The organism is Pseudomonas sp. B21-051, from assembly GCF_024748795.1.
GTDB lineage: Bacteria > Pseudomonadota > Gammaproteobacteria > Pseudomonadales > Pseudomonadaceae > Aquipseudomonas > Aquipseudomonas putida_A.
In genome coordinates, this window is the sequence record NZ_CP087166.1 from 1324454 (window position 1) to 1378783 (window position 54330).

The following is a 54330-nucleotide window of genomic DNA, read 5'->3' on the forward strand; positions in this document are numbered from 1 at the left end:
TGGTGGACTGTGCCGCGATCAACCGCCCGAACCAGTGGAAAGATCAGCCCATGCTGAGCATCGTCGAAGCATTGGCGTCGTCGTACAAGGTCAAGGTGGTCAGCGAGATTGCCGAAACCACGCGATTGGGCAGCTACACCCTCGTACCGGGGGAAACGGTGTTTCAATCGATCGATCGTCTGCTTTCGCTGTTTCGGGTGTTCTCCACCGACGATGCGTCTGGGCGGCTGGTGCTGGCCAGACCTGGCAGCGCTGGCCGCGCCAGCGATGCGCTGGAGCTGGGCAAGAACATCCTCTCGGCCAACGCGCCGATGGATTACAGCCAGGTGTTCTCCGAATACCGGGTCATTGGCCAGCAGAAGGGTAACGATCAGAAAAGCGGCGCGGCGGTCAGCGAGATTGAATCGATTGCCACGGATCTGGGCTACAAGCGCCGCCGCGTGACCGTGATCAACGAGGGCCTGCAGATCAATCCTGATCTGTCGCTCAAACGGGCGCTCTGGGAAAGCGCCACGCGCGTTGGCCGGGCGCAGACCACCACCTATCAGGTGCAGGGCTGGCGTCAAACCAATGGCGATCTGTGGCGCCACAACACACTGGTGAAGGTCAAGGATCCGGTACTTGGCTTTGACGGCGACATGCTGATCTCCAAAGTGACGTATTCGCTGTCGGCGCAAGGTTCGGTGACCACCCTGCAAGTGGCACCGCCGCAGACCTTTGATCCCGATCCTACGCCCCCGAAAAAAACCTGAGCCGGACACCGAACCCTGTGGGAGCGAGCCTGCTCGCGAAAGCGCTGGCAGCTTCAACATCAAATCGCCTGACCCACCGCATTCGCGAGCAGGCTCGCTCCCACAGTGGATCGCGTGATGCCTACCTTTGAGGACAATTCATGAGCCTACTGACACGCCTGCTGGCGCGCGGCACTGTCGTGCTCGCCCATTCGGCATCCAAGCTGCAATCGCTGCAAATGCGCCTCACCGCCGGAGAAGTGAACGACGACCTGGAGCATTTCGAACCCTACGGTTTCACCAGCAACCCGCTGGCCGGCGCCGAAGGCATCGTCACGTTTCTCGGCGGTGACCGTTCTCACGCCATCGCCCTGGTGGTCGCCGACCGCCGCTATCGCTTGCAGTCGCTGGCCTCTGGCGAAGTGGCGATCTACACCGACGAGGGCGACAAGATTCACTTCAAGCGCGGGCGAATCATCGACATCGAAACCGCCACCCTGAACATCCGCGCCAGCAGCGCGGTGAACTTCGACACGCCGGTGATCAACCAGACCGGCAAGATCGTTTCCACCGGTGATCAACTCGCCGGTGGCATCAGCCAGATCAAACACGTGCACGTTGGCGTGCAGGCCGGCAGCGGCCAGACCGGTGCGCCGGCAGGAGGCAAATGATGTTTATCAGCCAGAACCTCCACGCCGCATTGACCCGCGCCGTGCTCATCAGCCTGTTCACCTGGCGCCGCGCCGCCGATGACGACGCCCTCGACGACGAGGAGCGCTTCGGCTGGTGGGGCGACAGCTTTCCCACCGTCGCCGACGATCGCATCGGCTCGCGGCTGTGGCTTTTGCGTCGGGTCAAGCTGACCCGACAGACCCAGATGGACGCCGAGTTCTATGCCCGCGAAGCCCTGCAATGGCTGGTCGACGACGGCCACTGCAGCGCCATCGACATCATCAGCGAACGCCTCGACGCCCAGCGCCTGAACCTGCGCACGGTCCTGACTCTGGCCGACGGCGAACGTCTGGACATCAACCCCGATAACAGTTGGCAGGTGATCTATGCCGTTTGAAACCCCATCGCTGCCGGTGCTGATCAAGCGCACCCAAAGCGACCTGGCCGGCGATTCGCTGCGCCAGTCCGATGCGCAAGTGCTGGCCCGCATCCTCGGCGGCGCCGCTTATGGTCTGTACGGTTATCTCGACTGGATTGCCGAGCAGATCCTGCCGGACAAGGCCGACGAGTCGACCCTGGAACGCATCGCCGCTCTGCGCCTGAACCAGCCACGCAAACCGGCGCAGGTCGCCACCGGCAGCGTCAGTTTTACCGCGACCGCCGGTGCGGTGCTGGATGTCGACACACTGCTGCAAGCGAGCGATGGCCGTACTTACAAAGTCACCGCCGCGCGCACCAGCGTCAATGGCAGCAACACCACCACCATCGCCGCGCTCGACGCCGGTAGCCTCGGTAATGCCGACACCGGTCTGGCGCTGAACCCGGTGCAGCCGATCGCCGGCGTCGTCGGCAACAGTTTTGTGGTACTCGCGCCCGGCCTCAGTGGCGGTGTAGCGCGGGAAAGCCTGGAGTCGTTGCGCTCGCGGGTGATCCGCTCTTATCGCGTGATCCCCCACGGCGGTTCGGCCAGCGATTACGAGACCTGGGCGCTGGAAGTGCCGGGCGTGACGCGGGCCTGGTGCCGCGGTGGTTTCCTTGGTCCGGGCACAGTGACGGTATTCATCATGCGTGACGAAGACCCGCAACCGGTGCCCAACGATGAGCAACTGGCGGAGGTTCAGGAGTACATCGAACCGCTGCGTCCGGTGACGGCGGAAGTGCACGTGCAGCGGCCGATTCAGGTGCCGGTGGTGTACCGCTTCAAGAGTGTCAACCCGGACACCACTGCGGTGCGCGCCGCCGTTGAAGCGCAACTGCGCGACCTGCACAACCGCGAGGCCGATCTCGGTGTGCCGTTGCTGATCAGCCATATCCGCGAAGCCATCAGCAGCGCCGGCGGTGAGTACGATCACACGCTGACCGCGCCGGCCGCTGACGTGCCTGCCGGGCAAAGCGAACTGCTGACCTTCGGAGGCTGCGTATGGGGGGCATAAGAACCGCCGCGCAATACCAGGCGCAATTGCGCGCCTTGCTGCCGAGCGGCCCGGCGTGGGACCCGGAACGCGTCCCGGAACTCGAGGAAGTGCTGCAAGGCGTGGCCGTCGAACTGGCGCGCCTCGACGCCCGCGCCGCCGACCTGCTCAACGAGATGGACCCGGCGGGCGTCAGCGAATTGGTGCCGGACTGGGAGCGGGTGATGGAGCTGCCTGACCCATGCCTGGGCGCCACACCGCTGTTCGACGACCGCCGCCTCGCCGTGCGCCGCCGATTGCTCGCGGTCGGCAGTCAGGCTGTCGGTTACTACCTCGACATCGCCAAAAGCCAGGGCTACCCCAACGCCAGCATCACCGAACACGAAGCACCACGCATGGGCCGCTCGCGTTTCGGCGCCGCGCACTGGGGCACCTGGGAAGCGCAATTCATGTGGACCCTCAACACCGGCGGCCGCCTGCTGCTCGGCCGGCGCTACGGCGCGAGTTACTGGGGCGAGCGCTTCGGCGTCAACCCGGGCTCGGCGCTGGAGTGCCTGATCCACCGCAGTGCGCCGGCGCATACCAAGGTGCACATCAATTATGACTAGGGAGGAATGACGGGATGGACTATCCAAAAAGTGTGCCTAGCGCCGGTCTGGTGAATGGCAAGTTTATTGATGAAAACCCGCTGACCGGGACGCCGGGGTCACTGATCCCGGCAGACTGGGGCAACGGGGTAACGCAGGAAATTCTCAACGTGATCAAGGCCGGGGATCTGACTCCGGACGAGAAGAAATACGATCAGTTGTTGCAGGCGATTCAGAGCGTTTCGGCCAAGGGCTGGAATCTGGATTCGGCGTTGCCCATCGGGTCGTTGCCAACCGCTACCGTTGCTACGGCAGACGGGCGACTGCCGATCACGCCAGCGGCTGTTGCCACCAGTGGCGGGCGAGTCTCGATTCCGGCCGCCGTGCTGATCAGCCTCGGTCAGGAAGTGGTGGCCGGGCAGTTGGGGCGTTCGCGCACGTTCACCACTCAGGCATGGAGCAGCCCCGATTTGCTGCCAAGCACCGGTTATTTCTTGCGGGCCCAGGTGATCGGCGGTGTGCTGACCTTTTACATGCAACGCGGCACGATTTATGACGCTGCACCGGAAGGGTTGAAGGGTACGGTCAATGGTGCGGCGGGCGGTGGTTTCCAGTCTACGCCGCTGGATCTCTGTCTGGCCTGGGTCGTCACGGCAGGACCGGGTTCGATGCCCACTGTCAGAGCGATCTACAACCGTAGTCGGTTGTCGTGGACGCAAACGGTTAACGGCAACGGTGTGGTTTATCTGCCACTTGATCCGCATGCCCGTGCGGCACGGTTGGTGGTGGGGAATCCAACCCCGCATCCGACCGGTATAACCACGGTGGCCTTCGCTCCGGGAGGATGGCTGGGGGGCAACTATTCTTACCTGAATCCGACAGTTACTACTTCCAGTAATTGGGATGGCTGGAGCACCGTCGGTGCTTCGGTAGGAATCTTCACGAGTAACGTTGTCAACGACACGACGGTTTCCACGCTATCAGCCAGTTTCGACCATGCAGAGTTGCGTTCGCTTTGGCAGGTTTATCAAAGCGAACACACCCTCGGCTCGGGAAATGCCTCAAGTGATGAGTTGTTATTTGGCATGGGAATCAAGAGTTTTTCTCAAGCCGATTACGCCAACGGTATTGCGATCAACTTTACCTCAGCCATCAATGTGCATTTTTCCTGGGAGCTGATCCGATGATCATCATTCAAGAACTTCACCACTTCGAAGAAGGCTTGCGCCCGGCCCAGCCGTCCAGTGCCCATGATTGGGATGGAGAAAAATGGCAGCTGAATGCGTCCCGAGTCGCCGAACTGGAATTTCAGGAAGCCGAACAGTTGTGCTCCAAGGTCGATGCGGCGGCCGACAGTGTTCGCACCGTTTTGGCCGGCGACCCGCTCAAAGCCATGGAGTACGCCCAGGCTGCTGCAGACGCCCAGGCCTATCAGGACGCCGGTTATCCGAAAAAAGAGGTGCCACTGTCGGTTGCTGCGTGGGTAGTCAAAGGTCGTACCGCCAAACAGGCTGCGGAGCAGATCCTGAGCAAGGCCGACCAACTTACCGATCATCTGCTGACCCTGCGCACCTTGCGCCTGAAGGCCAAAAACCAGATCCGCACGCATGCGGCCAAAGGCAATCTCGATCTGGCGCGAAGTGCGAGCGATGACGCGTTGGCGGCGATTCGCGAACTGGTCAGCAGCTAGAAGCTCTAGTCGCAACGCCTTCGTTCTGCATCACCCAAGCCCACTTCGATGTGGGCTTTTTATTTTCAGAAAACAGACCGCCACTGGCTCGCAGCAGCGATCGCCGCGACGCGGTTCATTTGTATTTCAGAGGAACGAAAGACCTATGGATTATCCAAAAAGCGTCCCCAGCGTCGGCCTGGTCGATGGCCGCTTCGTCGATGAAAACCCGGTGGCGGGAACCCCGGGTTCGTTGATTCCGGCGGTGTGGGGTAACAGCGTCACTCAGGAAATCCTGAGTGTGATTGCAGGTGGCGGGCTGGTGGCTTCTGAAGCCGATACCGGTCAGTTGTACAGGGCGATTCAGTCGATCATCGGCAGAGCGAGCCCGATGCGTTCGGTGGTCACTCGTCTGGCGACATCCAGATCGCTGACTGAAGCTGAGTTGGGACTCGTTTTGATCGACGGCAGCTCCGCGCCGATGACGGTGACATTGCCATTAGCCGACGCGGCCTTGGGTATTCGCGACGTCATTGTCCGGCGGATGGACAACAGCGGCAATCGACTCGTTGTGCAGACCTCCGACGCTGACAAGGTTCGTTTTCACACACACCTCTCGCCTGGCGGTTACCCCTTTCTGGTGCTGATGGGCAACGGGGACTGGTGGCATCTGCGCAGTGACGGGGCGGGGAGTTGGTGGCCGATCGGTCGCTTTGATAACAGCGCTTTGGGGCGGCCTTTTTTTGAAACCACTCTGTCGCTCAATCCAGGTGGCTATGGCTTTCCCAACGGTGATCTGTTCAGGCGCGCCGAATGGCCTTGGTTGTGGGATTTTGCTCAGGCGTCCGGCGCATTGACGACCGAAGCGGCCAGAACTGGCCGGGAAGGCGGATGGACCAGTGGCGATGGTGCCTCGAATTTCCGGATTCCCGAGATTCGCGGCGAGTTTCTGCGAGTGCTCAGTGAAACCAGAAACGTTGATCCCGGTCGCGTGTCCGGCAGCCTGCAAATGCATGCGTTGCAGAGTCACAACCATTATCTGCCGACGGGAACAGGGGCTTCTTTCAAACCGGCCCCGGCGATTCCAGACGGTGTCTGGGATGTCGGCACCAATGTCAACTTTTCACCGACGACAACGACCGTGGCAACAACGTACCCCAACCCTGCATTCGACTCGGACACTTACATCGGCAACATCGGCAATTTTTCGGCTGAAACCCGTCCGCGAAATATTGCCTATCCCGCGCGTATAAAACTGATCTGAGGTGCACATGTTCAATTATCTGATAGACGATAGCGGTGCATTAACCGGCCCTGTCGAGTTTCCACTAGTGCCGGGGATCGGTCTGCAACTGCCGAGTAACGCCGTGACGCTGAGCATCGAACTTTCCCCGGCCCCAAGCGGTTTTGCCTGGGCTTATGTCAATGGTTCTCTGCAACAGCAAGCGGACTATCGCGGCGATGTTTACCGCACTGACACCGGCATGAGGCATACCTGGACGGCATTGGGCGAGTTGCCGGAAGGCTTCACCACGTTGCCATGGCCGGGCGGCTTCCATGCCTGGGTGGACAATGCGTGGCAAGTCGATGACGTCGCGCAGTTGGCGGATTGCAAACGCGTCGTTCTTGCTCAAAGAGATGTGTTACTGCGCGATGCCGTCCTGCGCATCGCGCCGCTGCAATACGCCGAAGATATTGGCGATGCCAACCATGACGAACAACTGCTGCTGATCGAATGGAAGCTCTATAGCGTCGAGCTGAACCGCATCGAAAAGCAGGCCGGTTTCCCCGACGAAATTACCTGGCCGGTCGCTCCCGGCGCAGTCGTAGCCAACTGATTTCAGCAAAGGGAGCAGTGCAATGGATTATCCAAAAAGTATTCCCGGCGTTGGCCTGGTCAACGGCGGCTTCGTCGATGAAAACCCGATCGCCGGCTCGCCGGGATCATTGATCCCGGCCGCGTGGGGCAACAGCGTCACGCAGGAAATTCTCAATACGATCAAGGCTGCCGGGCTGACGCCCGATGAAGCCAGAACCGACCAATTGGCCACGGCCATTGGTGCGCTGGTCGACTTCAGCAAACTGAAAAACACCCCGACCACGCTGGCCGGTTACGGCATCACCGATGCGGTGGGGCGGTTGTTGGCGGTGCGGCAGATCGAGACGGTCGGGATCACGGTTTACAAGCCCAACCCCAGGGCCAAACGGATTCGCGTGCGGTTGGTGGGGGCGGGTGGTTCGGGTGGTGGTTGTGAGCCTGTGCCGGCAGGTAGCCAGATGCTTGGTGGCGGTGGTGGTTCCGGTGCTTACGCGGAAAGCCTGTATGACGTTACCGCCCAAATGCTGGCTGGCGTACCGGTCTCGCTGGGCGCGGGCGGTGCAGTCAGCAACACCACAGGTCTGGCGGGTGGTGGTGCTTCTTTTGGCGCCTACATGAGCGTTTCGGGAGGCGGCGGTGGGCAAAAACTGGCGATCGTGACTTCGGCTACATCGTCCGGATTCATTCAGGGCGGGGTCGGCGGGACGGTAACAGGCGGCAACTTGTGCAGCGCCCGCGGCATCACGGGGGGATTCGGGATGAGTAACGCCAATTGGGGGCTGCTCTCAGGTTGCGGGGCTCCGAGTCCGTTCGACGGCGGGGCATCTTTTACCGGATCCAACACAGCTGGTAACGCAGGTATCCGTGGTTCGGGCGGCAGCGGTTCGTGCTCGGTCAGCGCGTCGGCTTCAATCATCAGCGGCGCTGGCGGCAACGCCTTCTGTGAAATCTGGGAGTACGAATAATGGCCCGTTATGCACGAGTGGAAAATGGTGTCGCGGTCGAACTGATCGACACCGGCGACTACGCGATCACCCAACTGTTTGCTCCCGCTTTCGTCGAGTCGATGATCCCGGTGTCTGAGGGCGTGCAGATCAAAATCGGTGTGCCCATCGGCGAGCTGCGCCTTGAGTTCGCGCAGTCACCATTAATCGAAAGTCCGGTCGTTATTCCTGAAATCGTCCCCGAGGAGCAAGAGCCTCTGGCGGCAGCGCGTACCTGGCGAAAAAACAGTTTGTCGGCCACCGAATGGTGGGTGACGCGGCATCGTGACGAGCAGGAACTGGGGCGCGGGACGACGCTCAAGGCGGCGCAGTATCTGGAATTGCTGGAGTACCGCCAGGCGCTGCGCGACTGGCCGGATTCAAGTCATTTCCCGGCATTTGCTTTCCGTCCGTCAGTGCCGGAATGGCTGGGGGGCGTACATGTCTGAGGCCATGTTTTATGTTTTCAAACAGGGAGAAGAGTGATGGATTACCCAAAAAACATTCCCAGCGCAGGTTTAGTGAACGGCAGGTTTGTAGATGAAAACCCTCTCACCGGAACCCCGGGTTCATTGATTCCGGCGAGCTGGGGAAACGGCGTAACTCAAGAGATTCTTGAAGTCATCAAAAGTGCGGGCGCAGCCGCCGATGAAAGTGATAACACTCAGCTCAAAGCGGCAATCGATACGCTGATCTCGAAGAAACAAAGCGACAGTCTGGCCAGTCAGGAAGAAGCAGAGGCGGGCGCCAGCAATACACGGTTGATGACGCCGCTACGAGTGTTTCAATCCATAGCGAAAAAGATGCAACAGGCGACAGAGTCGCTGATGGGGATTGCAAAGCTTGCTTCTCAGGCAGAGGTCAACGCCGGTGTCAGTGATACCTCTGTCGTGACCCCTAAAAAACTCAGGCTCGGGTTCATGGTAAGACTGGGAGCATCCGGTTATATCGTATTCCCCTCGTGGATGGGCGGGGTGATTATCCAGTGGATCACCGGAGGCGCGAGCCAGGCGGGCAACAATGATTACGGCGATCTGAATCTATGGCCGCTGGTCTTTCCAAATGCACTATTTCTTGCCGTCGCGACCCATGAGGGCACGGCACCCGGAACACAGCTGATCTGGAACAACAACGCGACCGTGAGTCGCCAGGCAGGCATCAATGTTCGTTGTCCTGAATGGCCGTCAGGCTCCATTTCCGCTCGGGTCATCGGAATAGGGTATTGAGCATGTATTACTTTTCTCCGAAAACTTCCGGCTTTTATCACGCCGATCTGCATGGCGCCAATATCCCCGCGGACGCGTTCGAATTGAGCGAGGGCGAGTATTGCGCGCTGGTCTCGAACGCTCCAAAGGGAACCGTTCTTTCCCTGACCGTCAGCGGGCGCCCTGAACGGGTGCTACTGGCAGAGCAAACCCCCGATGTCATGGAACGGACCTGGCGAGACAAGGTATTGGATCGTACCCAGTGGCTGGTTCTTCGCGATGCCGAAGAACTGGAAATGGGCGAGGGCACAACCCTGCGTACCGAGGAGTTCAAACAACTGCTGGCCTATCGGCAGGCGCTGCGCGACTGGCCCGACAATCCAGACTTCCCGGAGGCGCGTTCTCGCCCGGCTGAGCCTGACTGGCTTGAAGAAATGCTGCGGGTCGATGGCTGAGCGGTTCGCTCTCACTCAAGGATAGATAGATATGGATTACCCCAAAAGTGTTACTGGCTCCGGTTTGGTTGACGGAAAATTTGTCGACGAAGACGCCATCGCCGGAACACCGGGATCGCTGATCCCGGCGAGCTGGGGCAACAGCGTTACCCAGGAGATTCTCGGCGCGATTACTGCGGCCGGTTTGAAACCTGATGAAGCACAAACCGATCAGTTGGCGCAGGCCATCCGCCAATTATCGAAGCCTGATCCACTGCAGCAGTTTCCGGCACAGGTGTATCGCCGGAATGTGCTGATCAATGGCGGCTTCGATATCTGGCAGCGCGGAACGACCAACCCAGGCCCCAATATTGGAGGGTATGTAGCCGATCGTTTTCGTTGCGACTGGAATGGCAATGCGGGCGTCGCCATCTCTCAGCAGAGTTTCGCGCCTGGGCAGAGCGAAGTCGCCGACGAACCGCAGTTTTTCCTGCGCTGGCAGCAGACCCAGGCAGGCACCGCCGCCACCGTCCACAGGGTTTCTCAGACTGTTGAATCGGTCCGAACCCTGGCAGGGAAAACCGTCACAGTCAGCTTCTGGGCGCGTTCCGATGCGGCCAGACCGTTGAGAGTATCGGTCATTCAGAACTTCGGTTCCGCAGGTTCCGAATCCGTTGAGAAAACCGTCGATGTTTTTCAGCTCGACACATCATGGAAGAAGTACAGCGCAACGTTTCGTCTGTCGGGCATTGCCGGGAAGATGCTGGGCGCCAACAACTTCCTGAGGCTTGCGTTCGACCTGCCGCTGAACGTGCTGCAGACCGTGGATCTGGCGCAGATCCAGCTGGAAGAAGGGCCGGTATCGACACCTTTCGAATATCGTCCGGTGGGTGAAGAGTTGATGCTTTGCCAGCGCTACTTCGAGAAGTCCTTTGCCACGTGGTTGCCGGTACGGGCAAACAATGGCCCTGCTACTTGCATTTCAACATTCACGCAAGCGACACCTGCCAATAGCAGTCAAACGGCGATGACGGTGGGCATGTTGGTGCAAAAGAGAGTCTTGCCCACTGTCGTCATGTACTGCCCAGGCAATACCAGCAATCAGGTATGGAATCAGACCGTGGGCGCATGCACCGGCAGCATTGTGCAGGGATTGACTGAGCGTGCCATTTCGTTTGCCACCGTTACACCGGTTGGCAGTTTGCCAGGTCAGACCTTGCAGATCGAATGGACTGCTGACGCCGAAATTTAGGAGAAGCCATGAGTTATCAATTGACCACCAACGGCGTTCTTCGTCTGAGCGATTCGGCATTCGTCCCGCAGGATTCTGCCAATCGCGATTGGCTTGAGTATCAGGAGTGGTTGTCATCGGGCGGTCAGGTTATGGCCCTGAATGAAGCTCTCGAAGAATCTGTACCGAACAACACCCTGACAACTCTGGCAAAAAAATGGCTGGGGGCCGTTGTCCGCCAACCATGATTCAATCGGAGCATCCAGGGAGGATTACGCATCATGCAAATAACTGAAGACAACCTTAAAACCATCATGCCCAACGCCCGCTCCCAAGCGGGCGTTTTTGTTTCAGCACTGAATAACGCAATGACTCGTCGCCATATCGACTCGCCAAAACGCATCGCTGCGTTTCTTGCGCAGATCGGTCACGAGTCGGGCCAGTTGCAATACGTGCGCGAGCTCGGCAACAACCAGTACCTGAGCAAATACGACACTGGCACGCTGGCGTTACGTCTGGGCAACACGCCCGAGGCCGACGGCGATGGGCAGAAATACCGCGGTCGCGGGCTGATCCAGATCACCGGGCGCAGCAACTATCGGCAGTGCAGCCTCGGCCTGTTCGGCGACGAGCGCTTGCTGTCCTTGCCGGAATTGCTTGAGCAACCGCAATGGGCAGCGGAATCGGCGGCATGGTTCTGGGAGCAGAACGGCCTGAACGATCTGGCCGACCGCGATCAGTTCAACAGCATCACTCGCCGAATCAACGGCGGGTTGAATGGCCTGCAGGATCGTCTCGACATCTGGGCGCGGGCGAGGGCGGTGCTATGTCCGTCTCCTGGCGTTTAACCGGCTTTTTGTTACTGACCTTGGGGGGCGCTGCGCTGGCCTGGCAGTTTCAGGACTGGCGCTACGGACGACTACTGGCCGAGCAGGCGCGGCAGCACGCCGACACCCTCAATCAACTGAACTCGGCCGCCGCCACCGCGCAGCAGGCCGAGCAGGACAAGCGTCTGGCGCTGGAGCAACGGCTCGCGGCCAGTGAACAAACCCACTATCGAGCACTCAGTGATGCCCAACGTGATCAGGATCGCCTGCGCGATCGTCTTGCCACTGCTGATCTGCGCCTGTCAGTCCTCATCGACGCCGGCGACGCTGCCCAAGGCTGCGGGGTGCCAGCCACCGCCGGCCCCGGCGGCGTGGATCATGCAGCCGTACGCGCCCGACTTGACCCGGCGCATGCTCAACGAATTATCGCCATCACCGACACCGGCGATCGCGGACTGATTGCCTTGCAGGCCTGTCAGGCCTATGTCAGAGCGCTGGCGCCCGAACATTTTGAATGAGTCTGTGTATTGAAAGCGCAACCGGGTCGTGTACGGTGGTAGTCATTCCATCCGATCCGGAGCGCACCGTGAAAGAGATCACTCAACTGGCTGCCGAGCTCGGCCGACGTTTGCAGTTGCTCAACGCCCACGTCACCACGGCCGAGTCGTGTACCGGTGGCGGGATTGCGGAAGCGATCACGCGCATTCCCGGGAGCTCGGCGTGGTTCGAGGCCGGTTACGTGACCTACTCCAACCGGCAGAAGACCCGGCAACTGAATGTCCCCGCCGAATTGTTCGGCACGGTGGGCGCGGTCAGTCGCGAAGTCGTCGAGTCGATGGTACGTGGCGCACAGAAGCACAGCCTGGCGCGGTTTGCCGTGGCAGTCAGCGGCGTGGCCGGGCCCGACGGCGGTACACCGAACAAACCGGTGGGCACCGTATGGCTGGCCTGGGGCGTGGGCGATGTGGTTTCCAGTGAAGTTCAGCACTTCTCGGGCAACCGTGATGAAGTGCGCCGACAAACGGTGAAGGCCGCGCTAGAGGGGCTGTTGCGACTAGCGGCACGAGAAATCGAAAATCAGGGGTAGGCGATCCGCGAACGCTGTGGAATAATACTGGCTACTTATACAGGTGTTGGCCGTCAGGCCTTATTGATTACGTGAGGACTTTAATGGACGACAACAAGAAGAAAGCCTTGGCTGCGGCCCTGGGTCAGATCGAACGTCAATTCGGCAAGGGTGCCGTGATGCGTATGGGCGATCAGGACCGTCAGGCGATCCCGGCTATCTCCACCGGCTCTCTGGGTCTGGACATCGCACTCGGCATTGGTGGTCTGCCAAAAGGCCGTATCGTTGAAATCTACGGTCCTGAATCTTCCGGTAAAACCACACTGACGCTGTCCGTGATCGCCCAGGCGCAAAAAGCCGGCGCGACCTGTGCCTTCGTCGATGCCGAACACGCCCTCGATCCTGAATACGCCGGCAAGCTGGGCGTCAACGTCGATGACCTGCTGGTTTCCCAGCCGGACACCGGCGAACAGGCGCTGGAAATCACCGACATGCTGGTGCGCTCCAACGCAGTAGACGTGATCATCGTCGACTCCGTGGCGGCACTGGTACCGAAGGCTGAAATCGAAGGCGAAATGGGTGACATGCACGTGGGCCTGCAAGCCCGTCTGATGTCCCAGGCGCTGCGTAAAATCACCGGTAACATCAAGAACGCCAACTGCCTGGTGATCTTCATCAACCAGATTCGCATGAAGATCGGCGTGATGTTCGGCAGCCCGGAAACCACCACCGGTGGTAACGCGCTGAAGTTCTACGCCTCGGTTCGCCTCGACATCCGCCGTACCGGCGCGGTGAAGGAAGGCGACGAAGTGGTCGGCAGCGAAACCCGCGTCAAGGTTGTGAAGAACAAGGTGGCTTCGCCGTTCCGTCAGGCCGAGTTCCAGATTCTTTACGGCAAGGGCATCTACCTCAATGGCGAGATGATCGACCTGGGCGTGCTGCATGGTTTCGTCGAGAAATCCGGCGCTTGGTATGCCTATGAAGGCACCAAGATCGGTCAGGGCAAGGCCAACTCGGCCAAGTTCCTGGCAGACAACCCGGAAGTCGCTGCCAAGCTTGAGAAGCAGCTGCGTGACAAACTGCTGTCGCCAGCAGTGATCGCGGACTCCAAGGCCTCTGCGGTCAAAGAGACCGAAGACGACCTGGCTGACGCTGATATCTGATAACCGCGATGACCACCGCCGTACTCGATACCCTCGTCGCGGTGCGGCGAACCGCCATGGACCTGCTCGCTCGACGCGAGCACGGTCGAGTCGAACTGACGCGGAAACTGCGTCAGCGCGGCGCTGAGGCGGAAATGATCGAAACAGCCCTCGACCGGTTGACGGAAGAGGGGCTGCTGTCCGAAGCCCGTTACCTTGAAAGTTTTGTTTCCTACCGTGCCCGTTCCGGCTACGGTCCTTTACGCATTCGTGAAGAGCTGGGCCAGCGGGGTTTGCAACGTGCCGATATCGAGCTCGCTCTGCGTGAAAGCGGTATCGACTGGCAGGAGCAGCTTCGCGAGACGTGGCAGCGCAAGTTCTCCGGACACTTGCCGATTGATGCCAAGGAACGCGCCAAGCAAGGCCGTTTCCTCGCCTATCGGGGGTTTTCGATGGAGATGATCAACCGCTTGTTCAGCGGCAGAGGGATGGACGATTAAGACGGTTGAACAAAAACGGCCCGCTATGAAAATAGCGGGCCGTTTTTTTTTGCCTTCAAATTACCTTTGATGGCTCACGTGCACGTTGGGCGGTCTGCGGTTTGCTGTGAGCCCAGTTTTCCGGGAGGTTGATGTAATCCACCAGCTCCCTGAGACGGCCATGATTTCGGGCGTTGAACGCGAAGGCCAGCCGCACCAGATGGCTGTACTGCGCTTCGTCATGTTCCTCGCCGCTGTAGGCGTGTTGATGGAACTGGTCGCTCAGGCACAGATCGGCGAAAGCCTCTTGCATATGTTCCAGAGCCTGCTCGCTGAGCTTGTGATGCATACGAATCACGAACTGACGCTTGAGCCAGCGGCTGGAGTGGAAGTTGCTGTAGAACTGGTTGATCTGCTGCACCGCCTCTTCGACGCTGTAGACCAGGCGCATCAGCTTCAGGTCGGTGGGCAGGATGTAGTGGTTTTCTTCGAGCTGCTGGCGAATGAAATCCAGGGCGCCTTGCCAGAACGTACCCCCCGGCACGTCCAGCAACACCACGGGCACCAACGGACTTTTACCGGTCTGGATCAGTGTCAGCACTTCCAGTGCTTCGTCCAGGGTGCCGAACCCGCCAGGGCACAGCACCAGCGCATCGGCTTCCTTGACGAAGAACAGTTTGCGGGTGAAGAAGAAATGGAATGGCAGCAGGTTGCCAGTGCCATTCACGGTCGGGTTGGCATGTTGTTCGAAGGGCAGTGTGATGTTGAACCCGAGGCTGTGGTCACGCCCGGCACCTTCGTGCGCGGCGGCCATGATCCCGCCACCCGCACCGGTGATGACCATCATCTCTGATCGGGTCAGGGCCGCGCCGAGTTCACGGGCCATTGCATACAGGGGGTGCTCGACCGGCGTGCGCGCCGAGCCGAATACCGTGACTTTGCGCCGTCCCTTGAATTGTTCCAGCACCCGGAACGCCTGCTCCAGTTCGCGCAGGGCTTGCAGGGTGATCTTGGCGTTCCAGCGATTGTGATCTTCTTGGGCCATGCGCAGCACGGTCAGGATCATGTCGCGATAAATCGGCAGGTTCGGACTGTCGGGAGAAACCTGAGTGAGTTGTTCTTCGACCTTGCTGATGAGGTCGGGGAGTTGTTCCTGAAAATGCCGGCTGAGCAGGTCATTCGGTTGGTAAGGCATTCAACGTCTCCTTCTGCACAGAGCTGTGGCTCTGACGTGCGGCGTCAGTGCCGCGCTGCAAAAAACACACACGATCGGCAGTTCCTTTGCTGCCGTGAACAGATGATCGGGAATACTTTGAATCTAGACCCTTGCACGCAATTGCGCTGACTTCATCATTGCCATGCAGACTCGCTCCAGGCAACCGCTCATTGTTTTTTGCCGCAATGAATTCACCACTCGTCCGAACGTCCACCGTAGAGCAATCGCTCTGATTTACTGACTTACAGGTACCGTACGACAGTTTTGCGACAACGTCTGTACGCAAGGTGCACGCTTTTCAAGGATTCGCGGTGGCATGGAGGCGGGATAGATGGCCAGAGTGGTTCTGGAAATCGATACGCAGTTGTATCGGATGCTGAAAGCATCAGCCGAGACCAATCAAGTGAGTCTCGAAGAGGAGTGTTGCCGTCGGTTGGCAGGTGGTGAACGACGTTCGCGCTACTTGCAGGCCCTGGTGGCCGAATTGCGCGCCGAGGATGAACAACGGCGCGCCAACACCGGATGATTACTTCTTCTTCGCCGGGGCAGCTTTCGGGCAGTCGGAGTCCTGGTAGCTGGCCGAACCGATGGCCTTGTTGGTTTTATATTCACTGAAGTCGTAACGCATGATCGCGCCCTTGGCCATCAGCTTGCGGTACGACGGGTTATTGCACACCGAAGCACCCAACTGGAAATACACGGCTTTTGGATCAGCACGCATCTTCTCGGCGTGGCTGGCCTGCACGCTCAGGTGGTTGATCAGGGTAACGCCTTCAACGGTGTAGCCCTGATCGAGAATGTCTTCGTTGATCGCCCGCGGCGTGCCGACGCTGCTTTGTTCAGCGATGTTGCGCAGTTCGCGGTTCAGATTCTGCTCTTTCAGAGACGCAGCCTGTGCGCTGAAGGACAACGCCAATGCGATGGCCGCGGTAGGAACGATAAGGCGCAGCATGAAACTCTCCTGATTCAGTGACTGGTGGTTCGACCAGCCCCGTGGCTGTGCGTTCAGTGGCGGCGAATTATAGGGGAGCCGGTCTGGACGGTACAGGCTTGTGCCCATCGCTCTGATAAACTGGCGACCTTTATTGCCTTGCCGAGTGTTGTTCGTGTCGAGTTTTCCTGCCTGCGGGCGCTACCCGCAATGAATCACGCCCCCAACGCCGTCGCCCGCCTGCGCGACCAGCGCGAAGATGAAGGCATCAAGCCGATTCAGGCCCGTGGTTTTCGCTCCGAGCGTTGCCGCGACTGTCGGGTGATCATCAGCCATTGCCTGTGCGCCTGGCGACCGACCGTCGAAACCCGTTCCGGCATATGCCTGATCATGACCGGCAAGGAAGTGTTCAAGCCGAGCAACACCGGCTGGCTGATCGCCGATGTGGTGCGCGACAACCACGCATTCATCTGGTCGCGTACCGAGCCGGACGAACAGATGTTGGCGTTGCTCAACGACCCGCAATGGCAGCCGTATCTGGTGTTTCCCGGCGAATACGTCGAACCGTCGCGGGTGACCAATACCGTCGTACACGATAGCAGCAAACGTCCGCTGTTCATTCTTCTGGACGCGACCTGGACCGAGGCGCGCAAGATCTTCCGCAAGAGTCCGTATTTCGACCGCTTGCCGATCCTCAGCCTGCTGCCCGACAAACTCTCGCGTTATCGCCTGCGCCGCTCTACCCGCAGCGAGCACCTGTGCACCGCCGAGGTCGCGGCGTTGTGCCTGGAGTTGGCGGGGGACAGCGATGCCGCGTCGGCACTGGACGCCTATTTCGATGTATTCAGCCAGCATTACCTGGGTGCCAAACAGCAGCTGGACCTCAACGAGTCGACCCCGGCCCATGCCGAGTTGTTGCCTTATATACGAAAGCCGCAAGCCGTGTTGGCGCCATAGTGGCCCATACTTCACCCAGCGGCGGCCGTGCTGCTTGACCACCCCGGCTTCGCTGGGCATGCTTGGCGCCGATTGGGGGGCGGCCAGGATTTGAAACGCCGTGTTTGCTGTTGATTGGCGTTGAACGTGCCCCTGTGGATATCGCTTCAAAAGCGGCATCTTGAGTTGCTTTGGCCAGGCCGGAATGCGCCGCGTCTGCCATCAAAAACAGGATCATTTGAAAAATGGCCACATACGACATCCTGATTGCCGATGATCATCCTCTGTTTCGTAGCGCACTGCACCAGGCGGTGACCCTGGGCCTCGGGCCGGACGTGCGCCTGGTGGAGGTGGCGAGCATCGCCGAGCTGGAAGCGCGCCTGACCGAGAAGGCTGACTGGGATCTGGTCCTGCTGGATCTGAACATGCCCGGGGCTTTCGGCTTTTCCGGTCTGGTCATGCTGCGCGGTCAATATCCGCAGATTCCGGTGGTGATGGTTTCGGCGCAGGAAGAAGCATCGGTCATGGTCAAGTCCCGCGAGTTTGGCGCCAGTGGCTTCATTCCCAAGTCCAGCGACCTGAGCGTGATTCAGGAAGCGGTACGCAAAGTGCTCGATGGCGATGTATTCTGGCCAGCGCAGGCGTTCGAGGCGGTCAGCGTCTCCGCCGAAGCCAAAGCCGCCAGCGACGGCCTGGCCAGCCTCACCCCGCAACAGTTCCGCGTACTGACCATGGTCTGTGAAGGCTTGCTGAACAAGCAGATTGCCTACGAGCTGAACGTGTCCGAAGCGACCATCAAGGCCCACGTCACTGCGATCTTTCGTAAGTTGAACGTCCGCACCCGGACGCAGGCGGCATTACTTCTGCAACAACTTGAGTCAATTCCGAGCCAATAAAGGCTGGCGTCTTCACGCTTTTTTGACTTTTGTTGCTCTAGCTTTCCCACTCCTTTCTGGTTGGTTTTTACGTTATGTCACCTTTCAAGGGCCAGACCGGCCTGAAACGCATCCTCAACGCTTCCGGTTACTCGCTGGACGGCCTGCGCGCAGCCTTCACCGGCGAAGCCGCATTCCGCCAACTGGTGCTGCTCAATGTAGTGCTGATTCCGCTGACGTTCTTCCTGAATGTCAGTCGCGTCGAACAGGCGCTGCTGATCGCCGTTTGCCTGCTGGCACTGATCGTCGAGTTGCTGAATTCGGCGGTGGAAGCGGCCATTGACCGCATTTCCCTGGAACTGCACCCGCTGTCGAAGAACGCCAAGGACATGGGCAGCGCCGCGCAATTCGTGGCCCTGAGCATGATTGCCCTGGTGTGGGCGGTGATTCTGCTTTAAGCGATACTCGGCAAGACGATCTCGTCGCTGCGCTGCACCCCGGCGGTGAAAGCGCGGCACAGATCGAGAAACTCGCGCATGGCCGAGGTCTGGTATTTCTGCTTGTGCCAGATGAAGTAGAACTGCCGGGACAGATCCAGATCCGGGGTTTCCACCGCCACCAGGCTGCCGCGCCGAAACGCATCACGCAGCGCCAGCCGCGAAATACAGCCAATTCCCAATCCCGATTCCACCGCACGTTTGATCGCTTCGGTGTGTTCCAGCTCCAGACGGATATTCAGCGCACTGCGATGGTGACGCATGGCCTGATCGAAGGTCAGCCGCGTGCCGGAACCCTGTTCACGCAGGATCCACGCCTCGTGCGTCAGCTCTTCCATGGTCGCGCTGCCGCGTTTGGCCAGCGGATGTTGTGGCGCGCAAAACACCACCAGTTCATCTTCGACCCAGCTCTGCACTTCGATGTCCGGATGGCTGCAGTCGCCTTCGATTAGACCCAGATCAATTTCGTAATGAGCGACCTGGTGCACGATATTGGCAGTGTTCTGTACGTGTAGTTTTACTTGGCTTTCCGGATGGCGCTGCATGAAGCCGCCGATCAGCAGGGTGGCCAGGTAATTGCCGATGGTCAGGGTGGCACCCACCGACAGTGAACCGAAACCGGATTTGCCGTTGAGCAGGTCTTCGATTTCCTTGGACTGGTCGAGCAGGGCCACCGCTTGCGGCAACAGCTGTTTGCCGAGTGCGTTGAGGCTCAGGCGTTTGCCGGCACGGTCGAACAGCTGGCAGCTGGACTGACGCTCCAGTTCGGTGATCGAGGTGCTCGCCGCCGATTGCGAGAGGTTGAGCAGACCCGCAGCACGGGATACGCTTTCCTGCTGGGCGACGGCGACGAAGACTTGCAGTTGACGAAGAGTAAATCGCATATCGATATAACCGATAACCCTTATCTTAATAATCCAGTTAACAGATATTGTCGTCGCTATTAGAATGCGTTGCAATTGCGCACTGTCGGCCGCAAAGGCGAGCGCAGACCCAATATCCAGGAGTCCCACGTACATGAGCAACATGAACCACGAGCGTGTCCTCAGTGTTCATCACTGGAATGACACTCTGTTCAGCTTCAAGTGCACCCGTGATCCGGGCCTGCGCTTCGAGAACGGTCAGTTCGTGATGATCGGCCTGCAACAGCCCAACGGCCGCCCGCTTATGCGCGCTTACTCGATCGCCAGCCCGAACTGGGAAGAGCATCTGGAGTTCTTCAGCATCAAGGTGCAGGACGGTCCGCTGACCTCGCAGCTGCAGCACCTGAAGGAAGGCGACGAGATCATCATCTCGAAAAAGCCTACCGGCACCCTGGTACTGGATGACCTGAACCCGGGCAAGCATCTTTACCTGCTGAGCACCGGCACCGGTCTGGCGCCATTCATGAGCGTGATCCAGGACCCGGAAACCTACGAGCGCTTCGAAAAAGTGATCCTGGTGCACGGCGTGCGTTACGTCAACGAAGTCGCCTACCGCGAATTCATCACCGAGCACCTGCCGCAGAACGAGTTCTTCGGTGAAGCGCTGCGTGACAAGCTGATCTACTACCCGACCGTGACCCGCGAGCCGTTCGAGAACCAGGGCCGTCTGACCGACCTGATGCGCAGCGGCAAGCTGTTCAGCGACATCGGCCTGCCACCGATCAACCCGCAGGATGACCGCGCGATGATCTGCGGCAGCCCGAGCATGCTCGACGAGACCAGCGAAGTGCTCGACAGCTTCGGCCTGAAGATCTCGGCGCGGATGCGCGAGCCGGGTGACTACCTGATCGAGCGTGCGTTCGTCGAGAAGTAAGCACCCCGAAAAAGCCCCCATTGCCCGCGAAGGCAATGGGGGCTTTTTTATGCCCGAAATATTTTCTTCCTTCCTGCCTGCCACAATCCATGTAGGAGCTGCCGCAGGCTGCGATCTTTTGATCTTTCTTTTTAAGATCAAAAGATCGCAGCCTGCGGCAGCTCCTACATTGAGCGAGGTTTCAGGTGTTGGCGGGGATCACTTCCAGCACGCAAATCTGCTCCGGCGTCGGGTAATGCCAGCGCACGTCCAGATCCCAGAATTGCGCACCGTACTCGCGCTCCGGTACTGGCGTCTGATACGCCGGACGCGGATCCTGCGCCAGACACTGCTCGATCAACTCGACCAAAGGCTCGCCAAGGCGTTGAGCATGCCCGTGCGCCTGTTGCAGCGCGGCCTCCGTCCACTGCACGTCAATCAACGGTGGCGCGGCACTGGCGATGCTGTTGGAGGCTTCGGGGATGATATCGGCGTAAGGCACATAGGGTTTGATGTCGAGAATCGGTGTGCCGTCGAGCAGGTCGATCCCGGAAATGAACAGCCGATCGGCTTCGACCTTGTCCAGTTTCACCACCGACTGCCCGATGCCATTGGGCCGGTGCGTCGCACGGGTAGCGAACACGCCCATGGACTTGTTGCCGCCCAAACGTGGCGGGCGCACCTTCAGCCGTGGTTTTTCTTCCAGCGCCTGATGAAACAGGAACAACAGCCAGACATGGCTGACTTGCTCCAGGCCTTGCACGGCATCCCCCTGATCGAACGGCGCCACCAGTTCCAGCACGCCACGGGCGGCGGGGGCCAGTTGCGGCTGGCGCGGGATGGCGAACTTCTCCTTGAAGCAGGAGCGCACGAAGCCGATAGGGGAGACGCTGTAAGTCATGCTCGGTGATCAGCCGCGAACGCGCAGGGTCAGGCCTTTGAGGAAGTTGCGCAGCAACTGGTCGCCGCACGGACGGTAGTTGGTGTGGCCGACCTTGCGGAACAGTGCGCTCAGCTCAGGCTTGGACACCGGGAACTCGGCAGCCTTGAGGATCGCGTGCATGTCGTCTTCTTTGAGTTCAAAGGCCACGCGCAGCTTTTTCAGGATGATGTTGTTGGTCACCGGCACTTCGATCGGTTGCGGCGGACGGCTCTCGTCCTTGCCGCGCTTGAACACCACCAGACCGTCGAGGAAGTGCGCCATGACTTCGTCCGGGCAGCGCACGAAGCCTTCTTCGTCTTCTTCTTTCTTGTCGAGGTACGCGACGACGTCTTTCAGCTCCACGTCCATGCCGCCGAGCTTGATGATCTCGATGACTTTCTTGTCGCTGATGTCGAGCATGTAGCGCACGCTGCGCAATACGTCGTTATGAATCATGTGGGTAATCCTGATAATCGTTGTGGGCAGCACGCAGGCGCGCTGCCGGAATGTGTGGCGGCAGTGGAGGCTTTAGAACTTCTCTTTGCCGGACAGGTAGCGCCATTGGCCCACCGGTACCTTGCCGATCGATACACCGCCGATGCGGATGCGGCGGATGCCGACGACCTTCAGGCCAACCGCTTCGCAGAACTGGGCGATGATCCCCGGCTGCGGGTTCTTCATGGCGAAACGCAGGCGGTTTTCGTTCTGCCAGCTGGCCTTGACCGGCGGCAGCTCCTTGCCCTTGTGGGTGAGACCGTGCTGCAGGCGATTGAGGCCGTGGGCAACCATGTCGCCTTCGACCTCGACCACGTATTCCTGCTCGATCTTGGCCGCGTCGGCGGTCAGTTTGCGCAGCACTTTCCAGTCCTGCGTGAACACCAGCAGACCGCTGGCCTTGGGCTGCAGATCGGCGCTGGCCGTCAGGCGCAGGAAGTGCCCGCGCAACGGACGTTTGCCATAGCGGTGCTCGTCGCTGAGGGTGTCGGCGCTGAGCGATTGCATGGCGGTGTCGATATCAATGCCGGCCGGCACGTTGAGCAGGATGGTCACCGGCTCCGGTGCGGTGGCCTGGGCGTCCTTGTCGAGCTCGACCTTCTGGTCGCCGACCTTGAATTGCGGTTCGTCGATCACTTCGCCGTCCACGGTGACCCAGCCGCCCTCGATGAACAGCTCGGCCTCCCGGCGGGAGCAACCGACCAGTTCGATGAGGCGTTTGGAGAGGCGAATCGGGTCAGTCATGACAGGGCCGTAACAAAAAAGGGGTGGGCATTGTACCTGCCTGGCGCCGGTTAAGCCCGGTTCCATTTGTAGGAGCTGCCGAAGGCTGCGATCTTTTGATCTTCAAAAAGCAAAAGATCGCAGCCTTCGGCAGCTCCTACAGTAGGATTGTGGTGTATCAGGCATGGCTGGAGCGCTGCTGATTCTGCCGCAAGCGCATATGCAGCAGCGGATACGGCTGGCCCATGCCATCCACCTCCGAGCGGCCGATCACTTCAAAACCCTGCTTGAAGTAAAAACCCAGTGCCTGCGGGTTCTGTTCGTTGACGTCGAGTTCATCGGCATTCAGGTGCTGCATGGCGTAGTTCAGCAATTGCTTGCCCAGGCCCTGGCCACGATGAGCGGGATCGATGAACAGCATTTCGATCTTGCCTGCCGCTACCCCGGCGAATCCGGTGATGCGCTGCTGACGATCCCTGGTGCAGATCAGCATCACCGCGTCCAGATAGCGGGTGAGTACCAGATTGCGCAGCAACTCGATGTAGCTGTCCGGCAGGAAATCATGAGTCGCGCGAACCGAGGCCTCCCAGACCCGGGTCAGTTCCTGATAATCGCTGAGTTTCGGCGTGTGAATGACCGAATGCTGACGCATGCCCGTCGCCTCTTTCCAGTGGATAAGCGGGATTCCTTCCCACAGCAAACGATAGCCGTAAAAAAGCCCCGCATCTCGTAAAAAAGAGCGGGGCTTTTGATATCAGCGCAATCCCTGCAGGAGCTGTCGAGTGAAACGAGGCTGCGAGCTTTCCAAGAGCAAAAGATCGCAGCCTGCGGCAGCTCCTACAGGTGCGCGGTGTTTAGATCTGCTCAGCCCACAGGTCGTATTCGTCGGCGTCAGTCACCTTGCACCAGACCTTGTCGCCCGGCTTGAGGTTGCTGCCGTTGTCGATGAACACGTTGCCGTCGATTTCCGGGGCATCGAAGAAGCAGCGGCCAACCGCGCCTTGCTCGTCGACTTCGTCCACCAGCACTTCGATCTCGCGGCCGATGCGCATTTGCAGGCGTGCCGAGCTGATCGCCTGTTGGTGCGCCATGAAGCGCTCCCAACGATCCTGCTTGACGTCGTCCGGCACTACTTCCAGATCCAGATCATTGGCGGGCGCACCATCGACCGGCGAGTACTGGAAGCAGCCGACGCGGTCGAGCTGGGCTTCGGTCAGCCAGTTCAGCAGGTACTGGAAGTCTTCTTCGGTTTCGCCCGGGAAGCCGACGATGAAGGTCGAACGGATGATCAGATCCGGGCAGATCTCGCGCCAGTTCTTGATCCGCGCCAGGGTCTTGTCTTCGAACGCCGGGCGTTTCATCGACTTCAGGACCTTCGGGCTGGCGTGCTGGAACGGGATGTCCAGGTACGGCAGGATCTTGCCGGCGGCCATCAGCGGGATCAGCTCGTCAACGTGCGGGTATGGGTAAACGTAGTGCAGACGCACCCACACGCCCAACGTGCTCAGCGCTTCGCAGAGTTCGGTCATGCGGGTTTTCACCGGCGCGCCGTTCCAGAAACCGGTGCGGTATTTCACGTCGACGCCGTAGGCGCTGGTGTCTTGCGAAATCACCAGCAGCTCTTTGACGCCGGACTTGACCAGACGCTGGGCTTCGTCGAGCACATCGCCCACCGGACGGCTGACCAGTTTGCCGCGCATCGACGGGATGATGCAGAAGCTGCAGCTGTGGTTGCAGCCTTCGGAAATCTTCAGGTACGCGTAGTGACGCGGGGTCAGCTTGATGCCTTGCGGCGGTACCAGGTCGATCAGCGGGTTGTGATCCTGACGCGGCGGCACCACTTCGTGCACGGCGTTGACCACTTGCTCGTACTGCTGCGGACCGGTCACGGCCAGCACGCTCGGGTGTACGTCGCGGATATTGCCTTCTTCCACGCCCATGCAACCGGTGACGATGACCTTGCCGTTTTCCTTGATCGCTTCACCGATCACTTCCAGCGACTCAGCTTTGGCCGAGTCGATGAAACCGCAGGTGTTGACCACCACCACGTCGGCGTCCTGATAGGTGGACACCACGTCATAGCCTTCCATGCGCAGCTGGGTCAGGATGCGCTCGGAGTCGACCAGTGCTTTCGGGCAACCCAGAGATACAAAGCCAACCTTTGGATTGGCCGGCGCAGGAGTGGTGGACATGTCTAACCTCGGTGTTTTGTGACGTCGCTTGCCGTGTGGGAAAACCGACGGATGGGCGCTTAGGGTGCGCCTCTGATCAAAAAGTGCGCAATTCTAGCGATGAGCAACGCACTTGACCAGCTTTATGCAGGGAAATACGACGAGTGCTGCGCTATGCTTCGCGCCGTTGAGCTTTACCAATTTTTTACAGTCAACAAAACGTCTGTAACAACAGGTAAAACAGCGCATGCTGCACCACAAAGCATAGTGCTTCATTCAAAGAAGCCGGTTCGAGAATCAGGAGTGTTGGATGGGTCAGGCAAGTAGTCAGGCGGCGGGCGCCGAGCATTCGGCTGCAAAACCGCTGAGCATGCTGGTCGCGGCAGTCGGAGTGGTTTACGGCGACATCGGCACGAGCCCGTTGTACACCCTCAAAGAAGTGTTTTCCGGCGCGTATGGCGTGCCCGTCAATCACGATGGTGTGCTGGGCATTCTGTCGTTGATCTTCTGGTCGCTGATCTGGGTCGTTTCGATCAAATACATGATGTTCGTCCTGCGCGCCGACAACCAGGGCGAGGGCGGCATCATGGCGCTCACCGCACTGGCACGCCGTGCGGCGGGCAAGCGCAAGAGGTTGCGTTCGTTGCTGGTGGTTTGCGGACTGATCGGCGCGGCGCTGTTTTACGGCGACAGCATGATCACCCCGGCGATTTCCGTGTTGTCGGCGATCGAAGGCTTGGGCCTGGCGTTCGACGGCATCGACCACTGGGTGGTGCCGTTGTCGCTGGTGGTGCTGGTCGGCTTGTTTCTGATCCAGAGTCACGGTACGGCGCGGATCGGCATTCTGTTCGGGCCGATCATGGTCACCTGGTTCCTGGTGCTCGGCGCTCTCGGCGTTTACGGCATCAGCCATTACCCGGAAGTGCTGCATGCGATGAACCCGGTCTGGGCCGTGCGCTTTTTCATGGTTCACACTGGCATGGGCGTGGCGATCCTCGGCGCGGTAGTGCTGGCGCTGACCGGCGCTGAAGCGCTGTACGCCGACATGGGCCACTTCGGTCGCAAGCCGATTGCCCGTGCCTGGTTCCTGCTGGTGCTGCCGGCGCTGGTGCTGAACTACTTCGGTCAGGGCGCGCTGCTGCTGGAAAACCCGGAAGCGGCGCGTAACCCGTTCTACCTGCTGGCACCGAGCTGGGCGCTGATTCCGCTGGTGGGGCTGTCGACCCTGGCCACGGTAATCGCCTCGCAAGCGGTGATCTCCGGCGCGTTCTCCCTGACTCGTCAGGCGATCCAGCTCGGTTACATCCCGCGCATGTACATTCAGCACACCTCCAGCGATGAACAAGGCCAGATCTACATTGGCGCAGTGAACTGGTCGCTGATGGTCGGCGTAGTGCTGCTCGTACTCGGCTTTGAATCCTCTGGCGCGCTGGCTTCGGCCTACGGCGTGGCAGTGACCGGCACCATGCTGATGACCACCATTCTGGTGTCGGCCGTCATGCTGCTGCTGTGGAAATGGCCGCCGATCCTCGCGGTGCCGGTGCTGATCGGTTTCCTGCTGGTGGACGGTCTGTACTTCGCCGCCAACGTGCCGAAGATCGTGCAGGGCGGTGCATTTCCGGTGATCGCCGGTATCGCTCTGTTCGTGCTGATGACCACCTGGAAGCGCGGCAAGCAACTGCTGGTCGAACGCCTCGACGAAGGCGCGTTGCCGCTGCCGATCTTCATCAGCAGCATCCGCGTGCAACCACCGCACCGCGTGCAGGGCACGGCAGTGTTCCTCACCGCACGCTCCGACGCGGTGCCGCACGCGCTGTTACACAACCTGCTGCACAACCAGGTGCTGCACGAGCAAGTGGTGCTGCTGACCGTGGTCTACGAAGACATCCCGCGCGTACCGCCATCGCGACGTTTCGAAGTCGAGGCCCACGGCGAAGGCTTCTTCCGGGTGATCCTGCACTTCGGCTTTACCGACGAGCCGGACGTGCCGCAGGCGCTGAAGCTGTGTCATCTGGATGAACTGGACTTCAGTCCGATGCGCACCACCTACTTCCTCAGCCGCGAAACGGTAATCGCCTCGAAACTCGAAGGCATGGCCCGTTGGCGTGAGGCGCTGTTTGCGTTCATGTTGAAGAATGCCAACGGCAACTTGCGGTTCTTCAATCTGCCGCTGAACCGGGTGATTGAGTTGGGGACGCAGGTGGAGATGTAGCTGCGCCCTAACTGGAAAGCCTCCGTCAGCCTTGTGGCTGGCGGGGCTTTTTTGTGGGCGGCAACTTCAGATCAAAAGATCGCAGCCTTCGGCAGCTCCTACATGGAGTGCGAAACCTGTAGGAGCTGCCGAAGGCTGCGATCTTTTGATCTTCAAACCTCTACGAGCATTCAGGTATCTCTGCTTCAGACTCGGTCTTCGTCCGCGCAGTTCGCGGCATCAGTGTCTGTATCACGTCATCAATCAAGGCTTTGCCCATCACGGTCAGGTAATGCGCAGCCCAGGCATGGCGGTCGGTGTCTCTGGTGAAGGCAGCGTCCTCGGCGAAGGATTTGGCGAGGGACAGCAGGTCGGAAGATTGGGACAGGGCATCGATGATCGGGATGCCGGCGCGGACGTTGAAGAACGCTTGATCCGAGTGGTAGAGGAAGGGGGGGCAGCCGATGGTTTTAACGTTTGCGGGTCCGTGCAGATCAGTTTCGGTCATCGTGTTACTCCTTGGTTCGAAGTGCCGCGACTTTCGTTACCACACGAAAGGGAGGCAACTGTACGCAGGGTGGTAAACCGGGAACCAAGGAAACCGGCACGCTCGAAAGCGTCCCACGCACAGCCGCCATTACTCGATGAGCGGGCTCTTGCGCTGGTTTCTCCGGGTTACCACACCCGATCGCTGAATGGGTCAACGACGTCCGGAGAGTATCCCGTCAAAAAACAGCGCAACAGGGCAGCAGGCCGCCCCAATGTGAGTTTCGGAGTTTGCCTACAAGGTCTGTGGGCGTCATCCGATATTGCGAGACTGAAAGTAAACGAGACTAAACTTCTGGCGCATGATCCCCTGTGGGAGCGAGCCTGCTCGCGAAGGCGTAGTGTCAGTCGACGAATATGTTAACTGACTCACCGCTTTCGCGAGCAGGCTCGCTCCCACAGGGGATTTTGGTGGCGGCTGGAATGTAAAAAGCCCCCGCAGCCTTGAGGTTGCGGGGGCTTTTCGTTTTGCCGGTGCAGATCACTCTGCCGGCTGATCCTTGCTCTGACGCTTCTCGATCAAGTCCACCAGGCGCTTGGCCAGCGCCGGGTAGTTCTCGTCGAAGTGGTGGCCGCCGGGCAGTTTCACCGCTTCGCCGACTGCCGTCTTGTCGGTGCAGCCGCTTTCGTCGGTTTCTTCGGCGCCGTAGATGCACACTACTTTGGCGGCAGGCAGCTTGGCCATTTCCGGGCCGGTGGCGGCTTCTTTGCCGGCGTTGCCGAGCCAGCCTTCGACTTCGATTTCGAAGCTGCCGGTGCGGGCGAAGGCCAGCAGGATGATGGCGTCGACGCGTTGCTGCTCGGTGTCCGGCAGGCGGTTGTAGATCGCTGGCAGGACGTCGGCACCGAACGAGTAACCGGTCAGGATGAAGCGCTTGGTGCCCCATTTCTGCCGGTAGTGCTGCATCAGTTCGGTCAGATCCAGCGCGCTTTGCTCAGGGCTCTTGTGCTGCCAGTAGTAGCGCAGGGTGTCGATGCCGACCACCGGGTAGCCGATCTTGGCCATCTCGCCGGCCACGTCGCGGTCGAGGTCGCGCCAGCCGCCGTCACCGGAGAGGAACAGGGTCACGGTGTCTTTGGCCTGACCGGCCGGCACTTCAACCACCGGGATCGCCAGACCGCCGTTGGCCTTGTCGCCGCCGACGAGGATCTTGCGCAGCTCGTTGTTCAGCACTTGTGGCAGATTGATGTCGTAGTCGCTGATGCTGGTTTCGGCGTTCGGTTGATCGCGCACGAAACCGGCGCTGGTGTCGTCCGGGTTGTCGTTCCATGCCACCAGCCAGTGGCCATGCGCCGCGGATTTCGGCAGCAGGTGAGTGCAGCCGGGTTTTTCCAGCGCCAGGTCGACCGAGATCGCCTGGGCCTTGTCGTCCTTCTGCTCGGACAACCAGCGCCAAGCCAGTACCGCGCCAGGGCCGATACCGCTGACCAGCGTGGCCGGGCCGTTCAGTTCGCGCAGGCCAGTTTGCAGCGCGCGGCTCTGTTGCAGGCAGTCCTTGGGCAGAATCACCTGAACGATCTGCGCCGAGGCGCTGCGGCTCAGGGTGCTCAGTTGGTTGTCGGTCAGCTTCTGGTCGCCATTGACCGCGACCAGCACCTGAGCCTTGGGCTGGGTGCCGGGAATGACGCGGGTCATGACCGTGCCGTCGGCGGCCGTCAGTGGTTGCAGAGTCGGTTGCGGTGCCGGGCGTTTGAGGTACCAGTAGCCGCCGCCGGCAATCACGGCCAGCACGATCAGTGCGGCCAGGATGTACTTCAGGGAGCGTTGAATCATCAGCGTTTCACCAATCCAGTCAAGCCGCCCGCGATCAGGGCAGCAGTATCGGCCAGCGCCACCAGCGGATCGAGTCCGGCGGGCACTGCCATATAACGGGGTTCCCAGTCAGGCTGGAACTTGTCTTTGAAGCGGCGCAAGCCTTGGAAGTTGTACAGCTGCTCACCACGGCGGAAGACCATCGAGCCCAGGCGCTGGGTCAGCGGTGCACCACGTCGGGGTTGCAACCCCGACAACGGCACCATGCCCAGGCTGAAGCGCGCGTATCCGTGACTCTTATAGTGTTGAATCAAACCGACCATCAGGAATTCCATGGTCAGCTTGGGGGCGTCCGGGTGCGAGCGCATCAGGTCGAGACTGGCCAGGTCATGGCTGAAAGTCTCGAGCAGGTTGGCGAACGCCACCGGGCGACCTTCGAAGCGAATCACCGCAATGTGGAAATGCTTCAGGTAATCGTCGCTGAATCGCCCGAGGGAGAAACCTTTCTCGCGCACGTTCTTGCCGGTCAGCCACGCATCGGAAATCACTTTCAACTCGTCCATCGGCGCCTGGCCCGGCTCATGGATTTCCAGCGACAGACCATCGCGGGTACCACGGTTCCAGGTGTAGCGCAGGTCCTTCATCTCTTTGCCCTTGGCTTCCAGGTCAAAGCGCTGCAGATCGACCCGGGCTTCTTCGCCGAGCTTGATCGCGGTCAGGCCGATGTCCATGTAGTACGGCAGGTTTTCCGCACGTACCTGATAGAACACTGGACGGGCGTGATGGATGTCGCACAGGTCGCGGAACTGCCAGATCATCTCGGCGCGTTGCTGGCCGGGGCCGATCGGGTCGTACAGTGCCACCAGGCTACGGCCACGGCGGGCGTACATCAGGAAGGCTTCGTCGTTCTGGTGAAACAGCAACGCCTTGTCACCGGTCAGCGCGAGGCCACCATCGGGTTGCGACGAAGCCATCAGGATTTTTGCGGCGCGATCCAGTTCGTCCGGAGTCGGCAGGTGGATCACCGGGCGCGCGGTACGCAGCAGCCAGGTCAGCGCGATTACCAGCAACAACACGGCGGCGCCGAGCAACGAACGCAAGCCGCGCGGGGCATCTGCGTCGAGGGTGAACTGCCACCACAGTTGATGGCTGTAAGGCACGTCCTGATAGGCGAACAGCAGCAACCAGGTCGAGGCGCCCAACACGCAAAGGCTGGCCACCAGATACAGCGGCGAGAACGGCAGTTCGGTCAGGCGGCTCGGGCGATAGAACGAACGGCGAAACACCCCCAGCAGCGCAGCGGTGAGTGTCATCAACGTGGCTTCTTCCCAGTCGAAGCCTTTGAGCAGCGAGAGCAGGGCGCCGACCAGCAACAGAATGGTGGTCAGCATCCACGCGGCTGACAGGCGACGGCGCAGGCCCTGCGCCAGCATCAGACACAGCACACCGATCAGGCTGGCGCCGAAATGCGAGGCGTCGACCAGGCGATGCGGGATCAGAAAACCGATGTGTTCCAGACGCGTGTCGATCTCCGGGGTTGCGCCGGAAAACAGCAGTACCACGCCGGACAGGAACACCAGCACCGCCAGAATCGGCGCGGCCAGACCGGATGCGGCGCGCATGGTCTGGGTCTGGAACAGGCGCTGGCCTTCGTTGATCAGCAAAAACAGGCAGGCCACCAGCAGCGGCAGCACGACGTAGATCAGACGATAGAGCAGCAAGGCGGCGGCGAGTGGCGCGGCTCCGAGGGTGTCAGCGAAAGCGGCCAGCAGGATCGCTTCGAAGACCCCGACCCCGCCCGGCACATGGCTGAGGACGCCGGCGGCCAGGGCCAGCAGGTACACCAGCAGGAAGGCGCCGAACGGCGGGGCTTCCGGCAGCAGCAGATAAAGCACGGTGGCCGCTGCGGCGACGTCGAGGGCGGTGATGATCAGTTGCAGGAAGGTCAGGCGTCGGCCGGGCAGGCGCAGCGTCCGGCGACCGGCCCTGACCAGCAGGTTGTCGCGGTACGGTTGCTCCGGCAGACGGCGGCGATAGATGCCGATCGCCAGAATCGCGCCCAGACCGAGCACCACCATGGCAATCGTGCCGAGCAAGCCTTCCGACAGGCCCAGTGCGGCGGAGGCGGCGGGCAGGTCGCTCAGGGTCGCGAGAGCCGCCAGCGGTGGCAGGGCGCAACCCAGCGACAGGCTGGCGAACAGGGTCATGTGCGCGACTTCGGAGGCGCCCAGCCCATGGCGTGCATATAAACGGTAGCGCACCGAGCCGCCGGACAGCAGCGACAGGCCGATGGCGTTGCCAATCGCAAAAGCGGTGAAGCCGCCCAGCGCCAGAGTGCGCGGCGGCAGTGTCACGCCGGCATAGCGGCTGGCCGACCATTCGTAGCCCAGCAATATGATGAAGCCGACCACCGTCGCAGCCACTGCGCCGAGCAGGGCCGGTTTTGGCACAGCCAGGATCGAGTCGTGCAATGCGTAGAGATCGAGCTCGCTCAGCAGGTGGCGACAGGCAATCAGCGCAATGGCAAACAGCAGCAACGTGACCGCCAGACCGATCGGCTGGCGATATTTGCTCAACCGATCCAGCAAGCGCAGGCGCTCGGGTTTGATCGGATGTTCTGCTGTGACGGTGTCTTGTGAATCAGACGAGTTGGCGCGCATCAATCACCTCTTGGATTGTGCGCGACAGGATGGAGGTATCCAGCCAAGTTACCAATCCCTGTAGAAAAAAATAATCACAAAATACTACGCCTCTCATCCGGGATCGGCGAGGGCGGGTCATGGATTGCAGACGTCTTGCCTGCGACTCAAGCATAGTCGCAACTGGGCGGGTCTGATGATCCTGAGCGTTTCACTGCAGCGTGACAGATCATTGTTGCGAAAGGACTTTTTCCACAGATACAAAAAAGGCCACTCTTTCGAGCAGCCTTTTTTGATGTTTGGTTGCGGGAGCCGGATTTGAACCGACGACCTTCGGGTTATGAGCCCGACGAGCTACCAGACTGCTCCATCCCGCGTCTGTGTGGCGGCATTCTACAGGCGAACGGCGAGGTGTCAACCGCTAATCCCGTAAAGGGTCAAATAAGTGTGAATTTGCGTCAAACGGTCGCAGCGGCCCGGTAAGTTTCGGAAATGCAACGAATTCCTGTTCGCCAGGATGTGCGTGATGCGGAGGTCGGTCTGAAAAACAGACAGGCACAAAAAAGGCCACTCTTTCGAGTAGCCTTTTTTGATGTTTGGTTGCGGGAGCCGGATTTGAACCGACGACCTTCGGGTTATGAGCCCGACGAGCTACCAGACTGCTCCATCCCGCGTCTGTGTGTCGGCATTCTACAGAGGATCGCCGGGGTGTCAACCTTGAATCTGGATAAATCTGTTCCTGTTCAATCGGTTAGCGCTTTTTGCAGTGCAGGCGAAGGGCGCGCAGGGCAGGTGGGGCAAGGCTTTCAGCTCTATCGGTCGGTGATTCTCGATTGAGAAAATAAATTCATCGTGGTTTTCCTACAACCTGAAAAGAACATTCAGACTACTGGTGCTATATACAGGTGCGAGTGAGATACTGCGTTTCCGGCTCGCCATGTTTCCTTTTCTGTCATGACCCAGCGAAAAATCATCCACGTCGACTGTGACTGTTTCTACGCCGCCATCGAGATGCGCGACGACCCGAACCTGGCCGGCAAGCCCCTGGCGGTGGGGGGATCGGCGGATCGGCGTGGGGTGATTGCCACCTGCAACTATGAAGCGCGGGCGTATGGCGTACGTTCGGCAATGTCGTCCGGGCATGCCTTGAAGCTGTGCCCCGACCTGACCATCGTCAAGCCGCGCATGGAGGCCTATCGCGAAGCCTCAAAGGAAATCCATACGATCTTTCGCGATTACACCGATCTGATCGAGCCACTGTCGCTTGATGAGGCCTATCTTGACGTTTCCGACAGTGCGCATTTTGGCGGCAGCGCCACGCGCATCGCTCAGGATATCCGCCGCCGGGTCTCCAATCAGTTGCACATCACCGTGTCTGCGGGCGTGGCCCCGAACAAGTTTCTGGCGAAAATCGCCAGTGACTGGAAGAAGCCCAACGGGTTGTTCGTGATTACCCCGGATCAGGTCGAGGATTTCGTCAGTGGCTTGCCGGTGAGCAAGTTGCACGGCGTCGGCAAGGTCACTGCCGACAAACTGGGCAAGCTCGGCATCGTCGATTGCCTGCAACTGCGCGAGTGGGACAAGTTGGCGCTGGTGCGCGAATTCGGCAGTTTCGGTGAGCGACTGTGGAGTCTGGCTCGTGGGATCGATGATCGGTTGGTGCACAACGACAGCCGCCGTCAGTCAATCAGCGTGGAAAATACCTACGACGTCGATCTGCCGGATCTGCGCAGTTGCCTCGACAAGTTGCCGGAGCTGCTGGAAACCTTGAAAACCCGCATGGAGCGGATCGACAGCAGTTATCGCCCGGGCAAGCCGTTCGTCAAAGTGAAGTTCCATGACTTTACCCAGACCACACTGGAGCAGGCCGGGGCAGGGCGCGATCTGGGCAGTTATCAGTTGATGCTGACGCAGGCGTTCAACCGGGGCGGGAAACCGGTGCGGTTGTTGGGTGTGGGGGTGAGACTTGAGGATTTGCGCGGCGGGTTCGAGCAGATGGAGTTGTTTGAGCGGTAGATGTGCGGTGTCTGTCAGGACCTCTTCGCGAGCAGGCTCGCTCCCACGTTAGATTGCATTTCACTGTGGGAGCGAGCCTGCTCGCGAAGCTTTTGCTGTTAATTCGGTCCTGGATCAGCGACCAGACGTCCGGCATCCTTGGTCAGCGACTTGAGAAACTCAGTCTGCAACTCAGGATCGTTACGCGTCAGTTCGATCAGGCTTTGCTCCAGCTCGCTGGCTTCTTCTTCCAGACCCAGTTCCGACAGACGCTTGACCCGGTGGACCCACTGGCTCACTTCGTCGTCTTCCAGATCGTCGTAAATCAACCCGTGCGCTTCGAGCAACTTGCTGCGCAAATGGCTGCTGATCGCCAGGGATGAATCGCTGTGCACATCATCCTTGCCGTCTTCGACGCTGATCTGCAGTTTGCCGATATGATTCAGGTCATTTTCGGCGAATGGACTGTCCAGCAGGTTCAGGCGCAGCACGCCATTGCGGTCGGTGGTCATGTCGAAGGTCTGCTTGCCGGCCTTGACCTGCACCGGACGCTCGCTCCACGGCAGGCTCGAATACTCCGTGCGCTTGTCGCGCTGGACTTCATCGATACCGGCCAGGTTCTGTTGCGCACGGCCGTGGGACTGCACGTTCATAAACGGGTTGACCCCGGCAATGCCGTAGTTCAACCAGTCCTTGGTCACGCTGTCCGGCAGGTTGCCCAGGGCGAATACGTTGACCACATTGGCGCCGATGCCGGCGACCACGGCCACCGCGCCCAGCGGGATCTCGTAGATTTCGCGCCAGGGCTGATAAGGCGTGTAGCGATCGTAACGACGGGTGACTTCGAACTCGGTGACTTCGAAGGTCTTCTGTTCGTTGATTTTCACGCGACGCTGCGGCAGTTCGAGCACCTTAGGCTCACCGACATCGATCTGCAGGCTGTGATCGAGCAATTTGCGCTCGACCCGCTCTTCGTGCTCGCTGCGCTGTGACATCTGATTGGCACAGCCGCTGACCAGCAGGGCGCCGCACAAGGCGGCACCACCGAGGCCCAAGGTGTTTCGCTTGAACATGAGGTCTCTATCTGGATTCAGCGGCGGATACGGGCCTGAAGGAAGGACACCACGTCGGCGACCGGCAGCGCTTGCGCTTCGGCTTCGGTGCGGCTCTTGTATTCCAGGTTGCCTTCGGCGAGGCCGCGGTCGCTGACCACGATCCGGTGAGGAATACCGATCAGCTCCATGTCCGCGAACTTGATGCCCGGGCTGGTTTTCTTGTCGCGATCGTCCAGCAACACTTCGAAACCGGCCGCAGTCAGTTCTGCGTACAGCTTGTCAGTGGCTTCGCGCACCTGCTCGGTTTCATAACGCAGCGGTACCAGAGCGATCTGGAACGGCGCCAGGGTGTCGCTCCAGATGATGCCTTTCTCGTCGTTGTTCTGCTCGATGGCGGCAGCGACCACGCGGGATACGCCGATTCCGTAGCAACCCATTTCCAGGGTGACCGGTTTGCCGTTCTCGCCCAGCACTTCGCACTTCATCGCCTTGCTGTACTTGTTGCCCAGCTGGAAGATGTGCCCGACTTCGATGCCGCGCTTGATTTCCAGGGTGCCTTTGCCGTCCGGGCTTGGGTCACCGGCCACGACGTTTCGCAGGTCGGCAACGGTTGGAACCGGCAGATCGCGCTCCCAGTTCACGCCGAAGTAGTGCTTGTCGTCGATGTTCGCACCGATGCCGAAGTCGCTCATCAGTTCGACCGAACGGTCGATGATGATCGGCAGCGGCAGGTTCAGCGGGCCGAGCGAACCGGCGCCGGCGCCAATGGCGTCACGCAGCTCGGCATCGGAAGCCATGACCAGCGGGCTGGCCACGCCTGGCTGGTTGGCAGCCTTGATTTCGTTCAGCTCGTGGTCGCCACGGATGATCAGGGCAATCAGCTTGCCTGGCTCTTCGGCATGGACGATCAGGGTCTTGATGGTCTTTTCAATCGGCAGATTGAATTTTTCCACCAGCGCGGCAATGGTCTTGGTGTCTGGAGTGTCGACCAGGCGCAGCTCTTCGGCCGGCGCTGGACGCGAGGTTTCGCGTGGCACGGCTTCGGCTTTCTCGATGTTCGCCGCGTAGTCGGAGCCGTTGCTGAAGACGATGTCGTCTTCGCCGGACTCGGCCAGTACGTGGAACTCGTGGGAGCCGGCGCCACCGATCGAGCCGTTGTCGGCTTCAACCGGACGGAATTTCAGGCCCAGACGGGTGAACACGTTGCAGTACGCCTGATGCATGCGGTCGTAGGTGACCTGCAGCGAAGCCTGATCGGCGTGGAACGAGTAGGCGTCCTTCATGATGAATTCGCGGCCGCGCATCAAACCGAAGCGTGGGCGGATTTCGTCACGGAATTTGGTCTGGATCTGGTACAGGTTGATCGGCAGCTGTTTGTAGCTGCTCAACTCGTTGCGCATCAGATCGGTGATCACTTCTTCGTGGGTCGGGCCCGCGCAGAAGTCGCGACCGTGGCGGTCTTTGATGCGCAGCAGCTCAGGGCCGTATTCTTCCCAGCGCCCCGATTCCTGCCACAGCTCGGCCGGTTGGGTGCTCGGCATCAACACTTCAAGAGAACCGGCAGCGTTCATTTCTTCGCGAACGATGGCTTCAACCTTGCGCATTACCCGCAAGCCCATCGGCAGCCAGGTGTACAGGCCCGAGGCGAGTTTGCGAATCATGCCGGCGCGCAGCATCAGCTGGTGGCTGACGACGACCGCATCGGAAGGCGTTTCTTTCTGTGTGGCGAGCAAAAATTGACTGGTGCGCATGGTTGGCCGTTGTCGGTTGCTATGACTGGAAATGACGGAGCAGTGTACCGGCGAGATTTGCCGACGTACAGGATTGCGCTCGGCGGTGAGGCGCAACGGCGGGAATCCTCCCGCCGTTGCTGAAATGTCCTACGACTCCTCGACGACGGAGGTTGGTGCAGGCTCGGGTGTCGGCGTCGGGCCCGCACGGCGATTTTCCTGGAACCAGTGCAGGGCGATCAACAGGAGGGTCGGCACGCCGAGCAGTGCGGTGATCATGAAGAAGCTGTGGTAACCGAACTTCTCGACCATTACCCCGGAATAGCCGCCCATCAGCCGCGGCAGCAACAGCATGATCGAACTGAGCAGGGCGTACTGGGTGGCCGAAAACTTGAGGTTGGTCAGGCTCGACAGGTAGGCGACGAACGCCGAGGTCGCAAGCCCTGAACTGAAGTTGTCGAGCGAAATGGTGACCACCAGCATCTTCAGGTTCGGCCCCATGTCGGCGAGCATCACGAACAGCAGATTGGTTGCCGCCGAAGCCGCGCCACCGATGAACAGGATCGGCAGGATACCGAAGCGCACGATCAGCAGACCACCCATGCCGGCGCCGACCAGGGTCATGATCAGGCCAAAGATCTTGCTGACGCTGGCAATCTGATCCTTGGTGAAGCCCTGGTCGATGTAGAACACGTTGGCCATTACGCCCATTACCGTGTCGGACATGCGGTAGGTGGCGATCAGTCCGAGCAACAGCAACGCCTGCCAGCGGTAGCGCAGGATGAAGTCGTTGACCGGAGTCAGCACCGGCGCCAGGCCGCGACGGCCCATGGTCGACAGGCACAGGCCGGTGAGCAGGGTGTAAAGGATCGCGCGCAGGAAGGCGCGGTCTTCGAGCAACAGGTCGAGCGGGCTCATATTGCCGAACAGCACGCCGGCGAAATCGGTGTTGTAGAGCTGGGTGAACATCGCCGGAACCGACACCAGCAACACGATCAGCACGAATACCGAGGCCAGTTGATGCGCGAAGCTGTAGCGGCCGGCCTGCAATTGTGTGCGCAGTGGCACTGGCGGCTCGCGCATCAGCAGCGAAGTCAGCAGGGCAGGGACCATCAACACGCCGAACAGGGCGTAGGTGCCGGTCCAGGCCGAGTGTTGATAGTTGAAGCCGGTGGAGCCGAAGCCTTCGGCGAAGAACAGTGCGCCCGCCGTGGCCAGCAGGGCGGCGACGCGATAGCCGGACATGTAACTGGCGGCCAGCGCGGCCTGGCGACTGTCGTCGGCAATTTCCAGACGATAGGCGTCGACCGCGATGTCTTGGGTGGCGGAGGCGAAGGCGACGATAACGGCGATGGCGATCAGCCAGGACAGGTGTTTTTGCGGATCACAGAAGCCCATGCCGATCAGGCCCAGAATCACCAGAGTCTGCGAGAGCACCAGCCACGAACGGCGGCGGCCAAGCTTGCCCAATAAAGGCAGGCGCCATTGGTCGAGCAGCGGTGACCAGACCCATTTGAAGGCGTACGCCAGACCGATCAGGCTGGCGTAGCCGATGGTTTCACGGGCAACGCCGGCCTCACGCAGCCAGACGGAAAGCGTCGAAAACACCAGCATGTACGGCAGGCCGGCAGCAAAACCGAGCAACAACAGCACGAGCGTCGAGGGACTGGCATAGGCGGCGAGCGCGGCGCGCCAGGTTTTACGGGGCATGGGCTGAAGTCTGCCTCAAGATTGCGAAAACAAAGCGCGCACTCTAACCGCTGTGCTCTACCGGACGCCAGCCATGGCGCTGAATATCCACACGATTGTTCAGGACGGTGACGCCTTCAGCACGCAATCGTGCCCGTTGTTCGTCCCCCGAGGGGCTGCCCGGCGGCAGACTGATCCGACCGCCGGCACCCAGTACCCGGTGCCACGGCAGTCTGGTATCGCCGGGTAATTGGCTCAGGGTCCGGCCGACCCAGCGGGCGGCGCGCCCCAACCCTGCGAGTTCCGCCAGTTGACCGTAGCTGACCACCTTGCCCTCAGGCACTTGGGCAAGGGTGGAATAAAGCGCCGTGCGTCGGATTTGCGCTTCGCTTTCCTCGGGATGATTCGGCTCTTTCACCTGCGCGGTTCCTGAACAATAGTCGTATCGATGGGCTCAAGCGTAATCGCTCGTTGGCCAGATGAGAAATGAACTCAATGGAAATCGCCCGGTCAGTCCTTGTCACGGCCTTATTCCTACGGATAATGCCGACCTTTTTCGCAAACTTGAGCCCTCGATCCGCTTATGTTGTCCAGAACCTTGTTGTGCCTTGCTGTTTTCAGTGCCTCCACGCCGCTGCTTGCCGATACCGTCTGGTTGAAGAACGGTGACAAGTTGAGCGGCAAGATTTCCGTTTTCGATGGCGGCAAATTGCTGATCCAGACCCAGTATGCGGGTGCGGTCAGCATCGACTGGAAAGAGGTCAAGACCCTGCAAAGCGATCAGGAGCTGCTGGTCAAACAGGACGCCTACAACGGTGAAAAAGCCAAGTCGCTGACCGCCGCCGATGATGGCAAGGTCACCCTGGCCAACGGCGAAGCGCCGAAAACCGTCGAGCTGGCGAGCATCCAGCAGATTCTCAAGCCGAAACCGGTGGTCGAGGATCTGGTGTGGAAAGGCAATATAGGTCTGGCGATGGATTATCAGCGGGCGGAAAAGGACACCGACGATTACGACATCGACTTCAAGACCACCGCGCGTCATGGCCGCTGGCGGCACACCGCCGAGGGCGAATACAACCGCGAAGTGCAGGACGAGCAGGTCACCACCAATAACTGGCGCGCCGAATACGCACTCGACCGCTTCCTGACTGACAAGTGGTTCTGGCAGGGTCGCCTGAACTACAAGCGTGACTACGTTGAAGAACTGTCGCGTCAGCGTGTGGTCGGTACCGGTCCGGGTTACCAGTTCTGGGACGACGAGCTGGGCGCGTTCTCGCTCGGTTCGCTGCTCAACCGCACCGATTACGAGTACAGCGATGGCGGCAAGGACAACTTCTACTCGGTCGCCATGAAGTGGGATTACAACCGCTACCTGATCGGCAAGAAAGTCGAGTTTTTCACCAATGGCGAACTGGGCAAGCCGCTGTCTGACGTAGCCAACTATGCGCTGGATGCCGAGATGGGCCTGCGCTACAAGGTCACCGACTGGGCCTCGCTCAACCTCAAGGCTGAGCGCGACATCATCAGCGGCACCAAGGATGCGGATTTGAACAAGACCCGCTATACCGCAGGGTTTGGCGTGGCCTGGTAAAGCAGAAGCAAAAGATCGCAGCCTGCGGCAGCTCCTACAGGAGGGCTGCGCGGGCTGCGATCTTTTTTTGCGCATGGAAAAACACGCGCCCACAAAAAAGCCCCGCTTTTGAGGGCGGGGCTCTTTTCTAAAGAAGCTACAAGTTAGATAACTTGTACTTCTTCAGCTTGCATGCCTTTCTGACCGCGGGTAGCGATGAAAGAAACCTGTTGGCCTTCTTTCAGGCTTTTGAAGCCGTCGGATTGGATAGCTTTGAAGTGAACGAACAGGTCGTCACCGGATTGTGGAGTGATGAAGCCGAAGCCTTTTTCATCGTTGAACCACTTAACGGTACCGGTTTGGCGATTAGACATGGTGTAACTCCTTGAACAAAGATAACTGCGACTCAGGAAGAACCCTGGCCGAGACTGAGTGCAAAGAGCAGGAAAAATTCTTGTAGATGGTTGGATCGAAATTCAACATATCGTGTAGAGATTCTCAGTGACACAAGCAACACAGTGGCGCCACCTTAACCCTTTTTCCGGAACGTGCCAATGTTTCTTGCGAAGGTTTCTCTGTTTTAGGGATCGACGGTGTGACGGTTCGTCGCCAGAGCCTGTATTTCCAGGGTGTTCGGCGAGAATTGCAGCGCGGACTTTGAACCCGGCGGCGCGCCCGGTAAGATGCCGGACAGATTTTTTCCACCTCGCTATTCAGGACACCCGCCATGAGCATCAAATCGGACAAGTGGATTCGCCGCATGGCGCAGGAACACGGCATGATCGAGCCTTTCGTCGAGCGCCAGGTGCGCGGCAGCGATGACAGCCGTGTGATTTCCTACGGTGTGTCGAGCTACGGCTACGATGTGCGCTGCACCAACCATTTCAAGGTGTTCACCAACATCAATTCGGCGATCGTCGATCCGAAGAACTTCGATGCCGGCAGCTTTGTCGACATCCACAGCGACGTCTGCATCATCCCGCCGAACTCCTTCGCCCTGGCCAGCACCGTCGAATACTTCCGCATTCCGCGCAATGTATTGACCATCTGCCTGGGTAAAAGCACCTACGCGCGCTGCGGCATCATCGTCAACGTCACCCCGCTCGAGCCTGAGTGGGAAGGCCACGTGACCCTGGAATTCTCCAACACCACCAACCTGCCGGCGAAAATCTACGCCAACGAAGGCGTGGCGCAGATGCTGTTCCTCGAATCCGACGAGCAATGCGAAGTTTCGTACAAGGATCGCGGCGGCAAATATCAGGGCCAGCGTGGCGTCACCCTGCCGCGTACCTGATCCATCCGGCAGTTCGCGGGAATTCTTTGGCGGGCAGACACTCTATGGGGTGTACTGCCCGTTTTTGCTTCTGGCAAAGCGGGCCTTCGCCGAGGAGGTTGCATGAAGATCGATCCGCATATCACCGCCCAACTGGCAAGGCTTGAGCCCAATCAGGTTGGCGTTTTGGCCTGGTCATTGTTGGCACACCCGGCTTTCCATATGGCAGGCGGCATTCCCGGTCAGCCTGATCCCGACACCCCTAACGAACAACCGACCGAACCCGGCGAGCCGACGCTGCCGGACGAGCCACCACCCGCGCCAGTGGCCTGAGTCGCTACTCCATGAATGGCCAGTCAGCTGAGGTTTGCCCAAGACCTCAACTGACGGGCCATATTTCGTTGTCGCCGATGACGAAAATCCTGCACTGAGCGTCTTTCTCGACCTGATAACCACCGGTAAAGGCACCAAAGGCCGGCAGCAGGCTCAATCGCTCACCCATTCGGAAACACGCCAGCCGCAAGCGCTGCCGCCCCTTGCCGTTGAGCCGATAGACCGGATGCACGTGCCCTGCCAGCACATGCCGCTCGGGATGTGGATCCGGTTCGTGTTGCAGGGCAAACGGCCCGAGCAGCATCGGTTCCGGAACCACGCGGATATTCAGCGCCGTCGGTGGATCCCCGGCACGTTTGTCGTGGTTGCCGCGAATCAGCGTCATCGGCAGATCGGCATGACGTGCGCGCCATTCGGCCAAGGCATTCAGCGTACCCGCCGCATGCGAGCCGGGTCCGTGCAGAAAGTCGCCGAGGAAAATCAGCTGCCGACAGGGCAGTCTCGCCAGCAAGCGGTCGAGCACTTCGATATTCGCCGTCGTCGTGCCTTGTGGCACCGGCTGGCCGAGGCTGCGATAGGCCGCGGCTTTGCCGAAATGCACATCGGCGATCAGCAGTGCTTGCTGCGCCGGCCAGTACAGGGCCTTTTCCGGCAGCAGCCAGAGCTCCTCACCAGCCAGGCGCACTGGATACGCTGCACTCATGAGGCTTGACCCTTGTCGGCGGATTTCTCCAGATCGCCGACCATGCGCCGGATGCGGTCGGCGAGTTTTTCCGAACTCATGCTTTCGCGCATGCGCTCCACCAGCAACGGAAAGCCCAGTGGTGTAGGACGTTTGATCAGATGCATGTCCAGTTTCATCCGGTTGATCCGCTCCAATGTCTGTTCCAGACGACGAATATCCAGTTCTTCGCGCAGAACTTCTTCCCCGGCCTGGGCCAGCAGCAGGTTGTCGGCGTCGTACTGCTTGAACACTTCGAAGAATAATCCGCTGGAGGCCTGCACCTGGCGGGTACTTTTCGGCGCGCCGGGATAACCGGCGAACACCAGCCCGGCGATCCGCGCGATTTCGCGAAAGCGCCGCAACGCCAACTCCCCGGCATTGAGGCTCGCCAGCACGTCGCGCAACAGATTCTCGGGGCTGAGCAGCGCCGCATCGAATTGTCCGGACCAATCGACCGGCGTGGCGCTAAGCAACTCCAGCCCGTAATCATTGACCGCAATCGAGAACGTCAGCGGCTGACGCTGACTGATGCGCCACGCCAGCAGGCTGGCGAGCCCCAGATGCACCTGGCGCCCCGCAAACGGGTAGAGGAAAAGGTGCCAGCCCTCGCGGGATTTCAGTACCTCCGCCAACAGACTGTCAGACGTGGGAAGACCCGACCAGCGCGCCTGGGTTTGCAGCAACGGTTGCAGCGCCTGCATTTCCGGGCCGACGAACTCCCCGCGCGCTGCCGCCGTGAAGCGGCTGACCACGGCGGCGGCCAGTTCGTTGGAAAGCGGCATGCGGCCACCATTCCAGCGCGGTACGGCGGCTTTTTTCGCGGTGCTGCGTTTCACGTAAGCGGTCATGTTTTCCACCCGCACCAGTTCCAGCAAACGCCCGGCGAACAGAAAGCCGTCGCCCGGTTTCAGCCGCGCGATAAAGCCTTCCTCGACACTGCCCAGCTGCTTGCCGCCGCCACCCTTGCTCCAGAATTTCAGATTGATGCTCGCGTCGCTGACGATGGTGCCGATGCTCATGCGATGACGGCGTGCCAATCGTGCATCGGGTACCCGCCAGACACCGTGTTCGTCCGGTTCGACCCGGCGGTAATCCGGATAGGCTGTCAGCGACAGCCCGCCGTGACGTACGAACGCCAGCGCCCAGGCCCAGTCTGCCAGTGTCAGATCACGATAAGCCCAGGCACCACGCACTTCTTCGTACAGCTCTTCGGGAATAAAGCCACCGCCCAGCGCCATGCTGACCAGGTGCTGCACTAGCACATCGAGCGGTTTGTGCGGCGACAGACGCGGTTCGATGAGTCGTTGCGCCACGGCGTCGCCTGCGGCAGCGGCTTCGATCAGTTCCAGGCTGTGGGTCGGCACCAGCGTCACTCGCGAGGTGCGCCCCGGCGCGTGACCGGAGCGCCCGGCGCGTTGCATCAGCCGCGCTACGCCTTTGGCCGAGCCGATCTGCAGGACCCGTTCCACCGGTAAAAAGTCCACGCCCAGATCCAGGCTCGACGTACAGACCACGGCTTTCAGCTTGCCGTCCTTCAACGCTTGCTCGACCCAGTCGCGGGTCTCGCGGGACAGTGAGCTGTGGTGCAACGCGATCAGCCCGGCCCAGTCCGGCCGCGCTTCGAGCAATGCCTGATACCAGATTTCCGACTGCGCGCGGGTGTTGGTGAACACCAGGCTGCTGGCGCAGGCGTCCAGTTCGGCAACAACCTGCGGCAGCATCTTCAGACCGATGTGCCCGGCCCATGGAAAACGCTCGATGGCCGGTGGGATCAAGGTGTCGACCTTGAGTGATTTTTCACTCTGGCCCTGCACGCTGATCCCGCCGCCCTGTGGGATCAGCACCTGTTCGGCGTGGGCTTGATTGCCGAGGGTGGCGGACACGCCCCAGACGATCAGCTCGGGTTGCCAATGGCGCAGACGGGCGAGGGCCAGTTGCAGCTGTACGCCGCGTTTGTTGCCGAGCAGTTCGTGCCATTCATCGACAACGATCATCCGCAGGCTCGACAACGCAGTCCTGGCGTCGGCTCGGGCAAGCAGCAGGGTCAGGCTTTCCGGAGTGGTGATCAATGTGGTCGGCAGACGCCGACCCTGACGCGCGCGTTCGGCGCTGCTGGTGTCGCCGGTGCGCAGACCGATGCTCCACGGAATCTGCAAATCGCTGACCGGCGCTTGCAGGGCGCGCGCGGTGTCAGCGGCGAGGGCGCGCATCGGCGTGATCCACAGCACGGTCAACGGTTCGGCTGGCGCTTTGCGTTTTTTGCTGTCTGCAACGCTGGGTTTGATGCGGGCGAAGCGGTTGAGCGCGGCGAACCACACCGCATAGGTTTTACCGGCGCCGGTGCTGGCATGGAGCAACCCCGACTGACCTTGTTTGACGGCGGCCCACACCTGCTTTTGAAAGGCGAACGGCTTCCAGTTGCGTGCGCTGAACCAGAGTTTTGCGAAGTCGGTGGAGGTCGGCATACCGGCGGCGTGCGCTCTGAAAGTGTTCCTTCAGTGACCGCGCCGACTGGCGAAAGGTTTAATCACGCCGCAATCCCCTTGTAGGAGCTGCCGCAGGCTGCGATCTTTTGATCTTGAAAGGCAACATCAAAAGATCGCAGCCTGCGGCAGCTCCTACACAGGGGATCCGGGGTTACTTGAGGTTACCGCTGAGGAACTGCTTCAGCCGTTCGCTCTTCGGGTTGCCCAGCACATCTTCTGGCGCGCCTTCTTCTTCCACCAGCCCTTGATGCAGAAACAGCACCTGGCTGGAGACCTTGCGGGCGAAGCTCATTTCATGGGTCACCATGATCATCGTCCGACCTTCTTCAGCCAGACCCTGAATCACCCGCAACACCTCACCCACCAGCTCCGGGTCGAGTGCCGAGGTCGGTTCGTCGAACAGCATCACTTCCGGCTCCATCGCCAGCGCCCGGGCAATCGCCACCCGCTGTTGCTGGCCGCCGGAGAGAAACGCCGGGTACTGATCGGCAACCCGCGCCGGCAGGCCCACTTTATCCAGATAACGGCGGGCGCGGTCTTCGGCTTCCTGCTTGCTGCAACCCAGCACCCGGCGCGGGGCCATGGTGATGTTTTCCAGCACGGTCATGTGGCTCCACAGGTTGAAATGCTGGAACACCATGGCCAGTCGCGTGCGCAGGCGTTGCAGTTCATTCGGGTCGGCGACGTGCATGCCGTGGCGGTCGGTGACCATGCGGATCGCCTGGCCATCGAGGCTCATGGCGCCGTCGTTGGGTTGTTCGAGGAAGTTGATGCAGCGCAAAAAGGTGCTTTTACCCGAGCCGCTGGCGCCGATCAGGCTGATCACGTCGCCGGTTTTGGCCTTGAGCGAAACGCCTTTGAGTACCTGATGGTCGCCATAGCTTTTGTGCAGACCTTCAACAGTCAATTTGTACATGGGACAGACATCCTCAAGGCGAAAGTAGGTAGCCGCTGCGATAGGCTTCGGCGCCCGCCACGTGGGCGATCACCATGCCGGCAGTGGCCATGCGCCGCAGCGAGCGGGCGTACAGCAGGCCGGCGGCAGTGCAATGAATGGGGGTGACCCGGTCGTGGATCGGGTCGATGATTTCGGCAATCTGTTGCCCGGCTTGCAGGTATTGCCCGGCGGTGGCGGTGTAAACCAGCAAGCCGCCCACCGGCGTGGTCACCGGTTCGACGCCGGCCAACGGCGTGGCGGGGAAGGGCAAGGGCGGCTGGGGCTTGGTCTCGCCGACGATCGCGTCGAACTGGATCAGGTAATCGATCAAGGCCTGGCAGTCACGACTGGCCATTGGGTGATTGACGTCACCCTGGCCGCGCAATTCCACGGTCACCGAAAAACTGCCCAGCGGAATCTCGAAGTGTTCGCCAAAGCGTTCCTGCAGTTGCCACCACAACAAGGTGAAGCATTCGTCGAACGACTGGCCGCCGGAATCGGTGGCCAGCAGGCTGGCCTGGGCTTCGATGTAACGCGCCAGCGGCTCGACCTGCGGCCACGCTTCGGGCGTGGTGTACAGGTGAACCACGGATTCGAAATCGCAATGCAGGTCCAGCACCATGTCGGCATCGCACGCCAGCCGTTGCAGGGTCAGGCGCTGGGATTGCAGTTGCGTGGCGGCGGTCTGGCGGGCGAGGGCGTTGCGCAGGCTGGCGCGGATCAGCTCAAGGTTGCGCTGCGGGTCGTCGCCCAGCTTGCCCTCGATGTCGTTGCCGATTTCTTCGCTGAGGTCGACGAACCAGCGATTGAAGTTCTGCCCGCTCTCCAGCTCGTAGCGGCCCAGCGGCACGTCCATCAGCACTTGTTCGAGGCCGACCGGATTGGCCACCGGCACCAGCACGATCTGGCTGCGCAGGCGCCCGGCGGCTTCCAGCTCCGCCAGTCGCTGCTTGAGGTGCCAGGCCACGAGCATGCCGGGCATTTCGTCGGCATGCAGCGAGGACTGGATGTAGATCTTGCCTTGGGCCTGCTCCGGGCCGAAGTGGAAGCTGTGGATCTGTCGTGCGGTCCCCGGCACCGGGGCCAACAGGTCATGGATCTGGTGTCGCATTACAGGTTTTCCTAGTGGGTCGGCCCGAGGAATGCCAGCCATCGGCGTTCGGCGAGGCGGAACAGGCCGACCAGCGCGAAGGTGATGGTCAGGTAGATCAGCGCGGCGATGCCGAACGACTGGAAGGTCAGGTAGGTCGCCGAGTTGGCGTCCCGCGCAACTTTCAGGATGTCGGGGATGGTCGCGGTGAAGGCCACGGTGGTCGAGTGCAGCATCAGGATCACTTCGTTGCTGTAATACGGCAACGACCGGCGCAGCGCCGACGGCATGATCACGTAGGCGTACAGCTTCCAGCCGGTCAGCCCGTAGGCCTTGGCCGCTTCGACTTCGCCATGGTTCATGCTGCGGATCGCCCCGGCGAAAATCTCCGTGGTGTAGGCGCAGGTGTTCAGGGCGAACGCGAGGATCGTGCAGTTCATCGCATCGCGAAAGAAACTGTCGAGCAACGGCTGCGCACGCACGGCGGCCAGGCTGTAGATCCCGGTGTAGCAAATCAGCAACTGGATATACAGCGGCGTGCCCCGGAACAGATAGGTGTAGAACTGCACCGGCCAGCGCACATAGAAGTGCGACGAGACCCGGGCAATCGACAGCGGAATCGACACCAGGAAGCCAATGAAGATCGAGGCGCTGAGCAGCCACATCGTCATCGCCAGGCCGGTGATGTTGTTGCCGTCGGTATAAAGGAAGGGTTTCCAGTATTCCTGCAGGAGTTCGATCATCGTACGGCCTCCCGGGCACCGGCGGCGTAGCGACGCTCGAGCCAGCGCAGGATGACGTTCGAAGCACTGGTGATCAGCAGATAGATCAAGGCGGCGAGTACCAGGAAGTAGAACAGTTGATAGGTGCTTTTACCGGCGTCCTGCGCGGCTTTGACCAGATCCGCCAGACCGATGATCGACACCAGCGCAGTGGCCTTGAGCATCACCATCCAGTTGTTGCCGATGCCCGGCAGGGCGAAGCGCATCATTTGCGGGAACACCACGAAGCGAAAGCGCTGTCCACGTTTGAGGCCATAAGCGGTGGCCGCTTCAACCTGACCGCGCGGCACGGCGAGAATCGCCCCACGGAAGGTTTCGGTGAAATAGGCGCCATAGATGAAGCCCAGGGTAATCACCCCGGCGGTGAAAGAGTCGATTTCGATGTAGTCCCATTCCATGACATCGGTCAGGGCGGTCAACCAGGTTTGCAGGCTGTAGAAAATCAGCAGCATCAGCACCAGATCCGGCACCCCGCGAATCAGCGTGGTGTAGAGCTGGGCAGGCAGGCGCAGCAGTTTGGATTTCGACAGTTTGGCACTGGCGCCCAAGAGGCCGAGCAACACGGCCACCAGCAGCGACAACGCCGACAATTTGATGGTCATCCAGGTGCCTTCCAACAGCAACGGACCGAAGCCCTTGAGGCTGAAGGCGGAGAGCCCCAGATTTTGTAAGAGGTTTTCGAACATAAATCAGCAACCTGAGCGGATGGAAAAGGCGCCCATCGACTGATGGGCGCCAGGGCATTATTTACCGCTGTACAGATTCAGATCGCCAAAGTGTTTCTTTTGAATCTCGGCGTATTTGCCGTCATCGTGTAACGCTTTGATACCTTTATCTAAAAGCGCCTTCAGCTCTTTGTTACCTTTCTTAATACCGACAGCGGTTTTGGCTGGCAGCAATTCGCTGTCGACCGGCTTGCTGACTTCGTAGTTGGCGCCATCCGGTGACTTCAAAAAGCCCAGTTCGGCTTGCAGCATGTCCTGGATCGAGGCGTCGAGACGGCCGTTTTTCAGGTCGGCGTAGACCTGATCCTGGTTGGCGTAAGCCTGGATTTTCACCCCGGCCTTCTCCAATACGGCTTTGGCGTAGGCTTCCTGGATGGTGCCTTGCTCGTAACCGACGGACTTGCCCTTGAGGGAAGCGACGTCATCGCTCAGGCCGGAGCCCTTCTTGAACACGTAGGAAGTCGGGCCGGAGAACAGCTCGCTGGAGAAGTCGATCGCCTTTTCACGGGCCGGGGTCACGGTCATCGACGAGATCACACCGTCGAATTTGTTGGCGTTGAGGCCCGGAATCATGCCGTCGAAGTCGCTTTCAACCCATTTGCACTTGACCTTCAGCTCGGCGCAGATCGCGTTGCCCAGGTCGATGTCGAAGCCCACCAGGCTGCCGTCGGCCGCTTTCGACTCGAACGGTGCGTAGGAAGGATCAACGCCAAAACGCAGCTCTTTGTATTCCTTGGCCAGCGCGGAGCCGGCAGCCATGCACAACGCCAGTGCAGAAAGGGTCAGCAATGCTTTTTTCATTATTCAATCCCTAAGAACCAATATGAGCGCTTGTGGCGCAGAATTATTGTTACTGGAACGCGTACGACCTATAGAAAGTAGCAATTTCCGAACCAGAGTCCCGAACAAGTGTTTTAAAAGGTTGGGGGGAGGGAGGAGGGAGAGGGATTGGTGCACGGGAATGGGCGGCAGTTGAAGGCTGCACCAACTTGGGTCGATGCACGCATTTTTAGGTGCTGGGATGAGCCGTTGTGGCGAGGGAGCTTGCTCCCGCTGGAGGGCGAAGCACTCCCCTGGATTTTTCAGACAGGCCGTCTTTTTGCGACTGCTGCGCAGTCGAGCGGGAGCAAGCTCCCTCGCCACAAGGACTGTCTTCAGTCAAAGGTGATGAATGTCCCGGAAAACCGGGTCAGGCCAGCAAATCCTGCAACGTTGCCAGACTATCGGCCTCATCCACCGTCTTGTCCTGCCGCCAGCGCAGCATCCTTGGAAAACGCACGGCGATCCCGCTCTTGTGCCGTCGCGACAGGGCGATGCCTTCGAAACCCAGTTCGAACACCAGACTCGGCTTGACGCTGCTGACCGGGCCGAACTTTTCCACGGTGGTCTTGCGCACGATGCTGTCGACCTGGCGCATTTCCTCGTCGGTCAGCCCCGAATAGGCCTTGGCGAACGGCACCAGCGCTCGTTGGCTGGACTCGGGCGGGCCGTCCCACACGGCGAAGGTGTAATCGCTGTACAGACTGGCGCGCCGGCCATGTCCGCGCTGGGCATAGATCAACACCGCATCGACGCTGAATGGGTCGACCTTCCACTTCCACCACACGCCCATGTCCTTGGTCCGGCCTACGCCATACAGGGCGTCGCGGGCCTTGAGCATCATGCCCTCGACCCCCAGTCGCCGCGAGGCTTCGCGCTGGCGGGCCAGATCGAACCAGTCGCTGCCGGTGAGAATCGGCGAGGCCAGTAACACCGGGTTGTTACCGTGCGCGATGACTTGCTCCAGTTGCGCACGTCGTTCGGCCTGCGGACGGTTGCGCCAGTCTTCGCCCTGCCACTCCAGCAAGTCATAAGCGAGCACCACCACCGGCACTTCTTCGAGGATTTTCTTGTCGAGGGTTTTGCGCCCGATGCGTTGCTGCAGCTGCGCGAACGGTTGCACCGCCGGCGGTGCGGTCGATTGAGGATCGAAGGCGTCTGCGGTGCTCGGATGGGTGCTTTTCCAGACCACGATTTCGCCGTCGATCACCGTGCCGTCGGGTAACGCGTGGATCAAGGTATCGAATTCGGGGAAGCGTTCGGTCACCAGCTCTTCACCCCGCGACCAGACCCACAGCCGACCCTCGCGCTTGACCACCTGCGCGCGGATGCCATCCCACTTCCATTCCACCTGCCAGTTGCTCGCCGGCCCCAGCAGCCCTTCAAATTCCTCGACCGGTTGCGACAAGGCATGCGCGAGGAAAAACGGGTAGGGCTGGCCGCCACGTTGCGCATGTTCGTCGGCGGACTCCGGCGCGATCAGTTTCAAATAGCTCGCGGCATTCGGCCGGTTCGACAGGTCGGTGTACCCCACCAGGCGCTGCGCCACGCGTTTGCTGTCGAGGCCGGCCATCGACGCCAGAGCGCGGGTGACCAGCAGTTTCGACACGCCGACGCGGAAACTGCCGGTGATCAGCTTGATGCACAGCATCAGGCTCGGCCGATCCAGTTGCGCCCATAGCGCGGGCAGGTGGCGGGCGAGGTACTCCGGGGTTTCACCGCGCAGCGGCAGCAGCTTGTCTTCGATCCATTCGGCAAGGCCGGCCTCGGAGATGTGTGAATTTTCCGGCAGCACCAGGGAAATCGTTTCCGCCAAATCGCCGACGGATTGATAACTTTCCTCGAACAGCCACGGTTGCAGCCCCGAGACCTCCACCGCCAGTTCGCGCAGGACGCGCACCGGCACCAGTTGCCGCGGGCGCCCACCGGCGAGAAAGTACACCGCCCATGCCGCGTCTTGCGGTGCTGCCTGAGCGAAGTAGGTTTGCATCGCCGCCAGTTTGGCGTTGCTCGACGTGGTGGCGTCGAGTTCGGCGTACAGCTCGGCGAAGGCTTTCATGCTTGCACCTCGGCGATGGCAGGTTCGGCGTCGATGTTTTCTTCCTCATCGTCGCCGTATTCGGTGTTGAAGCCCTGCGCATCCAGGCCTTGTTCACGCAGATGGCGCACCAGCACGCCGATCGAACCGTGGGTGACCATCACCCGTTCGGCGCCGGTCTGTTCGATGGCCCAGAGCAGGCCGGGCCAGTCGGCGTGATCGGACAGCACGAAACCACGGTCCACGCCACGCCGCCGGCGGGTACCGCGCAAGCGCATCCAGCCGCTGGCGAAGGCGTCGCTGTAGTCACCGAACCGGCGCATCCAGGTGCTGCCGCCCGCCGAGGGCGGGGCGATCACCAGTGCCTGACGCATGATCGGGTCGGATTTTTTGATGTCGCCGGCGTAGATCGTCGGCGGCAGGTACACGCCGGCCTCGCGGTAGACCCGGTTCAGCGGCTCGACGGCGCCGTGACTGAGGATCGGGCCGAGGCTGGCGTCGATGCCGTGCAGAATCCGCTGAGCCTTGCCGAACGAGTAACAGAACAACACGCTGGCCTTGCCGGCGGCGATGTTCGCCTGCCACCACTGGTTGATCTCGTTGAACACCTGCGCCTGTGGTTGCCATCGGTAGATCGGCAGGCCGAAAGTCGATTCGGTGATGAAGGTGTGGCAGCGCACCGGTTCGAATGGCGCGCAGGTGCCGTCGGGTTCGATCTTGTAATCCCCCGACGCGACCCAGACTTCGCCACCGTATTCCAGACGCACCTGGGCCGAACCCAGCACATGCCCGGCGGGATGGAAACTCAAGGTCACGCCGTGATGGGTCAGCCGCTGGCCGTAGGCGAGGGTTTGCAGGTTGATGTCCTGACCCAGACGCGCACGCAAAATCCCTTCGCTGGCGCTGCTGGCAAGGTAGTGCTGATTGCCGTTACGGGCGTGATCGCCGTGGGCATGGGTGATCACCGAGCGCTCGACCGGGCGCCACGGATCAATGTAGAAATCCCCGGCAGGGCAATACAAACCTTCGGGGCGGGCGATAACAAGGTCCATGTCGTTACCAGAATGGGGGGCTTGTTAGCTATGAGGTTGGCGCGAGTCCGGAAGTTCTATCGGGTTTTTATGTGGGGCGAAAAGCAAAAGATCGCAGCCTTCGGCAGCTCCTACAGGATGTTCACCATTCCCATGTAGGAGCTGCCGAAGGCTGCGATCTTTTGATCTTGCTCTAGCGTTTATTTGCCCGGGGTCAGGGTCAAACGCGTCTTGCCATACACCCGGTCAAAGTTCTGCGGCTGCATCGGCAAGCCGATGTACTGGCCCTTGAGCCAGGCGTCTATGCCATTGAGGTAGTTCGGGCTGGCCGGGTTACCGGACTGGCCGGTGCCGTTCTGGCCCGTCAGCGGCTCGCTCTGGCTGAAGTCGACGATGAAACGCATCGACGGCGCACGGGTGGTGTTGAAGTCCTGACCCCAGGCAAACGCCGCGGTATTGAGCGTGGTGTGATCGCCGCCGGCTGCCAGCGGGCCGCGAACGGTTTGGCCGCTGGCGTTTTTCCACGTGTAGCTGTGCAGTTTGCCCCACTGCCAGGCCTTGTGATCGCCACCCAACTGACTATCGCCAGCGCTGATCGCCGCCGCCAGACTGCGCGCCAGAATCACGGCCTTGTCTTCTTTCTGCGGGGTACGAAGGTCATCCCAGAACGGGCTGTCCTCGCGCCCGAGCAGGTGATCGGCCTGCGCCGCGTAGGACAAGTCGCCATTGGCGATAAAGGCTTTCCACGCCGGGCTCGACTCGGGGCCGAGCTCGTCGAGGAAGATCTGCTTCATGCTTTCTTGCAGGAACAGTTCATAGATCGCCGCATCCGCCGAGGTCGGGCTGAGCTTGCCGTCGAACGCCATCAATCGCGTGAACGCCTCGCGCGCCTTGTTGCGATCGACTTCCGGCAGGGCGTCGATCGCCTGTTTCAGCGGCTGCTTCATGCCCGGCGCTTCAAACATTTTCTTCAGCTTGGCAGCGAAGGTGGTGGTCTGGTCGTACTGCATGGCGATCACGCTGCGACCGTCCTGTTTGCCGCTGTTGGCCAGTTCCGCCAAGCGCTCGCCGCGCTCTGGCGCTGCCCATGAGTTGGACAACTGCATGCCGTAGCCATGGGGAATGACCCGCTGGTTGGCGGTGCCGAGCCAGCCTTGGGTGGGGTCCTGATCGTACGGGTGCAGCATCGGGTCGGCGTAACCGTCCCAGTCGTAGCGACCTTCCCAGCCCGGCGATGGCAGCAGGCCTTCGCCTTCGCGACGGTTGGGGAAACGCCCGGTGACTTGCCAGCCGATGTTGCTGGCGTCGGCGAACACCATGTTCAGGGCGATGGCGCGGATCTCGCGGCTGGCGTCTGAAGCGCGTTCAACGTTCTGCGCGCGGGTCAGGTCAAAAAATGCGTCCAGCGATTTGTCGTCGGTGAAGCTCGGGGTTTGCAGGGCCAGGCCAAAACCTTTGCCCTGTACGGCCTGAGCACTGTTGAGCAGCGCACCATGGCGGGTTTCGTACACCGCTTCGCGAATCGGCCGTTGGCCTTTGACGAAATAGGTTTCGTTGCGCACGCCCAGCGGCTGCCATTTGCCATTGACCTCATAGGTCAGGCTGTTGCCCTGACGGCGGATTTTTTCCAGGAACAGGTCCTGGTTGTCGCCGAGCACGCTGGTGACGCTCCACGCGACTTTGCCGTTGAAGCCGCCGAGGATCATCGGCAGACCGGCAACGGTGACACCGGCAGCCTGATATTTCGGCGCGCGGATCTGCACGAAGGTCCACAGCGACGGTGCCGCCAGCGGGCCGTGGCTGTCACTGGCGAGAATGCTCTTGCCGCTGCGGCTGCGTTGCGGGGCAATCGCCCAGTTGTTCGAGGTGCTGGCGCCGAGCAGATTCACCGCCGCCAGTTGTTGGCTGGCGTTGCTCAGCTCCGTCAGGCCGGGGATCTGCCCGTTGAGCTTGAGGCCTTGCAGCTTGTCGGCTTCGGCCAGTGGCAGGTTTTCATCCGGTGCGGACGGGGTCAGCCAGGCGAGCTTGTCGCTGCTCACGGTTTGCGCCAGCACCAGCGAGGAAATCTCTTCCGGCAGGTTGGCCGACTGGCTGAAGTTCAGCAGCGCGAACATCAGTGCCGAAT

Annotated in this window: 56 protein-coding genes and 2 tRNA genes (2 of these 58 only partly in view); 30 read left to right on the forward strand and 28 right to left on the reverse strand. The window is 60.4% G+C overall.

What is annotated here, in order from left to right; all coding sequences use genetic code 11:
• The 20 genes from LOY52_RS05820 to recX all read left to right on the forward strand — a co-directional run.
• Positions 1–752 carry the 3' portion of a phage baseplate assembly protein gene (locus tag LOY52_RS05820; RefSeq protein WP_258678651.1) on the forward strand. Its footprint begins 292 nt before the window's first position, so the window shows 752 of its 1044 coding nt (coding positions 293–1044); the start codon falls outside the window, past its left edge; it ends in the stop codon at positions 750–752.
• Positions 753–892: 140 nt separating this feature from the next.
• Positions 893–1402, forward strand: a complete 510-nt coding sequence (locus LOY52_RS05825; RefSeq protein WP_210558051.1) for a phage baseplate assembly protein V — start codon at positions 893–895, stop codon at positions 1400–1402.
• Positions 1402–1800 carry a phage GP46 family protein gene (locus LOY52_RS05830; RefSeq protein WP_258678652.1) on the forward strand — a complete coding sequence of 133 codons (399 nt, stop codon included), beginning with the start codon at positions 1402–1404 and terminating at the stop codon, positions 1798–1800. Before LOY52_RS05825 ends, LOY52_RS05830 begins: the two co-directional genes overlap by 1 nt.
• Positions 1790–2836, forward strand: coding sequence for a baseplate J/gp47 family protein (locus LOY52_RS05835; RefSeq protein ID WP_258678653.1), 1047 nt, complete (start codon positions 1790–1792; stop codon positions 2834–2836). Before LOY52_RS05830 ends, LOY52_RS05835 begins: the two co-directional genes overlap by 11 nt.
• Complete coding sequence (locus tag LOY52_RS05840; RefSeq protein ID WP_007964344.1) at positions 2824–3423, forward strand: YmfQ family protein; 600 nt, start codon at positions 2824–2826, stop codon at positions 3421–3423. The genes LOY52_RS05835 and LOY52_RS05840 overlap by 13 nt, the downstream gene beginning before the upstream one ends.
• Before the next feature lie 14 nt (positions 3424–3437).
• A complete protein-coding gene (locus tag LOY52_RS05845; protein ID WP_258678654.1) occupies positions 3438–4589 on the forward strand; it encodes a phage tail protein in 1152 nt (383 codons plus the stop codon).
• The gene (locus tag LOY52_RS05850) at positions 4586–5092 is read left to right on the forward strand and encodes a phage tail protein (RefSeq protein ID WP_258678655.1); all 507 of its coding nucleotides are present in this window, start codon (positions 4586–4588) and stop codon (positions 5090–5092) included. Before LOY52_RS05845 ends, LOY52_RS05850 begins: the two co-directional genes overlap by 4 nt.
• A 145-nt stretch (positions 5093–5237) precedes the next feature.
• On the forward strand, positions 5238–6335 hold the full coding sequence (locus tag LOY52_RS05855) for a phage tail protein (protein ID WP_258678656.1): 1098 nt from the start codon (positions 5238–5240) through the stop codon (positions 6333–6335).
• Between the two features lie 7 nt (positions 6336–6342).
• Entirely contained in the window at positions 6343–6909 is a 567-nt protein-coding gene (locus LOY52_RS05860; protein ID WP_258678657.1) for a tail fiber assembly protein, read from the forward strand.
• Positions 6910–6931: 22 nt separating this feature from the next.
• Complete coding sequence (locus tag LOY52_RS05865) at positions 6932–7855, forward strand: hypothetical protein (RefSeq protein ID WP_258678658.1); 924 nt, start codon at positions 6932–6934, stop codon at positions 7853–7855.
• Positions 7855–8322, forward strand: coding sequence for a phage tail assembly chaperone (locus tag LOY52_RS05870; RefSeq protein WP_258678659.1), 468 nt, complete (start codon positions 7855–7857; stop codon positions 8320–8322). Before LOY52_RS05865 ends, LOY52_RS05870 begins: the two co-directional genes overlap by 1 nt.
• 36 nt (positions 8323–8358) lie before the next feature.
• Entirely contained in the window at positions 8359–9099 is a 741-nt protein-coding gene (locus LOY52_RS05875; protein WP_258678660.1) for a hypothetical protein, read from the forward strand.
• 2 nt (positions 9100–9101) lie between these two features.
• A complete protein-coding gene (locus LOY52_RS05880; protein WP_258678661.1) occupies positions 9102–9533 on the forward strand; it encodes a phage tail assembly chaperone in 432 nt (143 codons plus the stop codon).
• A gap of 31 nt (positions 9534–9564) precedes the next feature.
• Complete coding sequence (locus LOY52_RS05885) at positions 9565–10764, forward strand: carbohydrate binding domain-containing protein (RefSeq protein WP_258678662.1); 1200 nt, start codon at positions 9565–9567, stop codon at positions 10762–10764.
• A gap of 8 nt (positions 10765–10772) precedes the next feature.
• Positions 10773–10991, forward strand: coding sequence for a hypothetical protein (locus LOY52_RS05890; protein WP_258678663.1), 219 nt, complete (start codon positions 10773–10775; stop codon positions 10989–10991).
• A gap of 33 nt (positions 10992–11024) precedes the next feature.
• Positions 11025–11591, forward strand: coding sequence for a glycoside hydrolase family 19 protein (locus tag LOY52_RS05895; RefSeq protein ID WP_097086509.1), 567 nt, complete (start codon positions 11025–11027; stop codon positions 11589–11591).
• Positions 11570–12088: a lysis protein gene (locus LOY52_RS05900; RefSeq protein ID WP_258678664.1), complete on the forward strand. Its 519-nt coding sequence runs from the start codon at positions 11570–11572 to the stop codon at positions 12086–12088. The genes LOY52_RS05895 and LOY52_RS05900 overlap by 22 nt, the downstream gene beginning before the upstream one ends.
• A 68-nt stretch (positions 12089–12156) precedes the next feature.
• Positions 12157–12657 carry a CinA family protein gene (locus LOY52_RS05905; RefSeq protein ID WP_258678665.1) on the forward strand — a complete coding sequence of 167 codons (501 nt, stop codon included), beginning with the start codon at positions 12157–12159 and terminating at the stop codon, positions 12655–12657.
• Positions 12658–12740: 83 nt separating this feature from the next.
• Positions 12741–13799 carry a recombinase RecA gene (recA, locus tag LOY52_RS05910; RefSeq protein WP_003222269.1) on the forward strand — a complete coding sequence of 353 codons (1059 nt, stop codon included), beginning with the start codon at positions 12741–12743 and terminating at the stop codon, positions 13797–13799.
• Positions 13800–13807: 8 nt separating this feature from the next.
• On the forward strand, positions 13808–14278 hold the full coding sequence (gene recX / locus LOY52_RS05915; protein WP_003222270.1) for a recombination regulator RecX: 471 nt from the start codon (positions 13808–13810) through the stop codon (positions 14276–14278).
• 55 nt (positions 14279–14333) lie between these two features.
• On the opposite strand, the gene LOY52_RS05920 is transcribed toward recX, so the two are convergent.
• A complete protein-coding gene (locus tag LOY52_RS05920) occupies positions 14334–15452 on the reverse strand; it encodes a TIGR00730 family Rossman fold protein (protein ID WP_258678666.1) in 1119 nt (372 codons plus the stop codon).
• Positions 15453–15804: 352 nt separating this feature from the next.
• Here LOY52_RS05920 and LOY52_RS05925 point away from each other — a divergent pair, with 352 nt between their 5' ends.
• On the forward strand, positions 15805–15999 hold the full coding sequence (locus tag LOY52_RS05925; RefSeq protein WP_007964369.1) for a hypothetical protein: 195 nt from the start codon (positions 15805–15807) through the stop codon (positions 15997–15999).
• On the opposite strand, the gene LOY52_RS05930 is transcribed toward LOY52_RS05925, so the two are convergent.
• Entirely contained in the window at positions 16000–16425 is a 426-nt protein-coding gene (locus LOY52_RS05930; protein WP_047601217.1) for a PA3611 family quorum-sensing-regulated virulence factor, read from the reverse strand.
• 189 nt (positions 16426–16614) lie between these two features.
• Between LOY52_RS05930 and LOY52_RS05935 the strand changes: the two genes are divergently transcribed.
• The 3 genes from LOY52_RS05935 to LOY52_RS05945 all read left to right on the forward strand — a co-directional run bounded on the left by LOY52_RS05935 (position 16615) and on the right by LOY52_RS05945 (position 18673).
• Entirely contained in the window at positions 16615–17361 is a 747-nt protein-coding gene (locus LOY52_RS05935; RefSeq protein ID WP_258678667.1) for a tRNA-uridine aminocarboxypropyltransferase, read from the forward strand.
• Between the two features lie 224 nt (positions 17362–17585).
• Positions 17586–18236, forward strand: a complete 651-nt coding sequence (erdR, locus tag LOY52_RS05940; protein ID WP_258678668.1) for a response regulator transcription factor ErdR — start codon at positions 17586–17588, stop codon at positions 18234–18236.
• A 74-nt stretch (positions 18237–18310) separates the two neighbouring features.
• Positions 18311–18673, forward strand: coding sequence for a diacylglycerol kinase (locus LOY52_RS05945; protein ID WP_003222276.1), 363 nt, complete (start codon positions 18311–18313; stop codon positions 18671–18673).
• Here the strand turns inward: LOY52_RS05945 and LOY52_RS05950 are convergent.
• Complete coding sequence (locus LOY52_RS05950; RefSeq protein WP_025110814.1) at positions 18670–19596, reverse strand: LysR family transcriptional regulator; 927 nt, start codon at positions 19594–19596, stop codon at positions 18670–18672. The two genes, LOY52_RS05945 and LOY52_RS05950, sit on opposite strands and share 4 nt — an antisense overlap.
• Positions 19597–19729: 133 nt before the next feature.
• Here LOY52_RS05950 and fpr point away from each other — a divergent pair, with 133 nt between their 5' ends.
• Positions 19730–20509, forward strand: coding sequence for a ferredoxin-NADP reductase (gene fpr, locus LOY52_RS05955; protein WP_007908723.1), 780 nt, complete (start codon positions 19730–19732; stop codon positions 20507–20509).
• Between the two features lie 181 nt (positions 20510–20690).
• Here fpr and tsaA read toward each other — a convergent pair whose 3' ends face one another.
• The 5 genes from tsaA to rimO form a co-directional block, all read right to left on the reverse strand.
• Complete coding sequence (tsaA, locus tag LOY52_RS05960) at positions 20691–21389, reverse strand: tRNA (N6-threonylcarbamoyladenosine(37)-N6)-methyltransferase TrmO (RefSeq protein ID WP_258678669.1); 699 nt, start codon at positions 21387–21389, stop codon at positions 20691–20693.
• Between the two features lie 9 nt (positions 21390–21398).
• Positions 21399–21866 carry a DUF1456 family protein gene (locus tag LOY52_RS05965; RefSeq protein WP_258678670.1) on the reverse strand — a complete coding sequence of 156 codons (468 nt, stop codon included), beginning with the start codon at positions 21864–21866 and terminating at the stop codon, positions 21399–21401.
• A 72-nt stretch (positions 21867–21938) separates the two neighbouring features.
• Positions 21939–22649, reverse strand: a complete 711-nt coding sequence (locus LOY52_RS05970) for an rRNA pseudouridine synthase (RefSeq protein ID WP_258678671.1) — start codon at positions 22647–22649, stop codon at positions 21939–21941.
• Between the two features lie 157 nt (positions 22650–22806).
• Positions 22807–23280, reverse strand: a complete 474-nt coding sequence (locus tag LOY52_RS05975) for a GNAT family N-acetyltransferase (protein WP_258678672.1) — start codon at positions 23278–23280, stop codon at positions 22807–22809.
• Between the two features lie 202 nt (positions 23281–23482).
• Positions 23483–24820 carry a 30S ribosomal protein S12 methylthiotransferase RimO gene (rimO, locus tag LOY52_RS05980; RefSeq protein ID WP_024011887.1) on the reverse strand — a complete coding sequence of 446 codons (1338 nt, stop codon included), beginning with the start codon at positions 24818–24820 and terminating at the stop codon, positions 23483–23485.
• A gap of 349 nt (positions 24821–25169) precedes the next feature.
• On the opposite strand from rimO, the gene LOY52_RS05985 reads away from it, so the two are divergent.
• Positions 25170–27011 carry a potassium transporter Kup gene (locus LOY52_RS05985; RefSeq protein ID WP_408980434.1) on the forward strand — a complete coding sequence of 614 codons (1842 nt, stop codon included), beginning with the start codon at positions 25170–25172 and terminating at the stop codon, positions 27009–27011.
• A 160-nt stretch (positions 27012–27171) separates the two neighbouring features.
• On the opposite strand, the gene LOY52_RS05990 is transcribed toward LOY52_RS05985, so the two are convergent.
• The 5 genes from LOY52_RS05990 to LOY52_RS06010 form a co-directional block, all read right to left on the reverse strand.
• On the reverse strand, positions 27172–27498 hold the full coding sequence (locus LOY52_RS05990) for a DUF3077 domain-containing protein (protein WP_258678673.1): 327 nt from the start codon (positions 27496–27498) through the stop codon (positions 27172–27174).
• Between the two features lie 519 nt (positions 27499–28017).
• On the reverse strand, positions 28018–29310 hold the full coding sequence (locus tag LOY52_RS05995; protein ID WP_258678674.1) for a virulence factor family protein: 1293 nt from the start codon (positions 29308–29310) through the stop codon (positions 28018–28020).
• The gene (gene mprF, locus LOY52_RS06000; RefSeq protein WP_258678675.1) at positions 29310–31949 is read right to left on the reverse strand and encodes a bifunctional lysylphosphatidylglycerol flippase/synthetase MprF; all 2640 of its coding nucleotides are present in this window, start codon (positions 31947–31949) and stop codon (positions 29310–29312) included. Before mprF ends, LOY52_RS05995 begins: the two co-directional genes overlap by 1 nt.
• A 279-nt stretch (positions 31950–32228) precedes the next feature.
• Positions 32229–32305, reverse strand: a tRNA-Met gene (locus tag LOY52_RS06005).
• 220 nt (positions 32306–32525) lie between these two features.
• Positions 32526–32602 (reverse strand) — tRNA-Met (locus tag LOY52_RS06010).
• A gap of 280 nt (positions 32603–32882) precedes the next feature.
• Here LOY52_RS06010 and dinB point away from each other — a divergent pair.
• Positions 32883–33944 carry a DNA polymerase IV gene (dinB, locus tag LOY52_RS06015; RefSeq protein WP_098967529.1) on the forward strand — a complete coding sequence of 354 codons (1062 nt, stop codon included), beginning with the start codon at positions 32883–32885 and terminating at the stop codon, positions 33942–33944.
• 98 nt (positions 33945–34042) lie between these two features.
• Here the strand turns inward: dinB and LOY52_RS06020 are convergent, their stop codons facing one another.
• The 4 genes from LOY52_RS06020 to LOY52_RS06035 form a co-directional block, all read right to left on the reverse strand.
• Positions 34043–34996 carry a hypothetical protein gene (locus LOY52_RS06020; protein WP_123586995.1) on the reverse strand — a complete coding sequence of 318 codons (954 nt, stop codon included), beginning with the start codon at positions 34994–34996 and terminating at the stop codon, positions 34043–34045.
• A gap of 17 nt (positions 34997–35013) precedes the next feature.
• Positions 35014–36729 (reverse strand): proline--tRNA ligase, encoded by a 1716-nt coding sequence (locus LOY52_RS06025; RefSeq protein WP_258678676.1) that lies wholly within the window; start codon positions 36727–36729, stop codon positions 35014–35016.
• A gap of 129 nt (positions 36730–36858) precedes the next feature.
• On the reverse strand, positions 36859–38418 hold the full coding sequence (locus tag LOY52_RS06030; RefSeq protein ID WP_258678677.1) for an AmpG family muropeptide MFS transporter: 1560 nt from the start codon (positions 38416–38418) through the stop codon (positions 36859–36861).
• 43 nt (positions 38419–38461) lie between these two features.
• Entirely contained in the window at positions 38462–38815 is a 354-nt protein-coding gene (locus LOY52_RS06035; RefSeq protein ID WP_258678678.1) for an MGMT family protein, read from the reverse strand.
• 165 nt (positions 38816–38980) lie between these two features.
• Between LOY52_RS06035 and LOY52_RS06040 the strand changes: the two genes are divergently transcribed.
• On the forward strand, positions 38981–39988 hold the full coding sequence (locus tag LOY52_RS06040) for a DUF481 domain-containing protein (RefSeq protein ID WP_027614345.1): 1008 nt from the start codon (positions 38981–38983) through the stop codon (positions 39986–39988).
• Between the two features lie 143 nt (positions 39989–40131).
• Here LOY52_RS06040 and LOY52_RS06045 read toward each other — a convergent pair whose 3' ends face one another.
• Entirely contained in the window at positions 40132–40341 is a 210-nt protein-coding gene (locus LOY52_RS06045; RefSeq protein WP_002554837.1) for a cold-shock protein, read from the reverse strand.
• Positions 40342–40694: 353 nt separating this feature from the next.
• On the opposite strand from LOY52_RS06045, the gene dcd reads away from it, so the two are divergent.
• Both dcd and LOY52_RS06055 read left to right on the forward strand, forming a co-directional pair.
• Entirely contained in the window at positions 40695–41261 is a 567-nt protein-coding gene (gene dcd / locus LOY52_RS06050) for a dCTP deaminase (protein WP_003222308.1), read from the forward strand.
• Between the two features lie 102 nt (positions 41262–41363).
• Positions 41364–41573, forward strand: coding sequence for a hypothetical protein (locus tag LOY52_RS06055; protein ID WP_027614346.1), 210 nt, complete (start codon positions 41364–41366; stop codon positions 41571–41573).
• 46 nt (positions 41574–41619) lie between these two features.
• Here the strand turns inward: LOY52_RS06055 and pdeM are convergent, their stop codons facing one another.
• From pdeM to LOY52_RS06105, 10 genes are all read right to left on the reverse strand, one after another.
• A complete protein-coding gene (pdeM, locus tag LOY52_RS06060; protein WP_258678679.1) occupies positions 41620–42276 on the reverse strand; it encodes a ligase-associated DNA damage response endonuclease PdeM in 657 nt (218 codons plus the stop codon).
• Positions 42273–44762 carry a ligase-associated DNA damage response DEXH box helicase gene (locus LOY52_RS06065; protein WP_258678680.1) on the reverse strand — a complete coding sequence of 830 codons (2490 nt, stop codon included), beginning with the start codon at positions 44760–44762 and terminating at the stop codon, positions 42273–42275. Before LOY52_RS06065 ends, pdeM begins: the two co-directional genes overlap by 4 nt.
• Before the next feature lie 172 nt (positions 44763–44934).
• A complete protein-coding gene (locus LOY52_RS06070) occupies positions 44935–45699 on the reverse strand; it encodes an ABC transporter ATP-binding protein (protein ID WP_003222314.1) in 765 nt (254 codons plus the stop codon).
• Between the two features lie 13 nt (positions 45700–45712).
• Entirely contained in the window at positions 45713–46831 is a 1119-nt protein-coding gene (locus LOY52_RS06075; RefSeq protein WP_258678681.1) for a succinylglutamate desuccinylase/aspartoacylase family protein, read from the reverse strand.
• A gap of 11 nt (positions 46832–46842) precedes the next feature.
• Positions 46843–47553, reverse strand: a complete 711-nt coding sequence (locus LOY52_RS06080; RefSeq protein ID WP_003222318.1) for an ABC transporter permease — start codon at positions 47551–47553, stop codon at positions 46843–46845.
• A complete protein-coding gene (locus tag LOY52_RS06085) occupies positions 47550–48278 on the reverse strand; it encodes an ABC transporter permease (protein ID WP_003222319.1) in 729 nt (242 codons plus the stop codon). Before LOY52_RS06085 ends, LOY52_RS06080 begins: the two co-directional genes overlap by 4 nt.
• A gap of 57 nt (positions 48279–48335) precedes the next feature.
• A complete protein-coding gene (locus LOY52_RS06090; protein ID WP_003222321.1) occupies positions 48336–49118 on the reverse strand; it encodes a transporter substrate-binding domain-containing protein in 783 nt (260 codons plus the stop codon).
• Positions 49119–49506: 388 nt separating this feature from the next.
• Complete coding sequence (locus LOY52_RS06095; RefSeq protein ID WP_258678682.1) at positions 49507–51195, reverse strand: ATP-dependent DNA ligase; 1689 nt, start codon at positions 51193–51195, stop codon at positions 49507–49509.
• Positions 51192–52226, reverse strand: a complete 1035-nt coding sequence (locus LOY52_RS06100; RefSeq protein WP_258678684.1) for a ligase-associated DNA damage response exonuclease — start codon at positions 52224–52226, stop codon at positions 51192–51194. The genes LOY52_RS06095 and LOY52_RS06100 overlap by 4 nt, the downstream gene beginning before the upstream one ends.
• Positions 52227–52405: 179 nt before the next feature.
• A protein-coding gene (locus tag LOY52_RS06105; protein ID WP_258678686.1) for a penicillin acylase family protein crosses the window boundary here: on the reverse strand, positions 52406–54330 show its 3' portion. The gene runs 523 nt beyond the window's last position; only the last 1925 of its 2448 coding nucleotides appear in the window; its start codon lies beyond the right edge, outside the window; the stop codon is at positions 52406–52408.

What these genes read in the sequence shown, in the direction of transcription:
- LOY52_RS05825 (WP_210558051.1), top strand. Translation starts at nt 893, where the DNA reads ATGAGCCTACTGACACGCCTGCTGGCGCGCGGCACTGTCGTGCTCGCC.
- LOY52_RS05830 (WP_258678652.1), top strand. Translation starts at nt 1,402, where the DNA reads ATGTTTATCAGCCAGAACCTCCACGCCGCATTGACCCGCGCCGTGCTC.
- LOY52_RS05835 (WP_258678653.1), top strand. Translation starts at nt 1,790, where the DNA reads ATGCCGTTTGAAACCCCATCGCTGCCGGTGCTGATCAAGCGCACCCAA.
- LOY52_RS05840 (WP_007964344.1), top strand. Translation starts at nt 2,824, where the DNA reads ATGGGGGGCATAAGAACCGCCGCGCAATACCAGGCGCAATTGCGCGCC.
- LOY52_RS05845 (WP_258678654.1), top strand. Translation starts at nt 3,438, where the DNA reads ATGGACTATCCAAAAAGTGTGCCTAGCGCCGGTCTGGTGAATGGCAAG.
- LOY52_RS05850 (WP_258678655.1), top strand. Translation starts at nt 4,586, where the DNA reads ATGATCATCATTCAAGAACTTCACCACTTCGAAGAAGGCTTGCGCCCG.
- LOY52_RS05855 (WP_258678656.1), top strand. Translation starts at nt 5,238, where the DNA reads ATGGATTATCCAAAAAGCGTCCCCAGCGTCGGCCTGGTCGATGGCCGC.
- LOY52_RS05860 (WP_258678657.1), top strand. Translation starts at nt 6,343, where the DNA reads ATGTTCAATTATCTGATAGACGATAGCGGTGCATTAACCGGCCCTGTC.
- LOY52_RS05865 (WP_258678658.1), top strand. Translation starts at nt 6,932, where the DNA reads ATGGATTATCCAAAAAGTATTCCCGGCGTTGGCCTGGTCAACGGCGGC.
- LOY52_RS05870 (WP_258678659.1), top strand. Translation starts at nt 7,855, where the DNA reads ATGGCCCGTTATGCACGAGTGGAAAATGGTGTCGCGGTCGAACTGATC.
- LOY52_RS05875 (WP_258678660.1), top strand. Translation starts at nt 8,359, where the DNA reads ATGGATTACCCAAAAAACATTCCCAGCGCAGGTTTAGTGAACGGCAGG.
- LOY52_RS05880 (WP_258678661.1), top strand. Translation starts at nt 9,102, where the DNA reads ATGTATTACTTTTCTCCGAAAACTTCCGGCTTTTATCACGCCGATCTG.
- LOY52_RS05885 (WP_258678662.1), top strand. Translation starts at nt 9,565, where the DNA reads ATGGATTACCCCAAAAGTGTTACTGGCTCCGGTTTGGTTGACGGAAAA.
- LOY52_RS05890 (WP_258678663.1), top strand. Translation starts at nt 10,773, where the DNA reads ATGAGTTATCAATTGACCACCAACGGCGTTCTTCGTCTGAGCGATTCG.
- LOY52_RS05895 (WP_097086509.1), top strand. Translation starts at nt 11,025, where the DNA reads ATGCAAATAACTGAAGACAACCTTAAAACCATCATGCCCAACGCCCGC.
- LOY52_RS05900 (WP_258678664.1), top strand. Translation starts at nt 11,570, where the DNA reads ATGTCCGTCTCCTGGCGTTTAACCGGCTTTTTGTTACTGACCTTGGGG.
- recA (WP_003222269.1), top strand. Translation starts at nt 12,741, where the DNA reads ATGGACGACAACAAGAAGAAAGCCTTGGCTGCGGCCCTGGGTCAGATC.
- recX (WP_003222270.1), top strand. Translation starts at nt 13,808, where the DNA reads ATGACCACCGCCGTACTCGATACCCTCGTCGCGGTGCGGCGAACCGCC.
- LOY52_RS05920 (WP_258678666.1), bottom strand. Translation starts at nt 15,452, where the DNA reads ATGCCTTACCAACCGAATGACCTGCTCAGCCGGCATTTTCAGGAACAA.
- LOY52_RS05925 (WP_007964369.1), top strand. Translation starts at nt 15,805, where the DNA reads ATGGCCAGAGTGGTTCTGGAAATCGATACGCAGTTGTATCGGATGCTG.
- LOY52_RS05930 (WP_047601217.1), bottom strand. Translation starts at nt 16,425, where the DNA reads ATGCTGCGCCTTATCGTTCCTACCGCGGCCATCGCATTGGCGTTGTCC.
- LOY52_RS05935 (WP_258678667.1), top strand. Translation starts at nt 16,615, where the DNA reads ATGAATCACGCCCCCAACGCCGTCGCCCGCCTGCGCGACCAGCGCGAA.
- erdR (WP_258678668.1), top strand. Translation starts at nt 17,586, where the DNA reads ATGGCCACATACGACATCCTGATTGCCGATGATCATCCTCTGTTTCGT.
- LOY52_RS05945 (WP_003222276.1), top strand. Translation starts at nt 18,311, where the DNA reads ATGTCACCTTTCAAGGGCCAGACCGGCCTGAAACGCATCCTCAACGCT.
- LOY52_RS05950 (WP_025110814.1), bottom strand. Translation starts at nt 19,596, where the DNA reads ATGCGATTTACTCTTCGTCAACTGCAAGTCTTCGTCGCCGTCGCCCAG.
- fpr (WP_007908723.1), top strand. Translation starts at nt 19,730, where the DNA reads ATGAGCAACATGAACCACGAGCGTGTCCTCAGTGTTCATCACTGGAAT.
- tsaA (WP_258678669.1), bottom strand. Translation starts at nt 21,389, where the DNA reads ATGACTTACAGCGTCTCCCCTATCGGCTTCGTGCGCTCCTGCTTCAAG.
- LOY52_RS05965 (WP_258678670.1), bottom strand. Translation starts at nt 21,866, where the DNA reads ATGATTCATAACGACGTATTGCGCAGCGTGCGCTACATGCTCGACATC.
- LOY52_RS05970 (WP_258678671.1), bottom strand. Translation starts at nt 22,649, where the DNA reads ATGACTGACCCGATTCGCCTCTCCAAACGCCTCATCGAACTGGTCGGT.
- LOY52_RS05975 (WP_258678672.1), bottom strand. Translation starts at nt 23,280, where the DNA reads ATGCGTCAGCATTCGGTCATTCACACGCCGAAACTCAGCGATTATCAG.
- rimO (WP_024011887.1), bottom strand. Translation starts at nt 24,820, where the DNA reads ATGTCCACCACTCCTGCGCCGGCCAATCCAAAGGTTGGCTTTGTATCT.
- LOY52_RS05985 (WP_408980434.1), top strand. Translation starts at nt 25,170, where the DNA reads ATGCTGGTCGCGGCAGTCGGAGTGGTTTACGGCGACATCGGCACGAGC.
- LOY52_RS05990 (WP_258678673.1), bottom strand. Translation starts at nt 27,498, where the DNA reads ATGACCGAAACTGATCTGCACGGACCCGCAAACGTTAAAACCATCGGC.
- LOY52_RS05995 (WP_258678674.1), bottom strand. Translation starts at nt 29,310, where the DNA reads ATGATTCAACGCTCCCTGAAGTACATCCTGGCCGCACTGATCGTGCTG.
- mprF (WP_258678675.1), bottom strand. Translation starts at nt 31,949, where the DNA reads ATGCGCGCCAACTCGTCTGATTCACAAGACACCGTCACAGCAGAACAT.
- dinB (WP_098967529.1), top strand. Translation starts at nt 32,883, where the DNA reads ATGACCCAGCGAAAAATCATCCACGTCGACTGTGACTGTTTCTACGCC.
- LOY52_RS06020 (WP_123586995.1), bottom strand. Translation starts at nt 34,996, where the DNA reads ATGTTCAAGCGAAACACCTTGGGCCTCGGTGGTGCCGCCTTGTGCGGC.
- LOY52_RS06025 (WP_258678676.1), bottom strand. Translation starts at nt 36,729, where the DNA reads ATGCGCACCAGTCAATTTTTGCTCGCCACACAGAAAGAAACGCCTTCC.
- LOY52_RS06030 (WP_258678677.1), bottom strand. Translation starts at nt 38,418, where the DNA reads ATGCCCCGTAAAACCTGGCGCGCCGCGCTCGCCGCCTATGCCAGTCCC.
- LOY52_RS06040 (WP_027614345.1), top strand. Translation starts at nt 38,981, where the DNA reads ATGTTGTCCAGAACCTTGTTGTGCCTTGCTGTTTTCAGTGCCTCCACG.
- LOY52_RS06045 (WP_002554837.1), bottom strand. Translation starts at nt 40,341, where the DNA reads ATGTCTAATCGCCAAACCGGTACCGTTAAGTGGTTCAACGATGAAAAA.
- dcd (WP_003222308.1), top strand. Translation starts at nt 40,695, where the DNA reads ATGAGCATCAAATCGGACAAGTGGATTCGCCGCATGGCGCAGGAACAC.
- LOY52_RS06055 (WP_027614346.1), top strand. Translation starts at nt 41,364, where the DNA reads ATGAAGATCGATCCGCATATCACCGCCCAACTGGCAAGGCTTGAGCCC.
- pdeM (WP_258678679.1), bottom strand. Translation starts at nt 42,276, where the DNA reads ATGAGTGCAGCGTATCCAGTGCGCCTGGCTGGTGAGGAGCTCTGGCTG.
- LOY52_RS06065 (WP_258678680.1), bottom strand. Translation starts at nt 44,762, where the DNA reads ATGCCGACCTCCACCGACTTCGCAAAACTCTGGTTCAGCGCACGCAAC.
- LOY52_RS06070 (WP_003222314.1), bottom strand. Translation starts at nt 45,699, where the DNA reads ATGTACAAATTGACTGTTGAAGGTCTGCACAAAAGCTATGGCGACCAT.
- LOY52_RS06075 (WP_258678681.1), bottom strand. Translation starts at nt 46,831, where the DNA reads ATGCGACACCAGATCCATGACCTGTTGGCCCCGGTGCCGGGGACCGCA.
- LOY52_RS06080 (WP_003222318.1), bottom strand. Translation starts at nt 47,553, where the DNA reads ATGATCGAACTCCTGCAGGAATACTGGAAACCCTTCCTTTATACCGAC.
- LOY52_RS06085 (WP_003222319.1), bottom strand. Translation starts at nt 48,278, where the DNA reads ATGTTCGAAAACCTCTTACAAAATCTGGGGCTCTCCGCCTTCAGCCTC.
- LOY52_RS06090 (WP_003222321.1), bottom strand. Translation starts at nt 49,118, where the DNA reads ATGAAAAAAGCATTGCTGACCCTTTCTGCACTGGCGTTGTGCATGGCT.
- LOY52_RS06095 (WP_258678682.1), bottom strand. Translation starts at nt 51,195, where the DNA reads ATGAAAGCCTTCGCCGAGCTGTACGCCGAACTCGACGCCACCACGTCG.
- LOY52_RS06100 (WP_258678684.1), bottom strand. Translation starts at nt 52,226, where the DNA reads ATGGACCTTGTTATCGCCCGCCCCGAAGGTTTGTATTGCCCTGCCGGG.